We start from the raw sequence: 53,797 nt of genomic DNA, 5'->3' as shown, positions 1-53,797 counted from the left end.
GTACTTCGAAGGCCGTTCGGTCATCGAGGAAGTGAAGCGCGTTAGCCGTCCAGGCCTGCGTCAGTACAAGTCCGCTGAAGATCTGCCGAAAGTTCGTGGCGGTCTGGGCGTGTCTATCGTCTCCACCAACAAAGGTGTGATGACGGATCGTGCTGCGCGCGCTGCCGGTGTCGGCGGCGAAGTTCTTTGCACTGTGTTCTAAGGGGGGATAAGCATGTCTCGCGTCGCTAAGAACCCCGTTAAGCTGCCAGCCGGTGTCGAAGTAAAATTCGCAGGCCAACAGCTTTCGGTGAAGGGTGCCAAGGGCACTCTTGAACTGAACATCCATTCGTCCGTTGAGATCGTTGAAGAAGCTGGTGAGCTGCGTTTCGCTGCTCGCAATGGCGATCAACAAACTCGCGCAATGGCCGGTACCACGCGTGCGTTGGTAAACAACATGGTCCAAGGCGTAAGCCAAGGCTTCGAGCGTAAGCTCCAGCTGGTCGGTGTTGGTTACAAAGCGCAAGCAAAAGGCACGGTTTTGAACCTGGCCCTTGGCTTCTCGCACCCAGTGGATTACGAACTGCCGGAAGGCATCACCGCTGAGACCCCTAGCCAGACCGATATCCTGATCAAGGGTATTGATAAGCAGCTGGTAGGTCAGGTGGCCGCTGAGATCCGCGACTTCCGTCCACCAGAGCCGTACAAAGGCAAAGGTGTGCGCTACGCGGACGAAGTCGTCCGTCGTAAAGAAGCCAAGAAGAAGTAGGGCATAGCAAATGACCGACAAAAAAGTTACTCGACTGCGTCGCGCTCGCAAAGCACGCCTGAAAATGCACGAACTAGAAGTCGTGCGTCTCTGCGTGTACCGCTCGTCGCAGCACATCTACGCCCAGGTCATCTCGGCCGACGGCAACAAAGTCTTGGCAAGCGCCTCGACTTTGGATAAAGAACTGCGTGATGGTGCCACCGGCAACATCGACGCGGCCACAAAGGTTGGCCAGCTGGTCGCTACACGTGCTAAGGCCGTGGGCGTCTCGCAAGTGGCTTTCGACCGCTCTGGCTTCAAGTACCACGGTCGCGTTAAAGCGCTGGCTGATGCTGCTCGTGAAGCTGGGCTGGAGTTCTAAGTTATGTCAAATAACGACCAAAAGCGCGACGAAGGCTACATTGAGAAGCTGGTTCAAGTTAACCGCGTAGCCAAAACCGTTAAAGGCGGCCGTATCTTCACTTTCACCGCGTTGACCGTGGTGGGTGATGGTAAAGGGCGTGTTGGCTTCGGCCGTGGCAAGTCACGTGAAGTGCCTGCTGCGATCCAGAAGGCGATGGAAGCTGCTCGTCGCAACATGATCCAAGTTGATCTGAACGGCACCACGCTGCAATACGCTATGAAGTCCGCTCACGGCGCTTCGAAGGTGTACATGCAGCCTGCTTCTGAAGGTACCGGTATCATCGCTGGCGGCGCTATGCGTGCTGTCCTCGAAGTTGCTGGCGTTCAGAACGTTCTGGCCAAGTGCTACGGTTCGACTAACCCGGTAAACGTGGTTCACGCCACTTTCAAAGGTTTGAAAGCTATGCAGTCTCCTGAATCCATTGCCGCCAAGCGTGGCAAAAGTGTCAAGGAGATCTTCTGATCATGGCTACCGTTAAAGTAACGCTGATCAAAAGCATGACCGGCCGCATTCCTAACCACAAACTGTGCGTTAAGGGTTTGGGTCTGCGTCGCATCGGTCACACTGTAGAAGTCCAGGATACTCCCGAGAATCGCGGGATGATCAACAAGGCTTACTACATGCTGCGTGTAGAGGGTTAATCGATGAAACTCAATGATCTGAGTCCAGCGCCGGGTTCCCGTCGCGAAAAGCATCGTCCGGGCCGTGGTATCGGTAGCGGTTTGGGTAAGACTGGTGGCCGTGGCCACAAAGGTCAAACCTCCCGCTCCGGTGGCACCATCGCTCCAGGCTTTGAAGGCGGTCAACAGCCGCTGCATCGTCGCCTGCCTAAGTTCGGTTTCGTATCCCTGAAAGCTATGGATCGCGCAGAAGTGCGTCTGTCCGAGCTGGCTAAAGTGGAAGGCGACATCGTTACTGTGCAGACCCTGAAAGATGCCAACGTGATCAACGTCAACGTACAGCGTGTGAAAATCATGCTGTCCGGTGAAGTGACTCGCGCTGTCACTATCGGCAAGGGAATCGGCGCCACCAAAGGTGCGCGTTCGGCTATCGAAGCAGCTGGCGGCAAGTTCGAGGAATAAATGGCTAAGCAAGGTGCTCTCTCAGCGCTCGGCAAAGGCGGTATGTCTGAACTTTGGGCTCGTCTGCGTTTTCTGTTCTTGGCGATTATCGTCTACCGAATAGGCGCACACATCCCGGTTCCAGGTATCAACCCGGACCGACTCGCAGACCTGTTTCGACAGAATGAGGGGACCATTCTTAGCTTGTTCAACATGTTTTCCGGCGGTGCGCTGGAGCGGATGAGCATCTTTGCACTGGGGATCATGCCGTACATTTCGGCATCGATCATCATGCAGTTGATGACCGCCGTCAGCCCGCAGCTGGAGCAGTTGAAGAAGGAAGGTGAAGCTGGCCGTCGCAAGATTAGCCAGTACACCCGCTACGGCACTGTCGCTCTCGCCTTGGTTCAAGCTATCGGCATGTCCGTTGGTTTGGCAGGGCAGGGCGTTGCGTTCACTGGTGACTTTGGCTTCCATTTCGTTGCGGTATCCACGTTTGTGGCTGGCGCAATGTTTATGATGTGGCTGGGTGAGCAGATTACTGAGCGTGGTGTTGGTAACGGTATCTCGATGTTGATTTTCGCAGGTATCGTCGCCGGTCTTCCGAGAGCGATTGGGCAGTCTTTCGAGTCTGCACGTCAGGGTGATATCAATATTTTCGCCCTTGTCGCCATCGGTTTGCTGGCAGTAGCGATTATCGGTTTTGTGGTGTTCATTGAGCGTGGTCAGCGTCGTATTGCTGTTCACTACGCCAAGCGTCAGCAGGGCCGTAAGGTTTTTGCTGCGCAGACCAGCCACTTGCCGCTGAAAGTGAATATGGCCGGTGTTATTCCGGCAATTTTCGCGAGCAGCATTTTGCTGTTTCCGGCTTCGTTGGGTACCTGGTTTGGTCAGTCTGAAAACATGGGCTGGCTGCAGGACCTCTCTCAGTCGATCGCTCCTGGTCAGCCGTTGAATATTCTGCTGTTTAGTGCAGGGATTATTTTCTTCTGCTTCTTCTATACGGCGTTGATGTTCAATCCGAAAGACGTAGCGGAAAACCTGAAGAAGTCCGGTGCCTTTATTCCGGGTATCCGTCCAGGTGAGCAGTCTGCACGCTACATTGACGGCGTTCTGACTCGTTTGACCCTGTTCGGTGCTCTATATATGACGGCCGTGTGCTTGTTGCCCCAGTTCCTGGTGGTAGCAGCAAACGTTCCGTTCTACCTTGGCGGGACCTCGTTGCTGATCGTCGTCGTGGTTGTGATGGACTTCATGTCCCAAGTACAATCGCACCTCGTTTCGCACCAGTACGAATCCCTGATGAAGAAAGCCAACCTGAAGGGCTACGGCAGCGGCATGTTGCGCTGAGTACCCCATAAGGTTCGAGGAGTTGGTGATGAAAGTTCGTGCATCGGTGAAAAAGCTGTGCCGTAACTGCAAGATTATTCGCCGCGAAGGTGTTGTTCGAGTAATTTGCAGCGCGGAACCGCGTCACAAACAGCGCCAAGGCTGAGTGTGATCCGCTTGAAGCCCGGCAGCTAGTGCGCTGCCGGGTTGATTATTTGTTATTACAGCGATATTATCTCGCGCCCTATTTCTTGGCTTCCGGGGCGTAGGTAGCTGTCAATTGGAGTCCCACTGAATGGCCCGTATTGCAGGCGTTAACATTCCAGATAACAAGCACACTGTTATCTCGCTGACCTACATCTATGGTGTTGGTCGCACTACTGCGCAGAAAATTTGCGCAGATACTGGGGTAAACCCAGCCGCGAAGATCAAAGATCTGAGCGACGAGCAGATTGAGCTGTTGCGTGGCGAAGTGGCGAAGTTCACCACTGAAGGTGACCTGCGTCGCGAAATCAACATGAAAATCAAGCGTTTGATGGACCTCGGTTGCTACCGTGGTCTGCGTCATCGTCGTGGTCTTCCAGTACGCGGTCAGCGTACCAAGACTAACGCGCGTACCCGTAAAGGTCCGCGTAAGCCGATCCGCAAGTAATCGCCCACGCGAATCGACAGGAAAATTATCATGGCAAAACCTGCTGCTCGTCCTCGTAAAAAAGTTAAAAAGACAGTGGTTGATGGCATCGCCCACATCCATGCATCTTTTAACAACACAATCGTGACCATCACCGACCGTCAAGGTAACGCGCTTTCTTGGGCTACCTCCGGTGGTTCGGGTTTCCGCGGTTCCCGCAAGTCCACGCCGTTTGCCGCTCAAGTAGCTGCTGAACGTGCTGGTCAAGCTGCGCTGGAATATGGCCTGAAAAACCTCGACGTTAACGTCAAAGGTCCAGGTCCAGGTCGTGAGTCTGCTGTCCGTGCTTTGAACGGCTGTGGCTATAAGATCGCCAGCATCACCGACGTGACGCCAATCCCGCACAACGGGTGCCGTCCGCCGAAGAAGCGCCGCGTGTAATCCAGGAGATTGTAAAGAATGGCTCGTTACATTGGTCCAAAATGCAAACTCGCTCGTCGTGAAGGCACCGATCTCTTCTTGAAGAGCGGCGTGCGCGCGATCGAATCGAAGTGCAACATTGAAGCAGCACCTGGTATCCACGGCCAACGCCGCGGTCGCCAGTCCGACTACGGCACCCAACTGCGTGAAAAGCAGAAGGTCCGTCGTATCTACGGCGTTCTCGAGCGTCAGTTCAGCGGCTACTACAAAGAAGCTGCTGGCAAGAAAGGTGCAACCGGTGAAAACCTGCTGCAACTGCTCGAATGCCGTCTGGACAACGTTGTATACCGTATGGGCTTTGGTTCGACTCGTGCCGAATCCCGTCAGCTGGTATCGCACAAATCCGTAAGCGTAAACGGCCAAACCGTTAACGTCCCGTCCTACCAGGTTCGTGCTGGTGACGTGGTCGCGATTCGCGAGAAAGCAAAAAACCAACTTCGCATTGTCCAAGCTCTCGATCTGTGTGCCCAACGTGGCCGCGTAGAATGGGTAGAAGTAGACACTGAGAAGAAGTCGGGCGTTTTCAAGAACGTTCCTGCTCGCAGTGATCTGTCCGCCGACATCAACGAAAGCCTGATTGTCGAGCTCTACTCCAAGTAAGGGCTAGAAAATAGGTGCATCCATGCAGATTTCGGTAAATGAGTTCCTGACACCCCGCCACATTGATGTGCAGGTTGTCAGTCCAACCCGCGCCAAGATCACTCTCGAGCCTCTCGAGCGTGGTTTTGGCCACACCCTGGGCAACGCGCTGCGCCGCATCCTGTTGTCCTCAATGCCCGGCTGTGCAGTAGTCGAGGCCGAGATTGACGGTGTGCTCCACGAGTACAGCGCCATCGAAGGTGTACAGGAAGACGTAATTGAAATCCTGTTGAACCTTAAAGGTCTGGCTATCAAGCTGCACGGCCGTGACGAAGTTACGCTGACCTTGTCGAAGAAGGGTTCGGGGGTGGTTACCGCTGCCGATATTCAGCTGGATCATGATGTCGAGATCGTTAATCCCGATCACGTAATCGCTAACCTGGCGTCTAACGGCGCCCTGAACATGAAGCTCACTGTAGCTCGTGGTCGTGGTTATGAACCGGCCGACTCGCGTCAGAGCGATGAAGACGAAAGCCGCAGCATTGGTCGCTTGCAGCTCGACTCTTCGTTCAGCCCGGTTCGCCGTATCGCATACGTGGTGGAAAACGCCCGTGTCGAGCAGCGTACTAACCTGGACAAGCTGGTTATTGATCTGGAAACCAACGGTACTTTGGATCCTGAAGAGGCAATCCGCCGCGCTGCAACCATTCTGCAACAGCAGTTGGCTGCGTTCGTCGACCTCAAAGGTGACAGCGAACCAGTGGTAATCGAGCAGGAAGACGAGATCGATCCGATCCTGCTTCGCCCGGTTGACGATCTGGAACTGACTGTACGTTCGGCTAACTGCCTTAAGGCGGAAAACATTTACTACATCGGCGACCTGATTCAGCGTACCGAAGTAGAACTGTTGAAGACTCCGAACCTTGGCAAGAAATCCTTGACTGAAATCAAGGACGTTCTGGCCTCCCGCGGTCTGTCCCTCGGCATGCGCCTCGACAACTGGCCGCCTGCAAGTCTTAAGAAGGACGACAAGGCGACTGCCTGATCGTCGTAATCACCGAACGTGAGTTTGGTAAGGAATGAACCATGCGTCATCGTAAAAGTGGTCGTCACCTGAGCCGTACCAGCTCGCACCGCAAGGCCATGTTTCAAAACATGGCGGTGTCGCTGTTCGAGCACGAGCTGATCAAAACTACACTGCCGAAAGCTAAAGAACTGCGTCGCGTTGCTGAGCCGCTGATCACTTTGGCTAAGACAGACAGCCTGGCTAACCGCCGTCTGGCTTTCGACCGTACTCGCTCGAAAGCTATCGTTGGTAAGCTCTTCAACGACCTGGGCAAGCGTTACGCTACCCGTGAGGGTGGCTACCTGCGCATCCTCAAGTGCGGTTTCCGCGCTGGCGACAACGCGCCTATGGCGTACGTCGAGTTGGTTGATCGTGCTACTGCCGGCGAAGCTGTAAGCGCCGAGTAAGACGACAAGCTGTAACGGAGAACCGGGCCTAGTGCCCGGTTTTTTGTGTGTGTAAAAAACGTTGTCTATATTAATTGAGTCGCTGCCAGCATCAGAGTCCAATCCATAGCTAATTACTCTGCTGGGTTTGTTAGTTATTTTCTATCAATGACCATGATTTAATAAATTTGATGGTGTCATCTTGATCGTCAATACTCCCTCTAAGCCGATTAGCCGGCAGTTCCAAGTCTGACCTGAGGAAGATTGAGCATGAGCCAGAATAAAGTCCTTACTACCGCCAGCGGTGCCCCCGTTGCGGATAACCAGAATTCCCGTTCCGCCGGCCCGCGCGGCCCGTTGCTGCTCGACGATTTTCACCTGATCGAGAAGCTCGCTCACTTCAACCGTGAAAACATCCCGGAGCGGCGTGTACACGCTAAAGGTTCGGGTGCCTACGGTACGTTCACGGTCACCCAAGACATTACCCAGTACACCAGCGCCAAGCTGTTTGAGACCGTTGGCAAGCAAACCCCCACCTTTCTTCGGTTTTCCACTGTTGGTGGTGAACGCGGTTCGGCCGATACCGAGCGCGACCCGCGCGGCTTCGCTTTGAAGTTCTACACCGAAGAAGGTAACTGGGACATCGTGGGTAATAACACGCCAGTGTTCTTCATTCGCGACCCGCTGAAATTTCCGGACTTCATCCACACCCAAAAGCGCCTCCCACAAAGCAACCTGAAAAGCGCGCAAATGATGTGGGACTTCTGGTCGCACTCGCCTGAGGCGCTGCACCAGGTGACCATCCTATTTTCGGACCGTGGCATTCCAGACGGCTATCGCCACATGCACGGCTTCGGTAGTCACACCTACAGCCTGATCAATGCGAAGGGCGAGCGTCACTGGGTTAAATGGCATTACAAAACCAAGCAGGGCATCAAGAACCTGGCTCCGGCGGATGCCGCACGTTTGGCCGGTACTGACCCTGATTACGCCCAGCGTGATCTGTTCGGCGCGATTGAGCGCGGTGACTTTCCGAAATGGCGCGTCTGCATCCAGATCATGACTGAAGCCCAGGCTAACGCTCACTATGAGAATCCTTTCGACGTGACCAAAATCTGGTCTCAAAAGGAGTTTCCGCTGATCGAAGTGGGTGAACTGGAGCTCAACCGCAACCCTCTGAACTACTTTGCCGAAGTGGAGCAAGCCGCGTTCGGGCCAAGCAATATGGTGCCTGGTGTTGGCCTGTCGCCAGACCGTATGTTGCAAGGTCGTGTTTTTGCTTACGCCGATGCCCATCGTTATCGTGTCGGCACCAATCACCAGCAATTGCCGGTAAACGCGCCGCGCAGCCCGGTAAACAGCTACCAGCGCGACGGCTCGATGGCTTTTGGCAGCAACGGTGGTTCAGCCCCTAACTACGAGCCGAACAGCTACGCCGATGCCCCCAAGCAAGCCCCGCAGTACGCTGAGCCTGCTTTGGCGCTGAGCGGTGCCGCTGATCGTTACGATCATCGTGAAGACACTGACTACTACAGCCACGCGGGTGCGCTGTTCCGTCTGATGAATGCTGAGCAGCAGGCACTGCTGACCACCAACATCGCCGGTGCAATGGCTGGGGTTTCCAGTGATGTTGTCCAGCGTCAATTGGCGCACTTCTACAAGGCAGACGCTGCTTACGGAGAAGCAATCGCAAAGGCGCTGGGCGTATCGCTTAACTGACTCTAAACGATAAGCAGAACCGCCCTCATTTGGGCGGTTTTTGCGTTATTTCAGCTACTTTTCTCCGGAAATGTGCGTTTTTATGCCGTTGATCCCGTGACCTCCAGGTCATGATGGTTCAAACTACAGTCTTTCAAGCAGGGAGATGTAGGGCGATGCAAGGTCACCCCGACGTAATCGATTACCTCAACACGTTGCTGACGGGCGAACTGGCAGCTCGTGACCAATATTTCATCCACTCGCGGATGTACGAAGACTGGGGTTTTACCGAACTCTACGAGCGTATCAACCACGAGATGGAAGAAGAGGCACAGCACGCTGACGCACTGATGCGCCGTATCCTGATGCTCGAAGGCACGCCGCGTATGCGTCCCGACGACCTGGACGTGGGCACAACCGTACCTGACATGCTGGCAGCCGATCTGCGCCTCGAATACAAGGTACGTGCTGCGCTTTGCAAGGGCATTGAGCTCTGCGAGCAGCACAGTGACTTCGTCACACGTGAAATCCTTCGCGTGCAATTGAATGACACAGAAGAAGATCACACCTACTGGCTGGAAAAGCAGTTGGGTCTGATCAAGCTCATTGGCCTGGAAAACTACCTGCAATCGCAGTTCTGATTCCCGGCTACGAAAAAGCCCCTGTCACCGCAAGGTGACAGGGGCTTTTTCATGGGACGACAAGTCAGGCCCGGTCGCGCTCCAGCAACGGTTTCAAGTAGTAACCGGTGTGGGACTGCGGCATTTCAGAGACTTGCTCCGGCGTGCCGACCGCGATGATCTGGCCACCCTTGGAGCCGCCCTCCGGCCCAAGGTCCACCAACCAGTCAGCCGTCTTGATCACATCAAGGTTGTGCTCAATCACCACTACAGTGTTGCCGTGGTCGCGCAATCGGTGCAGCACGTCGAGCAGTTGCTGGATATCCGCGAAATGGAGCCCCGTAGTCGGTTCATCGAGGATATACAGAGTCTTGCCCGTATCACGCTTGGACAGCTCCCGGGACAGCTTCACCCGCTGTGCCTCGCCACCGGACAGCGTGGTCGCTGATTGCCCCAGCTTGATATACGACAGGCCCACATCCATCAGCGTCTGCAGCTTGCGCGCCAATGCTGGAACCGCGTCGAAGAACACGCGAGCTTCCTCGATGGTCATCTCCAGGGTTTCGTGGATGTTCTTGCCCTTGTACTTGATCTCAAGAGTTTCGCGGTTATAGCGCTTGCTCTTGCACACATCGCACGGCACATAGATATCCGGCAGGAAGTGCATCTCTACCTTGATCAAGCCATCGCCCTGACACGCTTCACAGCGTCCGCCCTTGACGTTGAACGAGAACCGCCCAGGCCCGTAGCCACGTGAGCGAGACTCCGGCACACCCGCGAACAGCTCGCGAATCGGCGTGAACAGCCCCGTGTACGTTGCCGGGTTGGACCGAGGTGTACGGCCAATCGGGCTCTGGTCGATATCGACCACTTTGTCCAGGTGCTCAAGGCCCTTGATGCTGTCATGCGCGGCCGCTTCCAGCGTGGTTGCGCCGTTCAGGGCGGTTGCACTAAGGGGGAACAGCGTGTTGTTGATCAGCGTCGACTTACCCGAACCCGATACACCGGTCACGCAGGTCAGCAAGCCCAGCGGAATCTCCAGGTCGACATTACGCAGGTTGTTCCCGCGTGCGCCCTTGAGATGCAGCGCCATCTTCTTGTTGCGCGGCGTACGTTTAGCCGGCACTGCAATCTTCACACGGCCAGACAAGTACTTGCCGGTCAGGGAGTCCGGATGTGCCATGACTTCGGCCGGTGTGCCTTCAGCAACAATATGTCCACCGTGCACGCCGGCGCCTGGGCCAATATCGACCACATAGTCCGCCAGGCGAATCGCGTCTTCATCGTGCTCGACCACAATCACCGTGTTGCCGATATCCCGTAGGTGCTTCAACGTGCCCAACAGACGATCGTTGTCCCGTTGGTGCAAGCCAATGGACGGTTCATCCAGGATGTACAACACGCCCACCAAGCCTGCACCAATCTGGCTGGCCAGGCGAATACGTTGCGCCTCACCGCCGGACAAGGTGTCGGCGCTACGGTCCAGAGAAAGATAGTCCAGGCCCACATTGACCAGGAACTGTAACCGCTCACGAATTTCCTTGAGGATCTTGTCGGCAATTTCCCCACGGCGTCCGGTCAGCTTGAGCACACCGAAGTATTCACACGCATCGCCGATCGGCAGGTTCGTCACTGCCGGCAGGGTCTTCTCACCCACCCAGACATGCCGCGCCTCACGGCGCAAGCGAGTGCCACGGCAATCTGGACAAGGTTGAGTGCTGAGGAATTTCGCCAGCTCTTCGCGCACGCTCGCCGATTCGGTCTCGCGGTAGCGCCGCTCCAGGTTCGGCACAATGCCTTCGAATGGGTGCGAACGCTTAACGATGTCGCCGCGGTCGTTCAGGTATTTAAAGTCGACGTTCTGCGAACCACTGCCATTGAGGATGACCTTCTGCTGATCTGCCGGCAGTTGGTTGAATGGCACTTCAAGGCTGAATTTGTAGTGGGACGCCAGCGACCCCAGCATCTGGAAGTAATAGACGTTACGCCTGTCCCAGCCGCGTATAGCGCCTTCCGCCAACGTCAGCTCGCCATTGACCAGGCGCTTGATATCGAAGAACTGCTTCACACCCAGGCCATCGCAGGTTGGGCAGGCGCCGGCCGGGTTGTTGAAGGAAAACAGCTTGGGTTCCAGTTCGCTGATGGCATGGCCACAGATCGGGCAGGCAAAGCGCGCAGAGAAGATGATCTCTTCGCCCGGCTCGTCATCCATCGGCGCAACCAGCGCAATACCATCCGCCAGCTTCAGCGCGGTCTCGAACGATTCCGCCAGGCGCTGCTGCAGGTCGGCGCGCACTTTGAAGCGGTCGACCACTACATCGATCGAATGCTTCTTCTGCTTGTCGAGCTTCGGTGCTTCGTCCAGTTCATACAGCTTGCCATTGATGCGCGCGCGTACAAAACCTTGCGCCCGCAGCTCTTCGAAGACGGAAAGATGTTCGCCCTTGCGCTCGCGAATCACCGGCGCCAGCAGCATCAGCTTGGCACCTTCCGGCTGGGCCAGTACCAGGTCGACCATCTGGCTGACGGTCTGGGCTTCCAGTGGAATGTCGTGATCCGGGCAGCGGGGGATACCGACCCGCGCGTAAAGCAGGCGCAGGTAGTCGTAGATTTCAGTGATGGTGCCCACGGTGGAACGTGGGTTGTGGGAGGTCGACTTCTGTTCGATGGAAATTGCCGGCGACAGGCCTTCAATGGTGTCGACGTCGGGTTTTTCCATCATCGACAGGAACTGCCGGGCATAGGCCGACAGCGATTCCACATAGCGGCGCTGACCTTCGGCATACAGCGTGTCGAACGCCAGGGACGATTTGCCCGAGCCAGACAAGCCGGTGATGACAATCAGCTTGTCCCGGGGCAGGGTCAGGTCGATGTTCTTCAGGTTGTGGGTTCTAGCCCCACGAATCAGGATCTTGTCCAAGATGGCCTCGCACGGCGGGCGTAAATAATGCCGGAGTATACGGCTAAAGACTGGATGAATATACACTGTCAAAGTGCCGGGTGCAGCCTTACATGAAAGCTGCGCGGCAAAGCGCCGCATATACCCTCTCAATCGATGGGACTGGTAGAATCGCCGCCGGTTCACACGAGGTTTTTCCATGCACGATCCCCACAGCGAACGCATGAGTAGCGGCGAGACCCGAGCGGCAAGCGGTCTGGCCCTTGTGTTCGCCTTCCGTATGCTGGGCATGTTTATGGTGTTGCCAGTGCTGGCGACCTATGGCATGGACCTCGCCGGCGCAACCCCGGCGCTGATCGGCCTGGCGATTGGCGCCTATGGCCTGACACAGGCGATTTTTCAGATTCCGTTCGGGATCATTTCCGACCGCATTGGCCGTCGTCCGGTGATTTACCTGGGGCTGATCGTGTTCGCCCTCGGCAGTGTGCTTGCGGCCCAGTCCGATTCGATCTGGGGCGTGATCGCCGGACGTATTCTGCAAGGTGCCGGGGCGATTTCCGCTGCGGTGATGGCGCTCCTCTCTGACCTGACCCGCGAGCAGCATCGCACCAAGGCCATGGCGATGATCGGTATGACCATCGGCCTGTCGTTTGCCGTGGCTATGGTGGTCGGACCCTTGCTCACACGTGCGTTCGGCCTGCACGGTTTGTTTCTGGCCACAGGCGGCATGGCGTTGTTCGGCATCGTGATCGTGGCCTTCATGGTGCCGCGCTCCACCGGCACATTGCAGCACCGTGAATCCGGCGTTGCGCGCAACGCGTTGTTGCCGACGCTCAAGCACCCGGACCTGCTGCGCCTGGATTTAGGTATCTTCGTATTACACGCAATGCTGATGTGCAGCTTCGTCGCCTTGCCCCTGGCCCTGGTACAAAAAGCCGGGCTGCCCAAGGAGCAGCACTGGTGGGTCTACCTCACCGCTCTGTTGATTTCGTTTTTCGCCATGATCCCGTTCATCATCTACGGCGAGAAAAAACGCAAAATGAAACGAGTTTTGCTGGGCGCCGTCGCGACATTGATGCTCACTGAACTATTCTTCTGGCAGTTCGGCGACAGCCTACGGGCGCTGGTAATCGGCACGGTGGTGTTCTTCACCGCGTTCAACCTGCTGGAGGCTTCATTGCCTTCGCTGATCAGCAAAGTTTCACCGGCGGGTGGCAAGGGCACGGCGATGGGGGTGTATTCCACCAGCCAGTTTCTCGGCTCGGCGTTAGGCGGCATCATGGGCGGCTGGATGTTTCAGCATGGCGGTTTGTCGGTTGTCTTCCTCGGATGCGCCGGGCTGGCTGCACTTTGGCTGGTCTTTGCTGTTACCATGCGCGAACCTCCCTACGTCACAAGTCTGCGTTTGCCGCTATCGCCCGAGGCGATCCGCGAAGCCGGTCTGGCAGAGCGCCTGAAGGCCGTCGTAGGGGTAACGGATGCAGTCGTGGTCGCTGAAGAGGCGGCCATTTACATCAAATTGGACACCGAATTATTGGATCGCGCGACGCTTGAGCAACTGGTCAACCCAGTGCCGACAGCGCGCCCAGCCTAGGAGAACGTTATGGCCCGTGGGGTTAACAAAGTCATATTGGTCGGTACTTGCGGCCAGGATCCCGAAGTTCGCTACTTGCCTAACGGTAACGCCGTGACCAACCTGAGTCTGGCGACCAGCGAACAGTGGACCGACAAGCAAACCGGTCAGAAAGTCGAAAAAACCGAATGGCACCGTGTGTCGATGTTCGGCAAGGTCGCAGAGATCGCCGGTGAATACCTGCGCAAGGGTTCGCAGGTCTACATCGAAGGCAAACTGCAGACCCGCGAGTGGGAAAAAGACGGCATCAAGCGTTACACCACTGAAATCGTGGTCGACATGCAAGGCACCATGCAACTGCTGGGCGGCCGTCCACAGGGCGACCAACAGGGCCAGGGCGGCATGTCCAACTCGGCACCGCGTCCACAGCAGTCGCGTCCGCAGCCAAGCCAGCAGCCACAGCGTGAGTCGCGTCCAGCGCCACAGCAGGCCGCTCCTCAGCCGGCTCCGGATTTCGACAGCTTTGATGACGATATTCCGTTCTAGGATATCGCTCGGAGCAATCCGTAAAGTTTTCCCGGAAAGCCCCGTGAGCACTGCTCTCGGGGCTTTTTTATTTGCCAACGTTACCCATGGCTCCAGGCCGAACGGTGTTCTGAAACGGATCAACTGACGGGACCAGTGATCAGTTGTCCCGGCATTTGTGCTCATGGGCTACAGGACTTAGGCTGGAGCCAAACCCTAGAGACGAAGGAAAGCCGCGATGACCTGGTCTGCCAAGCAGTACACGATGTTTGAACAACAGCGCACTCGTCCCGTGCGTGACCTGGTGGCAGCCATTCCCAATCTGGATGTGCACACCGCCGTCGACCTCGGCTGCGGCCCTGGCAACTCCACCCAAGTGTTGGCCGAGCGTTTTCCTCAAGCGGATGTCACCGGCATGGACAGCTCTGAAGACATGCTCGTCGACGCCTGCAACCGCCTGCCGAGACTGAGCTTTGAACTGGCGGACATCGGCGCCTGGAACCCTGGAAAAACATTCGATGTGATCCTCGCCAACGCCTCGCTGCAATGGCTGCCAGACCACGCCACGCTTTACCCCCATCTGGTCAACAGGTTGAACCCCGGCGGTACGCTGGCGGTGCAAACCCCGGATAACCTGGACGAGCCTGCGCACCGCCTGGCTCGGGAGGTTGCGGCGGATGGCCCGTGGGCTGCCAGGATTGGTACGGTCAAACACAATGAACGGCACGTGGCGAGTTACTACTACGAGTTGCTGAGCAAGCACTGCGCCACTGTTGATGTATGGCGCACGACCTACCTGCACCCGTTGGCGGGTCATGGGGCTGTGGTGGAGTGGTTCAAGGGCTCTGCATTGCGTCCATTCCTCGCGCCTTTGACCGATGATGAAAAAGTCGCCTTCCTACAGGAATATCAGGCGCGGATTACCCAGGCCTATCCAGCCCTGGCCGATGGCACCGTACTACTGCCATTCCCGCGCCTGTTTATCATCGCGACCCGCTAAAAACCCAGGCAAGCAGTGGTCACGCTGCTGCTGCTTGCGCCTTCAAATACTCATCCGCCGACACCACGCCCGCATACCCAAACGCCAGTGACGCCATATACGCGCCATGCACCTGCGCGGCCGGGATCACTTGCCCGTTGAATTCCTGATCGCGGGTGGCACAAGCGTCATGAATCACCGTGACCTTGTAGCCCAGGTCCGCTGCGGCGCGCACCACGGCATCGACGCACATATGGCTCATGCTGCCGACCACCACCAGTTCGGTGATGCTGCGTTGTTCCAGCAGGGCGCGCAGATTGGTTTCACGAAACGCGTTCACAAAGTGTTTAAGCACCACGGGCTCATCGCGTTGGTTCAGTACCTTCGGATGCAGGTGTGCGCCTTCGGACCCAGGCGTGAAGAACGGTGCCTCTTCGGACGTGAATTCATGGCGCACATGAATCACTGCATCCCCCGCCTGGCGAAACGCCTTGAGTACTTGCGCAGCCTTGTCCGCTGCAGCTTCTACGCCATCCAGCGGCCACTTGCCCTGAGGGAAGTAGTCGTTCTGGATATCGATTAGGATGAGCGCTTGCTTGGCCATGGGTATTGCCTCGTGATGGGTTGATGGGCCCAGTATCTTAGCTGGCGCCGACGCCGGGGATTGGCTGCACCGACAATAACAGGGGGAAAACTGACAATGGCGGTTGTTGAGCTGGGTGTGTTGATCTACCAAGGGGCGCAATTGGCCGCCGTGCATGGCCTGACCGACCTGTTCGGCGTGGCCAACCGGATCGCCGCCGAGCATCAGTCGGCACAACTGCCGCTGCTGCGGATCAGCCATTGGCACGTGGATGCCGATGGTCACCCGACACGGGTATTCGACAGCCACCCAGGCCCCGAGCAACCGATGATGGCCGTGCTGGTGCCACCGTCGATTGGTGTGTTCACCGATGAACAGTCGCCGCCTGCGCTGTTGGCGTGGCTTCGTCAGCAGCACGCGACGGGCACAGTGCTGGGCGGCGTGTGCATCGGCTCGATCATGCTGGCGCGCAGTGGCTTGCTGGATGGGCGCAGCGCGACCACCCATTGGTCTTCCGCCAAGTCTTTTGCCGCGCAGTACCCGGCCGTGCGCCTGGAAGCGGACAAACCCATCGTCGATGACGGCGACCTGATCACCACCGCCGGGCTGATGGCCTGGTCAGAGCTGGGCCTGCGTCTGGTTGACCGCCTGATGGGGCCGAGTATCGCTGCCGACACCGCGCGGTTTTTGGTCATTGAACACAGCGACAGCGCGAGCCAGTGCGGCAGCAACTTTGCGCCGATCCTCGGCCATGGCGACGTGGCGATTCTCAAAGTCCAGCATTGGTTGCAAGCCAGCGGCGCGGTGGAGGTGTCCGTGGCGGCCATGGCGCAAGAGGCGGGGCTGGAGGCGCGCACTTTCCTGCGGCGCTTTCGCGGCGCCACCGGCTTGAAACCCACCGAATACTGCCAGCACCTGCGGGTGGGCAAGGCGCGGCAGATGTTGGAATTCACCAACGGCACCATTGACCATATCGCCTGGACCGTGGGCTATCAGGACCCCAGCGCCTTTCGCGCCACCTTCAAGAAAATCACCGGCCTGGCGCCCAGCGATTACCGCAGCCGTTTTGGCGTGTGAATCGTGCAGAACGCCGCGCATTTGAGGCGTCGTCGTGCAGAATAAAACAGGCCAACTGCCATCGGTTTTTCAGTAACTGCTTGATTTCAAATCGCTTGCGCTCACAGCTGTTTTGGCCTGATCCCTGCAGCCTTCCTGATACACACATGGCGGGAAGGCCAAGGGGGATGCATGACCCCAACACAACGCAGGAAATGGGTGGTCGCTCACTCCACACGAGCGGGCGCACCCCAGCATGAGGTCGACACCAATCACAGCCTGGCCCGCTGGCTGGCGCAGATCCTGGGGCTTAAATTCGACGGCAGCTACGACCCGCGAAAACATGCTGGCCGGGAGCTTTATCTGCTACCCACTCAAACCCTGGTGGGCCCGGCGCAAGCTCTCGCGCTCAACATCAAAGGCCCCGAAGACCTGTGGGGCGGCTATGTCGATCACGACTTCATCTGCACCAAAGCCATCAGCCATGGTTTGCTGAGCCCTGAAGCCATCGCGCCCGAAGGATGGTCGCCGTTGTTCTGTGAGCGGGTAAGAACAGTCGTGTTGGATGGCCTCAGTGTGTTTTCGCTCGAAGACGCTTTACCCGCCGCCGCCCATTTGCTCGACGACGGGCCCATCCGCCTGAAACCGGTGCACGCCTGCGCCGGACGCGGCCAGGAAGTTATCCACAGCCTCGATGCCTTCAAGGCCGTACTCGCCCGACCCGACGCCGCGCAGTTGTTCAACGACGGCGTGGTGCTGGAGCAAGATCTGCGCGACGTGGTCACCCATAGCGTGGGCCAGAGTTTTATCGGCGATCACGTATTCAGCTACTGCGGGCAGCAATACCTGACCGAGGACGGGCAGGGCGAAAGCGTCTATGGCGGCTCCGACTTGCTGGTCGTTCCGGGTTATTACGAAGATTTGCTTGAACTCGATCTGCCCGACGACGTACGACTGGCCATCGAGCAAGCGCAAATCTTCGACACGGCGGCAGATGAAGCCTACCCCGGCTTCTACGCGTCCCGGCGCAACTACGACATCGCTCAAGGCCTGGATAGCCACGGCCAGCGCCGCAGTGGCGTGCTCGAACAATCCTGGCGCATGGGCGGCGCCAGCAGCGCGGAGGTCGCGGCGCTGCAAAGCTTCATCAATCACCCGGGTCTTAACGCCATTCATGTGTCCTCGGTAGAAACCTATGTGGACCAGGCGCTGCCAGCGGATGCCATTGAGGTGTATCGCGGCCCCGCAGAAAACAGTGACTTTCTTCTCAAGTACGTGACGGTCAAATCTTATGACGGCTAGAAGTGAAACCATTTCCATCGACATCGACGACGAACAAATGAGCGGCACCTTCCTGAGCCCCAAATCCAAAGTACCAGGCGTGTTGTTTGTGCACGGTTGGGGCGGTAGCCAGGAGCGGGATCTGGAACGGGCCAAAGGCATCGCCGGCCTTGGCTGTGTGTGCCTCACTTTCGACCTGCGCGGCCACGCCGGTACCGGCATTCCATTGAACCGCGTCACCCGCGAAGACAACCTGCGCGACCTGCTGGCGGCCTACGACCGGCTGCTCGCCCACCCGGCCATCGACACCTCGGCGGTGGCGGTCGTGGGCACCAGTTATGGCGGTTACCTCGCCGCCATCCTCACCTCGTTGCGCCCGGTACGCTGGCTGGCGCTGCGTGTGCCGGCGCTGTACCGCGATCAGGAATGGCTCAAGCCCAAGCGCGACCTGGATAAGGTCGATTTGATGGATTACCGCAGCACCCTGGTGCACGCCGAGACCAATCGCGCATTACACGCCTGCGCGGCGTTTACCGGTGATGTGCTGATCGTCGAATCGGAAACCGACGACCATGTGCCCCATGCCACCATCATGAGCTACCGCGCGGCGTGCCAGCAGACGCACTCCCTGACGCACCGCATCATTGATGGCGCTGACCATTCCCTCAGCGATCCGGTGTCCCAGCAGGCCTACACCTCAATCCTGGTCGACTGGATTACCGAGATGGTGGTCGGCGAGCGGTTGAGCATCATCCAGTCCCAGTAGCCCGTTCAGGCGGGTGTTTTCTTTACCCGCAACGCCTTGGCCTTGGCTTCTACACCCACGTACATCACCAAGGCGATCAGCAGCGGGCAGATAAAGTAGATCGCCCGGTACGCAATCAACCCCGCCAGCAAACTGCCCCGCGACGCCTCATGTTGCAGCAGCCCGATAAACACCGCTTCCAGTACCCCAAGCCCCGCCGGAATATGGGTGAGCACACCGGCAATCGCGCTGATCAGCAACACCCCAAGTACCAGCGGATAGTCCAACTTGGCGGGCAGCAGGGTAAAAATTACCGCCGCCATCAGCGACCAGTTCAACGCGCCCAACGCCAGTTGCAAACAGGCCATGCGCAGCGACGGCAGGTTGATCTCAATGCCGCGGATCGACCACGCGCGTTTTTTCGAAAACTGGCAGGCGGCCAGGTAGCCGAGGCTGGCCAACACCAGCAACACGCCCACCCCTTGCAACGCGCCGCTGCTCAGTTTCCAGCCCGGCGGCATGGTCACCAGCCCGCTGCTGAAAACCGCGCCGGCCAACGCCATGTAGCCAAACCAATTGGTGGCCAGGCTCAGGCCGAGAATCTTGGCGATATTGCTGCTGCTCACCCCCAGCCGCGAATACAGCCGATAGCGCATGGCGATGCCGCCAACCCACGCGCTGAGGTTGAGGTTGAACGCATAACTGATAATCCCTACCGGCAAGATCTGCTTCCAGCGCAACGGCTGGCGGATGTAGGTGCGGCCGATCAGGTCGAAGCAGGCGTAGACGATAAAGCTGCACAGGGTCAACGCGCCCGCGATCAGCAAGGTGCGCAGTTTGAACTCACCGAGTGTCTGGACCACCTCGCTCCAGTCGATCCGGCGGGCGAGCAGGGTGAATAGCACGATCAGCAGCAGGAAGAAGACGATGGTCAGTGGCTTCTTCCAACGCTTGAAACGATCAGCTGTCATGGCGCTGGCCCTCATGCACGAAGGGTTTCAAACGTGGCTTGTGTGCCGGCAACCAGCCGGTCAGCGCGGGGAAGTGGCGCATTACATGGAACACCAGAAAGCCGACGGTCAATCGCCACAACCACAGGCGTGGCTTGCGGTTTTCCGGGATGGTCTGGCAGTGATTCTGACTGAGTGCTTGCAGGCGCTCGTACAGTTGCTGATTAAACGCGCGGTCGCGAATCAACACATTGGCTTCCAGGTTCAGCGCCAGGCTCAGCGGGTCGAGGTTGCTCGAACCCACCGTGCTCCACTCGTCATCCACCAGCGCGACCTTGCCGTGCAGCGGGCGCTGGCAGTATTCGTGAATCACCACGCCGTCCTTGAGCAGATAGTCGTAGAGCATGCGCGCCGCCAGCTTGGCCAGCAGTACGTCGGGTTGGCCCTGCATGATCAATTGCACCTGCACACCACGGCGCGCCGCGTTGCGGATTTCCCGCAGCAGGCGGTAGCCGGGGAAGAAATACGCGTTGGCGATCACGGCTCGGTGTCGGGCCTTGCTCAAGGCGTGGATATACGCTTCTTCGATGTCGTCACGATGTTGCAGGTTGTCGCGGTAGATCAGGCGCACCAGGCCGTCGCCGTGCTCGTTCGACCACGCTGAAGGCCGTTGCTGGCGCCGCCGCCAACCGCGCCGCGTGCGCACCTGACGGCCACTTTGCGCCAGGGCAAAGTGGTGCAGATCGGCCACCGCCGGGCCAGTGATTTGCACCGCGTAATCCTGTTTGGCCTCGGGGCCGAAATCCCCCAAGTGATCGGCAGAGAAGTTGATCCCGCCGATAAACCCCACCGTGGCGTCCACCACCACAATCTTGCGGTGCAGGCGGCGGAACCAGTTGGTGCGAATGCCCAGGGTCTTGGACGCCGGATCGAACATCTGCACCGTCACCCCAGCCTCGGCCAGTTCACCGAGAAACGCCGGGCTCAGCTCGCCGCAGCCAAAACCATCCAGGCTGACCACCACCTTGACCCCACGCTGCGCGGCCTCGATCAGGATGCCTTGCAGCTCATGGCCGACCTTGTCTTCGAAGAGGATGAAGGTCTCCAGCAGGATCTCGCGCCGGGCCTGGCGCATCGCTTCGAAGACCTTGGGAAAATACGCTTCGCCGTTTTCCAGCAACTCGACCTGATTGCCGCTTTGCCAGCCGTAATCCAGGTCGCGGGCCTTGGTTTCATCCGGCGGTTGGTCGGTGGAAATGTGCTCGACGGCAATGTTCATAGCTCAATCTCCACCGACAGCGGTACGTGGTCTGACAGATGCGACCACGGCCGGGTGGTCAGCACCTTGGGGTTGTGCACCTTTACGTTACGCACGTAAATGCGATCCAGCGCCAGCAACGGCAGGCGAGCTGGAAAGGTGCGCGCCGGTTTGCCAAGGGCGTGCACAAACACCTCGGTGAGGCCGCTTTGGCTCAGGTCGGCACGCTGGCGCCAGTCGTTGAAATCGCCGGCGACCACCAGTGGTGCATCGGCGGGAATCTCGCGGATGCGCTGCTCCAGCAAACGCAATTGCTGCTGGCGATGCACCTCGCGCAAGCCCAGGTGAATACAGATCGCATGCACTTCCTGCCCGTTGCCCGGCAGGCGCAACACGCAATGCAGCAAACCACGGTTTTCATGGCCGCTTTGGGAGATGTCGAGGTTGTCGTAGCTCACGATCTGGAATTTCGACAGCAACGCATTGCCGTGATCGCCATGGGGATACACCGCGTTGCGCCCGTAAGCAAACTGCGGCCAGATGCTGTCGGCCAGAAACTCGTATTGCGGCATGTTCGGCCAGTCGCTGTAGCGCTGCGGATGGCGCTCGTGGGTGCCGTGGATTTCCTGCAGGAACACCATGTCCGCGCCCACACTGCGCACCGCTTCGCGCAGCTCGGGCAGGATGAAGCGTCGGTTCAGGGCCGTGAAGCCCTTGTGGATATTGACCGTCAGCACCGTAAAGCGCGTGATGGCGACGCTGGGGGTTACGGGCACCCAGTCTGGGATCGCAGTCATGTGTATTCCTGTGAAGAGTGGCGCAATGCTTCATGTAAGGGCTGACTGCCGGTGGCTGGAGAAAGTTTCGAGCGTCCTACGGACGGTTCTGGAGGACGCATAGAGTTACAAATGCTGTTGAATTGCCATCAGTGACGTGATCCAATCCCGCGCTATCTACCCCATTCAACGATTGTGCAGGGCCTGTTCATGGATGATGCAGTTGGCGCTTTTCTGGCGCTGGCAGTGGGTCGGCGGCTCTTTTCATGAAGGCCGGAACCCATCAAGTGAATACCTCCTTTACCCGAAAAATCAGCCTGCTTGCCGGCGCCGTGGCGCTCAGCGGCTGCGCGACGCTTAACGATGCGGGCAAAAACTACGGCACGGCCATTGGTTGCGCCGGGGGTGCATTGCTCGGCGCCGGCTTGACGTACGCGATCACCGGCGACGCCAAAAAGGCCATCGTCGGCGGCGGCGTGGGCGCGGCGGCCGGTTGTGTGGCGGGCAACTTGTGGCAGAACCGCTTGCAGGAACTGGAGCGGATTGCCAAAGAAGAGAACCTGAACATTCAGGTGCAAACCCTGCAAAGCCAGGACGTGGCTACCGGCACCACCCGAGCCCCTGCGCCGACCGAGGCGGGCATCGTCGCCCAGGTGCAGGATGAAGGCATGTTCGCCACCGGCAGCGCGCAGTTGAGCACCAACGGTCAGCGCCAGGTGCGCAAGCTGGCCGCCGCGTTTGCGCCCAAGCAGGGCCAGAACAGCCAAGCGGCGATTCTGGTCGTCGGCCACACCGACGCCACCGGCAGCGCCGCCACCAACCAGCGATTGTCCGAGCAGCGCGCCCGCGCTGTGGCGTCGATCCTGGCCGAGCAAGGCATCGCGCCGCAGCGCATGTTCTTCCAGGGCGCGGGGGCTTCGCGGCCGATCGCCGACAACAGCGACGTGCAGCAACGCGGCAAGAACCGTCGGGTTGAGATCGTTGAAGTGACCGACCGCAACATGCTGGTCAAGCGCGTCAACGCCGAACAGAACAACTCCAAATACCTCACGCACGGCACCTCGACCGAGCCCGTGCGTACCGTCGCCAGCGCGCCGAAAAACAAGCCTGCCGTCACAACCAAACCGGCTGCCCAGAGCCAACCCGCTGACGCCGGCACCGCGCTGGTCGACTTCGGTGGCACGCCTGCCAGCGACACGCGCTGGACCCTGGCCCAAGGCATCGCGCCGAAAAAGGCCGGCTTCGCCCTAGTCAGCAGTGCCCACGCCAGCGACCTGCCCAACAGCAGTTGCGAGGCCGACCGCCCGCGTGAAACCGGCAAAGTGTTCAACCTCGCCAGCGGCAAGGCGCTCGACACCCAAGTCACCACCGAATACCTGCCGGGCTACAACAACCGCGTGTGGGCCAACGTAGTCAATGGCCACCTGGTGACGCTGTCGCCGGTTTCGATCCTGCGCGATGGCGCCAGCGTCGACCGCCAGCCCTTCATCGAAGTGGTCAAGGATTACAAAGAGGGCAACCGCAAATCGATCAAGAGCAAAGCCGTGGCCAACACCTACGAAGGTGAAGAACTGGTGCTCTATCGCGTATTCATCCAAGACCCCAAGGCACCGGTGTCGTGTATCGACGTGGTGTTCAGCAAGAAAAACTCCGAAGCCACGGACGGTGCGTTGTTCTACCCGCGCAGCCGTGAAGCTTTCACTACCCGTTTCGTGCCGATTCGCGCGTAAGACTCAAGGACATACACCATGGAAGACTTCAGCTTCAATGCGCTGACGGCCCTGCTCTGGGCAAACAAACTAATCACCGGCTTGGTGATCTCCACATTGCTGGCGGCCATCCTGATTCAAGCGTATTGGGACAAGGTGGGTTATTTCGTCATGCGTGTGTGGCACGGCGTGCCTGTGATCGGCAAGGTGGCGCGCTTGTCCAAGCAGAGCCTGATGCTTGACGCCCACGGCTGGCCGAAATCCGAAAGCGAGCTGTGCGACGCGTACTACTCGCGCTATGAAAAAATCGGCGCGGAAGATGTCGATTTCTTCAACAAGAGCGAATCCTACCTGCGCACCATCGGTGAGCGCGGGCGCCGCGAGCGGCCGTTCTGGGTGTTTGCCCTGATCTTTATGCTGATCATGTTCGAGGCCGTGGGTTTCGCCTACGTGCTGGTGCCCTTTATCAACCAGAACCTGTCGGCCAACGATCAAAGCTGGATGGGCTGGTTGTTCGCCTTCTTGCTGGCGGTCGCCTCGGCGATCCTGGCCGAAGTCACTGGCCGCGCCGCGCACAAGAACGCGCTGATCAGCAAGGCACGCCACTGGTGGGAAAACGACAGCGACAGCGACCGCCCGAACCAGCTCAAGGAGTTGCCGGGCATCGGCATCAAACACACCGACAGCGATAAAGACGGCAAGGACTACAACCGCATCCTGGCGCGCATCAACACCAACCACACCGTGACGCCGAGCCGTGGCTGGATGATCACCACCGGTATCTGGATCGCGATTATCGCGATCGCCGCGTTCGGTATCCGCACCATGCAGCTCAAAAGCATCGAGACCGAAATGGTCGGCAGCCCCCATGCCTTTGCCCAGCAAAATTACGACTCGGCCAGCCCGTTCGAACTGCCGGCCGATTCGGCGGCGATCAACGATCAGGCCGACAAGCAAACCCTGACCGACAAGATGGACGCGATCCGCAAAGCCTCGCTGATCACCTTCATTGTGCTATCGGTGATCTACATCGCGATCCAGATCACCAGCATCTGGCTGGCGTCGATCTTCGGGTTTGCCGGGGTCGAATCCAAGACCGCCTGGGAACACACCCACAAATTTTCCAGCGGCGAAGCCCTGGAAAACTGGATGCAGAGCCAGCGCGTGGAAATTGCCTCCCATGCCGATCACAAACTGAGCAAGTTGCAGCTCAAGCTCGCCGGGCGCACCACCACCAACGCCCAGCAGCAGGCGGCGTTGACCACGGCGCACAATCGCAGCTTCGAGACCTTCGTAGCGCGCAAACAGGCGTTGCCGGGCAATCCGCAACCGGTGGCCAAACCCGTCAGTGTTCCGGTTGCACCTGCTGCACCGGTGGTAGCGGAAGTCGCGGCTCCAGTTCCAACTCCTGTAGCAGCCCCCGTGCAGACGCCGGTTGCTGCCTCGGAGGGTCTCGATGCCCTGCGCGGCAAGGACCTGACGGCCTACAGCGAAGAACAATTGGCAACGATCAGCCGTGTCAAAGGCCACGCACTGGAAGATGTGCTGGCGCTGCGTGCCGAACAGCAATTGCTTAAAGACTTTGACGCCACAGGTGCCTGAATGATGATCCCGCGCTTTTTCTGTGCCCTGTTGCTGGCGCCCTTGATGGCGATGGCAGGCGAGCGCAATGACATTCCGGATTGCTACCCCTACGCCAAGGTCGCCGAGTTTCGGCCCGTGGCCGCGGGGCGCGAGTTGACAGTGATCATCGATCAAACGATCCCGATGCCCGAGGTCATTCAGAAGTCCACCTGGGCCCAGATTCAGCGCTTTGTACAACCGGGCGACAAGGTCCGGCTGTACAGCTTCTCGGCGTTTCTGCCGGGGCAGTTCATGCAGTTGCGCTTTGCCGGTGAACTCAACCAGGGCATCGACGAGAAGGTCCGCGAGCGGGTCGGTATGCAATCGCTGCGCACCTTCGACACCTGCCTTGCCGAGCAGCGCAGCTTTTTCAACAAGACCTTTGGCAAGGTGTTTGTGACCACGCTGCGTGAAGCGTCCGAAGACATTGCACGCAGTGAAATCTTCCAGTCGTTGCGTGATATCGGCAACGACCTGGGCCAGCAACCGGCCCAGGAACGTGTGGTGTTGTTGATTTCCGACATGCTGGAAAACAGCGATTTCGGCAGCTTCTACGCCAACAACCGGATTCGTGACCTGCAACCCGACGCCGAGCTCAAGCGTGTGGCCGACAAGGGTCTGTTCGCCGACCTGCAGGGCGCGCGCGTCTATGTGGCCGGAGCGGCGCTGGTGACCAAGGATGTCAAGCAGGCGTATCGTTCCGGCAAGACTATCCAAGCGTTGGAAGGCTTCTGGAAAGGCTATTTCGCTGGTTCCAACGCGCAGTTGGTAGCGTTTGGCGCGCCGAGCCTGAATGTCGACCTGAAGTGAACCATCCTCGCTGAAACCCGTCAGTTCCTTACAGACCCTTCTGTAAGGAGCCCGGTGTTTTGCTCAATCTCAAGACTGCTTTACTGCTGGGTGCGCTGCTATGTTGCGGCAGTGGCGCACTGCACGCCGCGGCGGCGGCGCCTGAACCCGAGGCGCCGGCCAAGCCGGAGTTGCTGGTAGAAGGCGGTCTGCTGGGTGCGATCAGCTCCAGCATCGACGACGTGCAGGACAAGCTCGACCTCAACCAGAACCTGATCGACGCCTGGCGCCTGCGTGCGGACAGGGCGGCGGATGAAGTAGGGCGGTTGGTTAACCAAACGTCAGAACGTTCGCCGTGGACCGTGGCCGGAAATTTCCTGCTGCTGTCCGGGGTGTGGGTCGGCGCGTTTACCGTACTGACGCTGTTGGGGCGGTTTATCGTGCAGCGCCTGGGGCGACGGTCATTTGTTGCACAGCGCAAGCGCTTGCACGCGGTGCTCGGGTATGTGGTGCCCTACACGATCCCGGCGCTGATCTGCTTGCCGCTGACCCTTTATGTCAGTCACTTTCTGCCCACTTCAGTGGGGCGTGCGCTGGCGCTGTGTTTTGCCTATGCCACCAGCAGCGGCATTTTTTCCACGTCGATGCTGTTGTGCGTCATTGTCATGTTCAACGTCGGTCACAAGCGCCCGGCAGTGCAGATTATTCGCGATTATTGCCCCAAGCCGCTGTTCTTGATCGGCTTCCTCGCCGCCCTCAGCGATGCCCTGACCAGCCCACAAATCGCCCGTCAACTGGGCGGTAATATCACCAGTAGCATCGCGGTGTTTACCGGGCTGTTCGCGGCAGTGATCTTCGGCGTGCTGGTGGTGCGCCTGCGTCGGCCGGTCGCCCACCTGATCCGCAATCGACCTCTGGCTCAGCGCCTTAAACACCCGGCGTTGCAGCAATCGTTGCGGGTGTTTTCCGGCTTGTGGTACTGGCCGATTCTGTTGATGGTGCTGGTCTCGGCCATCAACTTGATCGGTGCCGGTGACGATAACCAGAAAGCCCTGCGTTGCGCGCTGTTCACCACGATTCTGCTGATTGGCACCGTGTTCCTGAGTACCGTGCTGCAGCACCTGTTCAAGTCTCGCAGCCAGGTGGCGATCCAGCGCAGCAGCGCCTACAAGGAACGTTTCCTCAGTCTGTTGCACGCGATCCTGCGCATCGTCATGGCCATCGCCTTTATCGAAATCCTCGGGCGGATCTGGGGTGTGTCGTTGTTCGAGTTTGCCCAGCGCAACTCGATAGGACGGGCGATCAGCGACTCTTTGAGCAGCATCGGCCTGATCCTGCTGATGACGTGGCTGTTCTGGGTGGTGCTCGACACGGCGATCCAGGAAGCGCTGAAACCGCCAGTGAACAAACGCTCCAACCGCCAGCCGAGCACGCGGGTGAAAACCATCCTGCCGCTGGTGCGTAATGCGGTGAAGATCATTCTGGTGGTCATCTGCGCGATCACCACCATGGCCAACCTGGGCATCAATGTCGCACCGCTGCTGGCGGGTGCCGGTGTGGTCGGCCTGGCCATTGGTTTCGGCTCACAGCAACTGGTGCAGGATGTGATCACCGGGTTGTTCATCATCATTGAGGACACGCTGTCCATCGGCGACTGGGTGGTGCTTGACTCCGGCCACGCCGGCACCGTTGAGGGCCTGACCATCCGCACCCTGCGCCTGCGCGACGGCAAGGGTTTTGTGCATTCGGTGCCGTTCGGACAGATCAAGGCTGTCACCAATCAGTCGCGGCAATTTGCCTATGCGTTCTTCTCGGTGCAGTTCACCTACGACACCGATGTGGACAAGGCCGTGGAGTTGATTCGTGAAGCTGGTCAGGCGATCCGCGACGATGTGTTCCTCAAGTACAACCTGCAAGGGCCGCTGGAGGTGTTTGGTGTCGACAGGATGGACCTCAATGGTGTGGTGCTCACGGCGCAGTTCCGCACAGTGTCGGGTGGGCAATATGCTGTCAGTCGTGCCTTTAATCAGCGTCTGAAAAAGCTTGTGGATAACTGCCCCGAGGTGCACTTCGCGCAGACTTATCCACAGCAGGTCATGATGCCTCAGCGTACGGCGCTGGAGCACGCGCCGGCAGAGCCCGATGTCAAGACACTTAATCCGTGACGGTTGCGCTACAAACCCGCAAAATGCAACGATTCTGGCAACTGCCAGCGGCAAGGCCCATGGGCCTGCCGACCATAGCCAACGTTCCAAACAGACCGGGCCTGCTCAATCTATGCGAATGCGCCTTATGTTACTGGGCGGCGGGAATGCCCTCGGGCAGGCGCTGATTCGCCTCGGTGCAGAGGAAGACATCGGTTTCCTCGCACCCAAACCGCCCCAAGACGGCTGGGATGCCGCGAGCCTCACCCAATTGCTCGACGACACCCGTCCCGATGCCTTGATCAATCTCGCCTACTACTTCGACTGGTTCCAGGCCGAAGCCGTCAGCGAAACCCGTTTGGCTTCCCAGGAGTTCGCCATCGAACGCCTGGCCGAACTGTGCCAACACCACAACATCACCTTGCTCCAACCGTCCAGCTACCGCGTATTCGATGGCTCCCGTGCCACCGCCTACAGCGAAAAGGACGAGCCGGTGCCCCTGGGCCTGCGCGGCCAGGCGTTGTGGCGTATCGAACAGAGTGTGCGCGCCACGTGCCCGCAGCATGTGTTGCTGCGCTTTGGCTGGCTGCTGGATGACAGCGTTGATGGCACTCTCGGGCGCTTCCTGGCCCGGGCCGAGAACACCGACGAGTTGCTGATGGCGGATGACCGACGCGGTAACCCGACGCCGGTGGATGATGCGGCGCGGGTGATCATTTCAGTGCTCAAGCAACTCGATTGCGCGGCGCCGCTGTGGGGCACTTACCACTACGCCGGCCAGGAGGCCACCACGCCGCTGGCGCTGGGCCAGGCGATTCTGACCGAAGCACGCAATTTCCACCCGTTGGCGATTGAATCACCCACCGCCCAGGCCCACGCGGCCCGGCCGGACGCGGCGGATGAGCCGCAACACGCGGTGCTGGCCTGCAAGAAAATCCTGCATACCTTTGGCATCAAGCCACGGGCGTGGCGAGCGGGGTTGCCGGCGTTGCTAGACCGGTTCTACCGCCACAGCTGAATCCAACACAAAACCCAAATGTGGGAGGGGGCTTGCCCCCGATAGCAGAGTGCCAGTCAACAGATTCGTTGGCTGATCCACCGCTATCGGGGGCCAGCCCCCTCCCACATGTGTTATGTGATGTTGCTTAGAACTTGTAACCGATACCCACCATGTAAACCATCGGGTCGACGTCCACATTGACCTTGGCACGTGTGCCCGGCGCCACGGCGTTGTTTTCCACGGTCGCCTTGGTGCTGATGTCGATGTAGCGCGCCTGGGCGTTGATCATCCACTTGTCGTTGATCATGTAGTCCGCGCCGATCTGCGCAGCCCACCCCCACGAGTTCTCAGCCTTGAAGTTGCTGAAGCCAGCCCCTTGGGCACGGCTGCCTACGTGTTCATCGTAGATCCAGGTGTAGTTGATACCGGCGCCGACGTACGGCTGGAAGGCGGACTTGTTGTCCAGCGGGTAGTACACGACGCTCAGGGTCGGCGGCAGGTGTTTCAGGGTGCCGAGCTTGCCATTGGCGGCGCCGAGGGCGGTGCCCTTGATCTTCACGTCGTGCTCGAACGGCGTGGCGGCCAGCAGTTCGATACCCACGTGATTGGTCAGCATGTAGGCGAAGTTGAGGCCCAGCTGGGTGTCGCTGCTCATGGTCGCCTTGCCGCCCAGATTGGCGCCGGCCAGCGGGCCCTGGTCAACCTTGACGGTGCTGCTGTCGGCCTTCGGGTTCACGGTGATAGCACCGGCGCGAACCAGAATGTCGCCCGCTTCGTGAGCGTGGGCAAGGGGGGCGACGAGGGCGAGCGCGAAGAGGGACGCGCCGAGCAGAGACTTGTTCATGGGAGCTCCAAAGGACGTTTAAAAGTTGTACGTCCAATGGTAAAGATCGTTCCGTCTGGTCTTTTGACTCAGCTCAATGAAAGGGCGATCAGGGTTATTCCTGCAGCTCGTACATGTAAATCTTCTCGGCCTCCATCTGGTAACCGGCGTCGGCCAGTTCGCTGGTAGACGGCTTGACCTGCATCGCGCCTTCAATCCAGTACGGCTGGTACAACTCATCGAGTTTTACCCCGACTTCGCTTTTCACATGCACGATCTGGTTCGACGGCGGCGGCGGTACGTGGATGCACGCGCCGAAATACGGCACCAGCAAAAACTCGGTGGTGCGGCCTTCCTCACTGACTTCCAACGGCACGATATAGCCCGGCAGGCGGATGTGCTGGCCATTGAGGCTCTGCACCACCGGCGCATTGGGCAAGTCCTGCTTGGCCGCGGGCGCGGCTTCGACGGCCAGGGCGTCGGCCATGTTCGACAGGTCATGCAGCGGTTTCATATTGGGGACTTCCGGCGGCGCGTCCGGCGGAATCATCTCTTGCCAGGACAAATCCTTGGGCTGCTCATCCGCCCAGGCCGGAACGACCACCAGCAACAACAGTGCGAACAGGGCACGACGCATCGAAGCCTTCCTCATAAACGTATGGACAGGCCATCGGCCAAGGATTGTCGGTAGGCGCGCCAGGCCGGCACGCTACCCATCAACAGCGCAGCAGCCAGGATACCGGCGAGCAGGGTCCATTCATATTCGCTTGGCCATGACATCGGCAGGTCCAGCCCGTAATTGGCCTGCAAATACCCGCGCGACGCGGCGATGCACACATACAGCAGGCCCACGCCTGCGATCACGCCGGATAGGGCCAGGGCGAAGGCTTCGAAGATCAGCAACGTCGCGATATGCCACGGCCGTGCACCCACCGAGCGCAGGATCGCCATTTCGCGGCGGCGTTCGTTAAGGCTGGTGAGGATCGCCGTGAGCATGCCGATCAAGCCGGTCAGCACCACGAACAGCGAGATCACGAACAGCGCTTTTTCGGCGGTGCCCATCATGCTCCACAGCTCTTGCAACGCCACGCCCGGCAAGATCGCGAGCATCGGCTCGCCACGGAATTCATTGATCTCCCGTTGCAGGGCGAAAGTGGAAATCTTGTTGTTCAGGCCAAGCATAAAGGCGGTGATGGCCTGCGGAGTCAGGTCCATGTTGCGCGCCTGGTCGGCGCTGATACGGCCTTTACCCTGGGCCGGCACGCCGTTGTGCCAGTCGATATGGATCGCTTCCATGCCGCCCAGGCTGATGTGCAACGTGCGGTCCACCGGCGTGCCGGTACGTTTGAGAATACCGACCACGGTGAACGGTTTGTCATCATGTTTCACCAGGCTGACCACCGCCACACCATGGGCCAGTACCAGCTTGTCGCCGAGCTTGTAATGCAGGGCATCGGCCACCTCGGCGCCGAGCACCACTTCGAACGGGTCGGTGGCAAAGGCACGGCCACTGGCGAGTTCGAGGTTTTGCTTGCGGCCGTACTGATAGTGCTCGAAGTAGGATTCGTTGGTGCCCATCACCCGGTAGCCGCGATGGGAGTCGCCGAGGGAAATCGGGATCGCCCATTTGACCTGGGGGTTGGCGGCGAAGTGCTCGTAGCTGTCCCAGCGGATATTGTTGGTCGCGTTGCCGATGCGAAACACCGAATACAGCAGCAGGTTGACCGAGCCGGAACGCGCGCCGACGATCAGGTCGGTGCCGCTGATGGTGCTGGCGAAACTGTTGCGTGCCTCAACGCGCACCCGTTCCACCGCGAGCAACAAGCAGACTGAAAGCGCGATGGCGAACGCGGTGAGGATCGCGGTAAAGCGGCGGTTAGCCAGGCTGGCCATGGCCAGACGAAACAAATACATCTCAAACCTCTGCGGGCGTGGCGGCACGATTGAGTTCGGCCAGCGACAGGTTGCGGTCGAACAACGGCGCCAGGCTCTGGTCGTGGCTGACAAACAACAGGCTGGCGCCAGCGTCGCGGCATTCAGCGAACAGCAGCTGAAGGAAAGCTTCGCGGGCGTCGTAGTCCAGGGCCGAGGTGGGTTCGTCGGCGATCACCAGCTCCGGTTGGCCGATCAGCGCACGGGCGGCGGCCACTCGTTGCTGCTGGCCGATGGACAGCGAGTCGGCACGGCGCTCCAGCAGGTCTTTATCCTTCAAGCCCAAATGTGCGAGCAACGTGGCGGCGGCCTGGTCGACACTGCCGTGGCGCTGCTTTGCACGCTGCGCACGCAGTTTGGAAAAGTGGCAAGGCAACTCGACGTTTTCGCGCACCGACAGGAACGGCAGCAGGTTGAATTGCTGGAAGACGTAGCCGGTATGGTCGACGCGGAAACGATCACGGGCGCCGGCCGAGAGTTCGGTCAGCTCCTGGCCCAGCAGGCGAATGCTGCCTCGGCTGGGCGTCTGCACGCCGCCCAACAGGCCCAGCAGCGTAGTCTTGCCACTGCCGCTCGGGCCCTTGAGAAACAGGGTTTCCCCCGCGTCCAGGCGGAACGCGGGAATATCCAGCAACTGTGGGTGACCGGGCCAGTTGAAGCCCAGGTCAGACAGTTCGATCAGTGCTTGGGTCATGTGAACTCAGAACTTCAGGGTGGCTGCTGTGGCCGTGGCGTCAACACCTTGCTGGCCGCTCGGGCCGATCAGTTGTACCTGAATTTTCTGGGTGGCGGGGAAGGTCTTGAAGACCTGCGTCAGGTCCAGATTGCTCAAGGCAGTCGGCGTGGCGCAGGTGAATTGGTAATGGGCGTGGATTTCGCTGTGGTCGTGATGATGCTCGTGGGCGCCGTCCTTGGCGTCGTGATCGTGGTCATCATCGTCGTCGTGGTCGGCTTCCGGCTTGTCGCCGAACAACGGGCTGTTGAGTTCCTGGCTGCTGACCACGCAACCGGCGGCCTTGGGCAGGTTGAACAGGGCCGCTGGGTTTTCCAGCTGTTTGCGCGCGGCGGCGACCTTGGCCTTGTCGGCCGCAGTAGTGGCGACGTGCTCGAAACCGACCAGGTTCATGGCCGGGCTGTCCAGCTCAAGCTCCAGGGCCTGGCCGTCGAGTACGGCATTGAGGCGGCCGACGCCGTGCTCGTGGGCGCCAAGGCTGCCGTGTTCGTGGTCGTGATCATGCTCGTCGGCTGCGTGAGCAATGGCGAGTGGCAGCAGGGCGAACGGCAAAGCGAGCAGCAGGCGGCGCATGAGAAGGCTCCAGAACATGAAAGTTATGTTATGTGATCTTATAACAATAGAGCCGAGAGTTTGACCGTCTGCTTGGCGTTGCGCAAGCCGCATGGGAGCATGCCCGTCAGAAAAACTGCAGGAGTAAGGACGATGTTGCGAATTCGTGGAACCGTCGGCGACCTGCCGGTGGACTTGACCCTGGAACTGGACGACGGCGACTGGGCACGGCTGGGCGCGCAGTTGCAGGCCGCACCCACCCCGACTGCGCCGACAGCGGCGCCGGTTAAACAAAATGAGGATCTGTGGCAGAACGCCCTGGACCTGTTGCGCAGCGCCGGGCAACTCACTGGCCTGGAACTGCTCGACCAACTGGAAGCCCTGGCTGGCGATGCCTCGGCGGGCAAGCGCCTGTTGGTGCGCCTGCGCCACAGCGCCAAGGTCAAGGTGAGCAGCGGCGGGGATACGCCGCTGTACAGTTGGATCGGCGATTAGTACAGCGCGGCAAACAACTTGCGGCGGTACGCGGTGACCAGTGGATGGTCATTGCCCAGCAGTTCGAACACTTGCAGCAAGGTCTTGTGCGGCAGGCCTTCGCTGTAGCTGCGGTTGCGGATAAACAATTTGAGCAGGCCTTCCAGCGCGGCGTCGTACTGCTGGCGCGCCAGTTGTTGGATGCTCAACTGATAGGCGGCTTCATCGTCCTGCGGGTTTTGCGCCAGACGGCTTTTCAAGTCGGCGGCGTCCGGCAGGTCGGCGGCCTGGCGCAGAAAGGTGATTTGCGCCTTGGCCCCGGCGAGCGCGGCTTTGTGGTCGTCGCTTTTAACGGCGTCGAGCACGGTTTGCGCTTCACCCAGCTCACCACGTTCGGCCAGGCAGCGCGCGTACAGGATCAATGCGGCAGCGTTGGTGTTGTCCTCGCCCAGCAGTGCGACGAGTACGGCTTCGGCTTCGCTGATGCGACCTTCGGCAAACAACGTTTGGGCCTGCACCAACGGATCAGCCGCTTTTGGCGCAGGCATCTGCACATGGGGCTCCAACAGTGCACGCACCGCCGACTCCGGCTGCGCGCCAGCAAAACCATCCACCGGCTGGCCATCCTTGAACAGCACCACCGTCGGCAGGCTTTGAATGCCAAAGCGCGCAACAATTTCCTGCTCGGCTTCGCAATCGACCTTGGCCAACAGCAACTCGCCCTGATAACTCTCGGCAATCTGCGCCAGCATCGGCATCAACGCCTTGCACGGCGCGCACCACTCGGCCCAGAAATCCACCAGGACGGGTTTTTCGAAGGAGTTCTGGATCACGGCCTGGTCGAAGTTGGCGGTGGTGACGTCGAAGATGTACGGCGTGGGCTCACTCATGGGGCGTCTCGAATAAAGCGGGAATGGGGCAACTATAAGGGCTGGCGCAGGCTACCGGAAGCTGCATGGCTCTCAGCCGGGAGAGGCGTGCCAAAAAGGGTCTTGATACCAGTCCTGAGGAAAGCCCATGGCTTTCAAGCTGACATCAGGAAACTCGTCGATAAGTTGGTACAGGCGCTGATCCCAATGGGTGTGTGGGCTTACTTGATGCATCAGGTGGTTAAGAATACAAAGTACGGCGAAAATTCGGCTATGAGGCCCTTGTTGGAGAAGATGTTCCGGCCACAAGAAATTAGCTTTCTTCGGGAGCTCGGGACGAATACCCAATTCTCGGTTCCACATCCGTGAATGATGGGCGCATACATTTCGAATGGTGGTCAACGTGTGCAGCCAGGATTGCATCAGGGGGGATGGGAGTTGCAGGCGCCTGGCAATGGCTTTTTTGTCCACGTCCTTTGCCAAACCTTTGTACAGGTGGGACAAATCACCCAGCGTCAGTTCCTCAAGCATGGCCCAGCCGGGCATCAATGAAGGCTGGTCATAGGTCAACGGGTAGTGACGGCTGTAGCTTTCTCTTGCCCTTTGGTGTTTGAGCAGGTCTTTTCTCGCACTGTCTGCCTGGGATCTATCGATGCGCTCGCATTCTCGCTGGTAATCGCGTGTCGCGGTCGACTGCTTCAGGGACAACGTCGTGAGCAGGCGTTGATGATCGTATGCGTGATGAAAGATCTGCGGGTTGATGTACCAGTGGCTGCCATAAACGGGGCCCATGTGGTTACTGATGACTGCACGCGATGCCACCTCGACTCTTTCTATGGCGTCCATAGTTAATAAACGAAGTCGTTGATCGAAGTTGTAAAGGCGAGTTAATTGGCTGAATTGGCTGCCGTCACGGAATCTGTGCTCGACATCTTCCGGCTTTTGGAAGGGCCGCATGTAAGGGCTTAGTCGGAAAAAACTGACAAACCGCAGGAAAGCCTCGGCGCGAGCCCCATTATGAATATTCAATCCGCGAAGCTTGAGGAGCTCCAATTGCGCAGGCACGTCGATGGCAGGCTTGCTGAACGTCCTCATGCCAAAAAAGTACCGGGCATAAAAAACCCGCACAATTTGTGCTTGGCTACTGACGCAACCAGAGGCATGGCGGGTGTATTGCCGCAAAGGTTAGGTAGCTGCCTGACTTTATGCAAGACCTTTGTGTTGCCGTAGATAAGCGAGGTTTTCTGAAAAAACATGCAGGTCGATTGTCCGGGCCGCGTGCGAAAGGAAGGCATTTTCCATGCCCTGTCGCTCACTGTCTCAGCCAACCTGTTGCCGAAAATTTGTAACGCGCAACCTTAGCGCCGCGAATGGTACAGGCTCACCTTGCGAAACTCCCAAGGCTCGGCCAGGTCGGGCAGGGTCAGCGCGTCGAGGATTTCCAGGCGCTGGTAAGCCGGGTGCTGGAAGTCGCGCACCCGTGAATCCGCGACCAGTGCTTCGCGGCCACGGCTGAGGAAGTGATCCAGCAGCGGCAGGTTGGCGCGGTCGTAGAGCACGTCGGCTACCAGGATCAGGTCGAAGCGGTCGGCTTCGGTGAAGAAGTCGGCCGAGTAGGTCAGTTCCACGTGATTGAGCTCGGCATTGGCGCGGCAAGCCGCCAAGGCCAGCGGGTCCAGATCGCAGGCCACCACTTCCAACGCGCCGGCTTTGACCGCTGCAATCGCGGCCACGCCGGAACCGGCACCGAAGTCCAGCACGCGCTTGCCGGCGACCCACTCGGGGTTCGCCGCCAAATACCGCGCCAATGCCAGGCCGCTGGCCCAGCAAAAACTCCAGTAGGGCGGCTCATGCAGGATGCGCCGGGTTTCTTCGGGGCTGAAGGCGCGGTCCATGTTGTCCGCATCCAGCAACCACAACGACAGCTCGGTACCCGGCAGTGGGCAGGGCACCAGTTGCGCGTCGCCGATCAGTTCGCTCAGGGCGCGCTGCAAGTCCAACGGCGGCGTCATGGTGCCTTGACGAGTTCCAGGGGGCCGGTGGTCTGGGTGATTGCCTGGGTGATGCGCACGGCGGGCAGGTGCAGGATCAACTGGCCGGATTGGCTGGCGCGGCCGCGCAGTTCAACCCGCGCCCCGGCCGGGAAGGCCTCGGGGTTGAAGCGCAGGCGGAAGGCCAATGGCTTGCCATTGCCGGTCAGCACGCTGCTGGCGAGCAGTTGTTGCGGGCGCGAGCGGTCGTCGATCACCAGCAGGGCCATCTCGACTTCGGCCCCGGCGGGCACGTTGGTCAGGCTGCCGTTGATTTCACGCTGGTAGGCGGGCAGTGGGCCTAGGTCTTCAATGCCCGGGACTTTTTTCTCTTGCGCAGGCACCGGTTGAGGCGTGGAAGGTTTGGGGGCTTCGCTGCTGCAGGCGACCAGGACACTGAACAGGGTGAGCAAAACAAGTGGTCGTAACTGCATGTACGGCTCCAGAAAGGACAAAATCCGTGACTTGAAATGTAAGAAACATAATAGCCCGCCTATATACCGTAAAGGCTATGGCTTGTCTTGCCACAGGGATGCGCTACCATGGCCCTCCCTTTTTTTGTTGCCTGCCACCATGCACTGTCCCTTCTGCGGTGCCAACGACACCAAGGTCATTGACTCGCGTCTGGTCGCCGAGGGCGATCAAGTACGTCGCCGGCGCGAATGCCTGGCCTCTGGCTGCGGTGAACGTTTCACCACCTTCGAAACCGCCGAACTGGTATTGCCACGTCTGATCAAATCCGACGGCAGCCGCCAGCCCTTCGACGAAGAAAAACTGCGCGCCGGTATGCAGCGCGCCCTGGAAAAACGCCCGGTGAGTGTCGAGCGGCTGGAAGCGGCGCTGGTGCACATCAAGCACAAGCTGCGGGCGACCGGCGAGCGCGAGGTCAAGAGCCTGGTGGTGGGCGAGTTGGTGATGGGCGAGCTGCAAAAGCTCGACGAAGTCGCCTATATCCGTTTCGCTTCGGTGTATCGACGCTTCCAGGACCTCAATGAGTTCCGCGAAGAGATCGACCGCCTGGCCCGTGAGCCGGTCAAACCATGATCCCACCTATCGCTGAACAAGCTGTCCTCGACGCCCATTACATGGCCCGCGCCCTAGAACTGGCGCGCAAGGGCCGCTACACCACTCACCCCAACCCTCGGGTGGGCTGCGTGATCGTGCGAGATGGCCAGATTGTCGGCGAAGGCTGGCATGAGCGCACCGGCGAACCCCATGCCGAACCCAATGCCCTGCGCGCCGCCGGGGACAAGGCCCGTGGCGCCACCGTGTACGTGACCCTCGAACCGTGCAGTCATCACGGTCGTACACCGCCGTGCGCCGATGCGCTGGTGAGTGCTGGCGTTGCGCGGGTCGTGGCCGGCATGCAGGACCCCAACCCGGAAGTGGCAGGGCGCGGTATGCAGCGCCTGGCCCAGGCCGGGATCGAGATTCGCAGCGGCGTATTGGAAAGTGAGGCGCGGGCGCTGAACCCGGGTTTTCTCAAGCGTATGGAACACGGCCTGCCGTTTGTGCGGGTCAAGCTGGCGATGAGCCTGGACGGCCGCACGGCGATGGCCAGCGGCGAAAGCCAATGGATCACCGGCCCTGCCGCCCGCGCCGCCGTGCAGCGCCTGCGCGCCGAGGCCAGCGTGGTGCTGACCGGCGCCGACACGGTGTTGGCCGACGGCGCGCGGCTGACCGTGCGCGCCGCCGAGCTGGGCCTGGATGAAGCAACCACCGCCCTGGCCATGTCGCGCCCGCCGCTGCGTGTGTTGATCGACGGTCGCCTGCGGGTGCCGCTCAACGCGCCGTTCTTCAAGGCGGGTCCGGCATTGGTCATCACCTGTGTCACCCCGGAGAACCAGTTCCCCCGTGGCCCTGAGTGCCTGGTGGTGCCGGGTGTGGAAGGCCAGGTCGACCTGCGTTCGGCGCTGGTGGCCCTGGCGGCGCGTGGCGTCAACGAGGTGCTGGTGGAAGCCGGCCCAAGCCTGGCAGGGGCGTTTGCCCAGCAGGGGCTGGTGGACGAATACGTGATTTTCGTCGCCGGCAAGTTCCTCGGCTCTGCCGCTCGGCCGTTGCTGGACTGGCCGCTTGAGAAGCTGGCCGACGCCCCCCAACTCAAGATCACTGAAATGCGCGCTGTAGGCGACGACTGGCGGGTCACTGCCATCCCTGTGCCAGCAGCGAGCGTATAATTCCCGGCCTGCGCTTGCGCGTCAGCCCCTCGTTTTCAGGAGAACGAAATGTTCACCGGCATTATCGAATCCATCGGCAGCATCCGTGCAATGACCCCCAAAGGCGGCGACGTACGCCTGCTGGTTGAAACCGGCAAGCTCGACCTCGGCGACGTCAAGCTGGGCGACAGCATTGCCGTCAGCGGCGTGTGCCTGACCGTCATCGAGCTGCCTGGCAATGGCTTTGCCGCCGACGTCAGCCGGGAGACCCTGGACTGCACCGCGATGAATGACCTCAAGGCCGGCAGCCCGGTCAACCTGGAAAAAGCCCTGACGCCCACCACCCGCCTCGGTGGTCATCTGGTCAGCGGCCACGTCGACGGTGTCGGCGAAGTGGTTGCCCGCAGCGAAAACGCCCGCGCCGTGGAATTCCGCATTCGCGCGCCGAAAGAGCTGGCCAAGTACATTGCCCACAAAGGCTCGATCACCGTCGACGGCACCAGCCTGACCGTGAACGCCGTGAATGGCGCCGAATTCGAGCTGACCATCATTCCCCACACCCTGAGCGAAACCATCATGGCGTCGTACCAGCCTGGTCGCCGGGTGAATCTGGAAGTCGACTTGCTTGCCCGTTACCTGGAGCGCCTGTTGTTGGGCGACAAGGCCGCAGAGCCTGCTGCAGGTAACATCACTGAAAGTTTTTTGGCCGCTAACGGCTACCTGAAATCCTGACCAAGGGGGTGCCGCGTGGCGCTCAATAACATCGAAGAACTGGTTGAAGACATCCGCCAAGGCAAGATGGTCATCCTGATGGACGACGAAGACCGCGAGAACGAAGGCGACATCATCATGGCCGCCGAGGCCTGCAAGCCCGAGCACATCAACTTCATGGCCAAGCACGCCCGTGGGCTGATCTGCATGCCCATGAGCCGCGAGCGCTGCGAGCTGCTCAAGCTGCCGTTGATGGCGCCGCGCAATGGCTCGGGGTTTGGTACAAAGTTCACGGTGTCGATTGAAGCGACCACCGGCGTCACCACCGGCATCTCCGCCGCTGACCGCGCCCGCACCGTGCAAGCGGCTGCCGCGAAAGACGCCAAGGCCGAAGACATTGTCAGCCCTGGCCATATCTTCCCGCTGATGGCCCAACCGGGCGGCACCCTGGCCCGTGCCGGCCATACCGAAGCGGCCTGCGACCTGGCGCGCATGGCCGGTTTCGAGCCCAGCGGCGTGATCTGCGAAGTGATGAACGACGACGGCACCATGGCCCGTCGCGCCGAACTCGAAGCCTTTGCCGCCGAGCACAACATCAAGATCGGCACCATTGCCGACCTGATCCACTACCGGATGATCCACGAACGTACCGTTCAGCGGATTGCCGAGCAGCCGCTGGACAGCGAACTGGGCCAATTCAACCTGGTGACCTACCGTGATTCGGTGGAAGGCGACGTGCACATGGCCCTGACCCTGGGCGCCATCAGCGGTGACGAACCGACCCTGGTGCGCGTGCACAACATGGACCCACTGCGCGACCTGTTGATGGTCAAGCAGCCGGGCCGTTGGAGCCTGCGCGCCGCCATGGCTGCGGTGTCCGAGGCGGGCAGCGGTGTGGTGTTGCTGCTGGGTAACCCGGTGGACGGCGACGTATTGCTCGCCCATATCCGCGAAACCGCCGAGCAGACCCAGGCCAAAACACCGACCACCTACAGCATCGTCGGGGCCGGTTCGCAGATTCTGCGGGACCTCGGTGTGCGCAAAATGCGCCTGATGAGTGCACCGATGAAATTTAATGCGATATCCGGATTCGATCTGGAAGTTGTAGAATACGTGCCCTCCGAATAAAGGCTGGCGTTTGTTGCCCCTTGTTCGCGGTTAAATCATCACTGAGGGACGCACTTTTCGCGTCCCGGCTCTTTAAGAGATTTGTCGAATGACCCTGAAGACCATCGAAGGTACCTTCATCGCCCCCAAAGGCCGCTATGCCCTGGTGGTTGGCCGCTTCAACAGCTTTGTGGTTGAAAGCCTGGTAAGCGGTGCCGTGGATGCCCTGGTTCGCCACGGTGTGAGCGAAAGCGACATCACGATTATCCGTGCCCCTGGCGCCTTCGAAATTCCACTGGTTGCGCAAAAAGTTGCTCAACAGGGTGAATACGCAGCCATCATCGCCCTGGGCGCTGTGATTCGTGGCGGTACTCCGCACTTCGAATACGTGGCCGGCGAATGCACCAAGGGCCTGGCCCAGGTGTCCATGGAGTTCGGCGTGCCAGTCGCTTTCGGCGTACTGACCGTTGATTCCATCGAGCAAGCCATCGAGCGTTCCGGCACCAAGGCCGGTAACAAAGGCGCTGAAGCTGCCTTGTCCGCCCTGGAAATGGTTAGCCTGCTGTCGCAGTTGGAGGCCAAGTGATTTCTGACGAGAGCGATCAGTTCAACCCTCAGGACCCGCGTCCTGCCGATGCCGGCAAGCCGTCCAAGAGCGAGAAGCGTCGCAAGGCGCGTCAACTTGCGACCCAGGCGCTGTACCAGCGTCACCTGGCAGGCGCTTCGCTGAACGAAATCGAGGCACAGTTTCGCGTCGATAACGACTTCACCTTCGCCGACCAGAGCTACTTCCACGACATCCTGCACGGCGTGCATGCCAACCTGACCGAGATCGACACAGCCCTGGCGCCTTGCCTGGACCTGACCATCGAAGAACTCGACCCGGTTGAGCTGTGCGTATTGCGCCTGTCCACCTGGGAACTGCTCAAGCGTGTCGACGTGCCGTACCGCGTGGTGATCAACGAAGGTATCGAGCTGGCGAAAGTCTACGGTTCGACCGACGGCCACAAGTTCGTCAACGGCGTGCTCGACAAGCTGGCCCCGCGCCTGCGTGAAGCCGAAGTGAAGGAACACAAGCGCTAACCTGCGCTTGAGTCCTGAATGGGTGAGTTTGAGCTGATCCGCAAGTACTTCGCCGCCGCGCCCTGTGCGCAGGGCGGCGACGGCATTGCCTTGGGGATTGGCGACGACTGCGCCCTGCTGGCGCTCCCTGCCGGGGAGCAACTGGCAATCTCCACCGATACCTTGGTGGCCGGCGTGCACTTTGCCGACCCCTGCGATCCGTTTCTGCTCGGCCAGCGCTCGTTGGCGGTAGCGGTGAGCGATCTGGCCGCCATGGGCGCCAACCCCCTCGCATTTACCCTTGCACTCACGACACCCACCGTCGATGCCGACTGGTTGCAACGCTATGCCCAGGGCTTGAACGCCATGGCGCTGAGCTGCGGCGTGGGTCTGGTGGGTGGCGACACCACGCGCGGCCCGCTCAGCCTGACCCTGACCGTGTTCGGGCGTGTACCGGCGGGCCAGGCGTTGACGCGCAGCGGTGCGCAACCGGGCGACCTGCTGTGCGTCGGCGGCGAGTTGGGCAATGCCGCTGGCGCCTTGCCGCTGGTACTGGGTCTGCGCAACGCCGATGAGGCCGTTGCGCAGCCACTGCTGGCCCATTACTGGTCACCGCAACCGCAGTTGGCCTTGGGGCTGGCGCTGCGCGGCAAAGCGACGGCTGCGATGGACATCTCCGACGGGCTGTTGGCCGATTGCGGGCATATCGCCAAGGCATCGGCTGTCAGCCTGTTGATCGAGCGTCAGCAGTTGCCGCTGTCCAGCGCCTTGCTGGCATTTGTTGGTGATGATGAGGCGCGGGTGGCTGCCTTGAGCGGTGGCGACGATTACGTGCTGGCGTTTACCTTGCCGCCCGTCGAGCTGGCGCCGTTGCTGGCCGACGGTTGGCCGGTGCACGTCATCGGCCGTGTCCAGGCGGGGCAGGGTGTGACGCTGCTTGACGCAAAGGGACAGGACATCACACCGGCCATCCGGGGTTATCAACACTTTCGCGACACGCCCTGAATCGGCGCACTGCGCTACCCTCTATAACGTCATTACTCAAGCAAGGTTTTGCAGGAGGTCGTACCCATGGTTGTACGCCGCTGGCTGCTGATACTGCTGTGTGTGATTCCAGCCTGGGCGCAGGCGCAGGATGTGCCCGTGATACCAGGCAAGGTCGTGCTCGCCAGTGAGGCCTGGGATGACTACACCAACGCGGACGGCAGCGGCCTGGCCTGGGATGTGATGCGTCAGGTGTTTGAGTCGAGTGGGATCACGCTGCAAACCCGTATCGAGCCGTACACCCGGTCGGTGGGCCTGGCCCAGCGCGGTGAGGTGGATGGTTGGGTGGGTTCCTACCGCGATGAGGTCAAGGGCGTGCTGTACCCGCACTGGAACTTTGACTCCGACCCTATCTACGCCCTTGGGCTGACAACCTCGCCGATTCCGAGCGTGGCGACGCTGGGCGAATACCGCCTGGCCTGGGTTCGCGGCTACCGGTACGAGGCGTACTTGCCCAATGTGCGCCGTTTCAACCAGATCCAGCGCCGTGACGGGATTCTGCCGATGCTCCAGCACGGTCGGGTCGATTTCTACATCGACGCCCTCACCGAGGCGCAATATGTCCTCAACCAGGCGCCCGATCGTGCCCGGTTCCGGCTCACCCACCTTATTGACCTCCCGCTCTACATAGGCTTTGCCGACACCGAGCGTGGCCGGGCATTACGTACCGTGTTCGACCAGCGCATGGCCGTCCTTGTCAAAAGCGGCGAGCTGAAGCCGATCTTCCAGCGCTGGAAACTGCCGTATCCGTTCTGACTGCATAGAACCGCGAGGAAGACCAATCAAACCGATTGATCTTTATCAGCGATCATTCAGCTTAAGCGTCTGTAGGAACCTGCTGTTACAATGCCGCCTCTGTGAAATCTGAAATCAGGAGCACACGGTGCCCGTCGTTTTCGTCGCCGCTTCCAAGCTGCCTACCCCTTTTGCCACGTTCACCATGAACGGCTTCCTCGAAGAAGCCACCGGGCGCGAACACGTTGTGCTCAGCCTCGGCGATATCGCGGATGGCGCGCCGGTGCTGGGTCGTGTGCATTCCGAATGCCTGACCGGCGATGCGCTGTTCAGCCAGCGCTGCGACTGCGGCTCGCAATTGGAAGCTGCCATGCGCGCCATCGCCCGTGAAGGGCGTGGCGTGCTGCTGTATCTGCGCCAGGAAGGCCGTGGCATTGGCCTGATGAACAAGATCCGCGCCTACGAGCTGCAAGACGGTGGCGCCGATACCGTTGAGGCCAATGAGCGCCTGGGCTTTGCTGCCGATCAGCGTGACTACGCGATCTGTCTGCCGATGCTGGAGCACCTGGGCGTGAAATCCCTGCGCTTGATGACCAACAACCCGCGCAAGGTCAAAGCCTTGACCGAGATGGGCATCACCGTCGCCGAGCGCGTGCCGCTGCACACCGGGCACAACCCCCATAACAAGCTCTACCTGGCGACCAAAGCCAGCAAGCTCGACCATATGATGGGCAACGAGCACCAGGGCGAGGTCGACCGCGCGTGACCCGTGGCCAGGTAAAACGGCGACTGTCCTTCAACTGGTGGCAGTACCTGGCCCTGGCGCTGCTTCCGCTGTTCGTACTCAACCTGGTGTTTGGTCAGGTAGCCTTGCTGCCGGTGCTGGCGATGCCGTTGTTCATCGCTGGCGTGGCCTCGATGTTCCTCAGCCTGCGCTACTTCCACGGCTATAAACACGCGCTGATCGCCACTTCAAAAGCCCTCGATACTCCCGAAGAACCGGCTGCCTGGATCACCCTCGCGGCCCGTCGGCGCACGGCGTTGCTGGTGGCCGCGATCCCGTCGTGGGTGGGCGCGCTGGCGGTGTTTGTCGGGCTGGAAGCAGTGCCGCTGTTCCTGTTAGCGCTGTCGACGATGGTGCTGTTTTACCTCTATCGCATTCCCCGTCAACTCGGATGATGCGCCGCTGGCTGGCGCTTGCGCTGCTGGTGTTGAGCGCCCAGGCCCTGGCCGTCGAGCGCGTGGTGAGCCTGGCGCCATCCCTGACTGAAATCGTGGTTGAACTGGGTGCTGCCGATCTGCTGGCTGGCGTGCTCGATGGCGGCGAACGGCCGGCCGACTTGGCGAAGGTGCCGTCGGTGGGGCATTACGGCCAGTTGGACATGGAGCGCCTGCTCAGCCTCAATCCCGACCTGATCCTGTTGTGGCCCGGCAGTGTCGGCCCAGCCCAGCGCGAACAGTTGCAACGCCTGAATATCCCGGTGTATGTCGCCGAACCCCATAGCCTTGAACAGCTCACCACCCAGGTCCAGGCCATCGCCGAGCAAGTGGGCCGCGCCGAGGCCGGTCGGCAGTTGGCTGCACAACTGCGCCAGCGCCTGGCCGGGCTGCGCCAGCGCTATCAGCAGGCCGAGCCAGTGCGGGTGTTTTATCAGGTGTGGGACCAGCCGCTGTATACCGTGGGTGGCGGGCAGATCATCAGCGACGCGTTGAGCGTCTGCGGAGCGCGCAATGTATTCGATGACCTGAAACTGCCTGCGCCGCAGGTCAGTATTGAGTCGGTGTTGCAGCGTGACCCTGAGCTGATCCTGGTGGGGGATCAGTCTCAACTGAAGGCCTGGAAAGTCTGGCCATTGATGGCTGCGCGGGTGCGCGTGGTGCCGGACAAAGGCCTGGAGCGGCCTAGCGGGCAAATGCTGGAAGCGGTGGCGCGGTTATGTCAGGTGATTGCTCCGAGCCGCTGAGACCGCTGTCTGTGAATGCAGTCAAAATGTGGGAGGGGCTTGCCCCGATGAGGCCAATCCAGGCGCCAATTAGATTTCAGGCGTCCAGGTCACATCAACCCTCCACACCCGACCCTCTTCACGGTAATCCTGATTGTTCAGAAACGCCGGATCGTTGTAGCTGTAACGTGCCCGCGCATAGGATTTATCCAGCACGTTATCGACCTTCAGTGACAGCGCCACTTCCCGGTTCAGCGCCCAACTGCTGCGCAAGCCGAGCAATCCATAGCCGCCCAGGCGCTGCGCATTGTCTTCATCGTCATAGCTGCTGCTGATCGCCTGCCAACTCGCACCCAGGCCGAGTGTGTCGAATTGCCGATCCAGATCCAAATTCAACGTGCGCCGTGCACGGCGGGCCAGGGTGTGGCCGGTATCACGGTCGCGCGGGTCGATGATGGACACGCCCAGGTTGCCTTGCCAGCCAAACAGTTCCTGTTTGAGGGCGGCTTCAAACCCGTCAATACGCGCCGACGCCACGTTTTGCGGCTTGCTGGTGCTGTCCAGGATAATCGCATCGCTCAAGTCGGTGCGGTACAGCGAAGCCTCCAGGCGCGTGCTGTCGGTCAGTTGGCTGCGCCATTGCAGTTCGTAGCTCTTTGAGGTCTCGGGCTGCAGGTTCGGGTTGCTGTATTTCGTGTCGGGGTAATACAGATCGTTGAAGGTAGGCGCGCGAAAGCCTTCGCTGTAGCTCAGCAATAAGTCATTGTCGGGGTTGATCGGCAGCGTCAGGGTGCCGCTCCAACTGTTCTGCCCACCGAACTGCTGGTTCTGGTCGCGGCGCAGGCCCAGCTCTGTGGAAAACCATTCGCTGTGGAAACGGTGCTGCACAAAGGCTGCGCGGTTCCAGCGGCTGTCTTCGCTAAACGTGGTGGAACCGTGGAAGCGGTCTTCGTACCAGTCGCCGCCCAGGATCAGGCTGTTGCTGTCGTTGAGCGTCAGGTCGTTCTGCCAGTTCAGCGAGTCGCGGTAGGTGTTGAACACGCTGAAATCGTCACTGAGGGTATCGCGCTTGGTGTCGCGGTTCTCGCTGTGGCCCAGCTCCAGGCGCGATTGCCAGTGCTCATTGAGCGCTGCGTCGACATACCCGCTGGCGCTGCTGACGGCGTAATCGGTGTAGGGTTTTTGCCCAAAGGTCTGCCCACTGGCAACGTCGTAGCGGCCGAAGCTGTTGTCGTACTCCGACTTGCCCCAGTTATCCAGCAGATTGAAACCCACCTCCAGTTCATCGCTGAACGAATGGCTGAGGTTCAGGCTGAGCGACTGATTGCGATAGGCATCATGGTCGCCGTCGCTGGGGAAGGATTGGTGGGTCGAATTGATGCCAGCGGTCTCATCCAGGCTCGCCCCCAGGTTGAAGCGCGTGTGTTCATCACCGCCCGACAGACCGAGGCTGCGCTCCCAGGTCTGGTTGCTGCCAATGCCCAGCTTCAGGCGCGGTTGCAGACCTTGCTCGGCATTGCGCCGGGTAAACACCTGGATCACCCCGCCGATGGCATCGCTGCCGTAGATCACCGAGCGCGAGCCGCGCAGCACCTCCACACGCTCGATCTGGTCGACGTTCAGGTATTGCAGGCCGCTGTCGCCGGAGGTGGTATTGGCAATGCGCTGGCCGTCCACCAGCACCAGGCTCTGGGCGGACTTGGTGCCGCGCAGGTAGATCCCCGGCAAACTGCCGCGCCCACCGGTTCGCGCCACTTGTACGCCGGGCACGCGGCTGAGCAGGTCGGTGAGGCTGGTGGGTTGCAGGCGGTCGATGTCGTCGCGGGTGAATACGGTATTGGCGGCACTGCTGTCGTTGCGTGCCTGGACCTGGCGGTTGGTGCTGATGACCACATCGGGGAGTTTGAGGGCCTGGTCGCGGGTCTCGGCGAACAACTCAGGTGCGGGCAGGAGCAGCAGGACAAGGTGCAGACGTTTCATGGGCTGTCCGTAGCGTTTGAAGATGGCAAAAATCAAATGTGGGAGGGGCAAGCCACCTCCCACATGTTGATGCGATTTCTACCGGGAGAGCAGCGCCAAGCGCACGCGCACCGCCGCCTCGATGCCTGCCTCGTCCAAACCACACTCCGCCAGCATCTGCGCCGGCTTGGCGTGTTCGACGTACACATCCGGCAAGCCCAGGTGCAGCACCGACTTGAGGATGTTCTCCCGCGCCAGGAATTCACTGACCGCCGCACCGGCGCCGCCCATGATGGCGTTCTCCTCAACGGTCACCAGCAACTCATGGCTACCGGCGATCTCGCGCACCAGGGCTTCATCCAGCGGTTTGACGAAACGCATGTCGATCACGGTCGCGTCGATCTTTTCGGCGACTTTCAGCGCTTCGGCCAATTGCACGCCAAACACGAGGAACGCGACCTTGTTGCCCTGGCGCCGCACGATGCCTTTACCGATTTCGATCGGCTCAAGATCTTTTTCAATCACCGCATTCGGACCATTCCCACGCGGGTAACGCACGGCGGCCGGGCCGTTGTACAGGTGGCCGGTGCTGAGCATCTTGCGCAGTTCGTTTTCGTCGCTCGGCGTCATCACCAGCATGCCGGGAATGCAGCGCAGGTACGACAGGTCAAAGCTGCCGGCGTGGGTCGGACCGTCTTCGCCCACCAGGCCTGCGCGGTCGATGGCGAACAGCACGTCGAGGTTTTGTACCGCCACATCGTGAATAAGCTGGTCATAACCACGTTGCAGAAAGGTGGAATAGATCGCCACCACCGGCTTGGCGCCTTCGCAGGCCATGCCGGCCGCGAACGTCACCGCATGTTGCTCGGCAATCGCCACGTCGAAGTAGCGCAGCGGGAAACGCTCGCTGAATGCCACCAGGTCGGAGCCTTCCTTCATCGCCGGGGTAATGCCCACCAGACGCGAGTCGGCGGCGGCCATGTCGCACAGCCATTCGCCGAACACACCGGAATACTTCGGCCCGCTGGCCTTTTTCGGCGCGGCGGCGGGGGCGTCCACCGGTTCCAGCTTGGTGATCGCGTGGTAGCCAATCGGATCGACTTCCGCCGGGGCGAAGCCTTTGCCTTTCTTGGTGACGATATGCAGGAACTGCGGGCCCTTGAGGTCACGCATGTTACGCAGTGTGGCGATCAAGGTCGGCAGGTCATGGCCGTCGATGGGGCCGATGTAGTTCCAGCCCAACTCTTCGAACAGGGTGCCGGGAACCAGCATGCCCTTGGCATATTCTTCGGTACGTCGGGCAATTTCCCACGCGCCGGGCAGACGCGAGAGCACCTTCTTGCTGCCTTCGCGCATGCTGGCGTAGGTACGACTGGAAAGAATCTTTGCCAAATAATTCGACAGGCCACCGACGTTGCGCGAGATCGACATGTCGTTGTCGTTGAGGATCACCAACATGTTGGCGTCCACTTCCGGCGCATGGTTCAGCGCTTCGAAGGCCATGCCAGCTGTCAATGCGCCATCACCGATCACCGCAATCGCCTTGCGATCGCTGTTTTGCAGACGGGCGGCAATCGCCATGCCCAGCGCTGCACTGATCGAGGTGCTGGAGTGGCCGACGCCAAAGGTGTCGTACTCGCTCTCTGACCGGCGTGGGAAGGCGGCAACGCCGTCCTTCTGGCGCAGGGTGGCCATGCGCTCGCGGCGGCCCGTGAGGATCTTGTGCGGATACGCCTGATGGCCCACGTCCCACACCAGCCGGTCGTCGGGGGTGTCGAACACGTAATGCAAGGCGATGGTCAGCTCGATGACGCCCAGGCCAGCACCGAAATGCCCACCGGTCTGGCCGACCGTGTAGAGCAATTCCAGGCGCAGTTCATCGGCCAGGGTTTCCAGCTCGGCTTCACCCAGACGACGCAGGCCGTCCGGCGTGGCAGCACGGTCGAGCAGGGGCGTGGACGGGCGCTTGCGGGGAATCTCTTGAAACGTCGTGGGCATCAGGCGAATCGTTATAGGTATAAGAAGAGGCGGCAGTTTACCTCAAGCATCGCAAACTGCCCACGCAGAGCGCCGAACTTGGCCGATATGCGGCGGCAATGGCCGCCGTTTTCAGTGCCGGCGTTCGACGATATACCGAGCCAGGTCACGCAGCGGCTCGGCTGCCGCGTCGAAAGGTCGCAGGGCGTCCAGGGCCTGGTCGCGCAGTTCCAGGGCGTATGCCTTGGCAGCATCGAGCCCAAGAAGCGCAGGATAAGTCGGTTTGTCCCGTGCGATATCAGCACCTTGGCGCTTGCCCAGGGTGGCGGTGTCACTTTCCACGTCGAGTATGTCGTCCTGCACCTGGAACGCCAGGCCGATGGCTCGGGAATAGACCTGCAATGCCGCCAATTGGGCCGCGTCGGCACGGCCGCTGGCCAGGGCGCCGAGGTGCACGGCGGCTTCGATCAGCGCGCCGGTCTTGTGGCGATGCATATGTTCAAGGGCTTGCTGATCCAGCTTGAGACTGACCGAACCCATGTCGATTGCCTGCCCGCCGACCATGCCGGCCGGTCCTGCCGCGTGGGCCAGGGCGGTGACCATGCGCAGGCGGATCTCGGCGTTGACGCTGCTCAAGCGCGGGTCCAGCAGTGCGCTGAACGCCAGGCTCTGCAGGCCATCACCGGCCAGGATCGCATAGGCTTCATCAAAGGCTTTATGAGTGGTGGGCTGGCCGCGACGCAGATCGTCGTCGTCCATCGCCGGCAAATCGTCGTGTACCAGGGAATAAGCGTGGATCAATTCCACTGCACACGCCGCGCCGTTGGCCTGCTCGGCAGGGGTGCCGAGGGCTTCACAGGCCGCGTACGCCAGCAACGGGCGCACACGTTTGCCGCCGTTCATCACGCTGTAGCGCATGGCGGCATAAAGGCGGTTCATTTCCGGGCTGGGCGCAACAAACAAGGGCTCCAGCGCCGCATTCACCCGGGCTTGGCTACTGGCCTGATACGCGTCGATCATTCGGGCTGTTCCGCATCGAAAGGTTCTTCGGCCAACTCCCCATCACGCTCCAGCAACACCTGCACCTTCTGCTCTGCCTGCGCCAGCGCGCTCTGGCAGTCGCGAGTCAGGCCGATGCCTTGCTCAAACGCTGTCAGTGAGTCCTCCAGCGACAACTCGCCGTTCTCCAGACGCTCGACCAAGGTTTGCAGGTCGGCGAGGGATTGTTCGAAATCGAGTGCAACTTTTTTGCGGGCCATGGCGGCTATTCCGGTAGACGGTAAACCGGCGGGACACTAGCAGACATGGGGATGGTGGGCAAATGAGTGGGGCATCAGTCGCCTGCTGTATTGACTTGATAGCGCGTGCTGCGGCCGCCTGCGGGGAGACGGATCAGGCAGTTTTTTTCCAGCAGGTCAGCCAGGTGTCGCGTCGCCGTCGCCTTGGATACCTTTGCCACCGCTTGGTACTGCGCAGCGCTGATGCCGTGTTCGAAGCCCTTTTCACCACCGTCGAGCAGGCGATTGAGGACCTTGATCTGTTCAGCAGACAAAGGAAGGTCGCGGTGTCGCTGCCAGAACCGGCTCCTGCCCAGCACTCGGTCAATCCTCGCCATGGCTTGCTGCACACTGCGCAACAGGGTTTTAAGGAACCACTCCAGCCACTCAGTGATATCCAGCGTGGCCCTCTGGCTGGACTCAAGCGCGTTGTAATAACCGATGCGGTCTTCAAGAATGCTGGCTGACATGGCGTAAAAACGAATGGCCTGATGCTCGCCTTGGGCTAATGCCAAATCGGTGATAGCGCGTGTCAGGCGACCATTGCCGTCATCGAAGGGGTGCAGCGTGACAAACCAGAAGTGCGCAACGCCGGCGCGTACCAGCGGATCCAGTTCCGGCTGATCGCGGCTGGTTTCGAACCACTCCAGGAAATCATCCAACGACTGTTCCAGCCCTGGACGCGGCGGGGCCTCGAAATGCACGGTTGGCCGATCAAGTCGGCCCGACACCACTTGCATTGGCTCACCGCCCCTTAATGACCCGATATTGAGTGGTCGGGAGGCATAGTTTGCTTGCGGGACCGGGAACAATAGCTGGTGCCAGTTCAATAAGCGGGCGAGGGTAAAGGGCTGGTTGAATTGTTGGGTGGCATCCATCATCAGCTCGGCGAGACCTTCGCTGCGGCGGCTTACCTGACCGTCTTTCAGCGCCTCCAGGCCCATCCGTCGGGCCAGGGAGGAGCGAACAGAGCCAACGTTCAGTTGCTCACCTTCGATGGCCGAAGAGGTCAGAATGTTTTGCAGCAGCGCATCCAATTCATTCTCTGCACTGATGGCCTGGCTGACAGAGCCGAGCATGCCCAACAACCTGCCTTGGGTATGCCCGCACTCACGCAGCAAAGCCGCCAAGCGCCCAGGTTGCCAGTGGAAGTGGGGCCAGTCGGTGTGTTGCCAGATCCAGTGTGGTTGGTCCATGGAGGAATACCTGGTGCGTGAGCCGAATAAAAAATTATTCGGCTCATTTTGTGAGCCGATTGTGCATTCTAATCGGCTCATCGTCCATTGAGATAAAGTTGTTGGTCACCCCTCGCCTCTAAACCCGTTTGCTGAAGCGCACTGGTAAAGCGCTCAGCAACAACGAAAGCCTGCTTTTAAGGGCAGGCTTATCGCGAATCTCGGCTGACTTATTTCTGATGAGCCGTCAGCGCCGCATATCCATTCATCAGGTTGCGATAGTTGGGAATGCGCTGGGACAACAAATTCCCCAGGCCTTCGATATCGTTGCGCCAGTCGCGGTGCAGCTCACACGCCACCGAGAACCAGTTCATCAACTGCGCACCGGCTTGCGTCATCCGGCTCCACGCTGCTTGCTGCACCGTGGTGTTGAACGTGCCGGAGGCATCGGTCACTACAAACACCTCAAACCCTTCCGCCAGCGCCGACAAGGTCGGGAACGCTACGCACACATCCGTGACCACACCGGCAATGATGATCTGCTTACGGCCAGTGGCCTTGATCGCCTTGACGAAGTCTTCGTTGTCCCACGCATTGATCTGGCCAGGGCGTGCGATGTACGGCGCGTCCGGGAACATCTCTTTCAACTCTGGCACCAGCGGGCCGTTGGGGCCTTGCTCGAAGCTGGTGGTGAGGATGGTCGGGAGGTTGAAGAACTTGGCCAGGTCGGCCAGGGCCAACACGTTGTTCTTGAACTCGTTGGGCGAGAAGTCCTGCACCAGGGAGATCAGGCCGGTCTGGTGGTCGACCAGCAGAACGATGGCGTCGTCTTTGTTCAAGCGGCTGTAGGTTGGAGTGCTCATGGTTGAATCCTTTTTTGTTTAGGTTGGTTGGGCGTTGCGTTCAACATGGGCACAGATTAATGGGTGGGTGTTGGCGGATAAATCGGCTGAATTGGGTAATACCGTCAACTCAGATGAGACAATTGAGGGTTTGTCAGTAGGACCGATCCTTTTCGTGGGCGGCAAAGTAAGTCAAAAAATCTCACGCGTGAGCTATTGAGTGTGGCAAAAAATGCCTGTAGATTTTCTCACGCGTGAGTTTTTCACAGCGAGGTCAGTACCATGGAAAGCAGCTCTCCATCGAGTCCGCCTAAAGGGCCCGATACCGATTCAGCAAGCCTTCAGGGAGAGCGCTTGAAGCCGTCCGCCAAAAAGCCATCGAGCTTTTACATGAAGCAGATGCGTGCAGGCCTGGCGGCCGCCGGCTATGTGAAACACGAGACTTGGGTGCTTCCCGAAAACCGAAGCCTGCTCAAGCAGATGGAGAAACAGCTTCGCCAGCCGATTCTGGCTGGCTCATTCATGTCGGAGAATTTCATGAGCGCAGGTACCAACTGGAATATCGATCGCCTCTTCACCGCTCTTCAGGCCCTGGACGACGTGGTGTCCAAGGACATTACGCTTTCTCTCGTTCAAGGCTCCGAGTCCAGCATCAAGCTGGAAATGAACGACTTCGGTGGCTTGCCGATTTACATCGCGGTGGTTGGCGAGCAGATCATCGTGGACACGGTCCTGGTTGATGTCGAGTCCATCAACGATGTCGCGAAATTCAATGACGCAGTGTTGCGCAGCCGGGAAATGTTCCCGCTGTCCTCCATCGGTATCGAGTCCATGCCTAACGGGCAAGTGGTCTACAACATGTTCGGCGCTCTGAGCTCCGACTCCAGCCTGACCAATATCGTGACCGAGGTGAAAACCCTGGTCGACAACGTGCAGCGCGCCAGCGAAGCCTTCGAACGTTTCTTCAATCAAGTATTCGGGAGTATCCAATGACTCAGTCCATCTGGAGCAAATTGTTCACCGCGCTGCGTGGCGGTGCCAACGAAGTCGGCGAATCGATCGTCGACCAACAAGCCCTGCGCATCCTCGATCAGGAAATCCGCGATGCCGACACCGCGCTGGCCAATGCCAAGCGTGAGCTGGTCAGCATCATGGCCAAGCACAAATTGGCGACTGATCGCGTCAGCGAGTACGACGCCAAGATCAAGGACCTGGAGTCCAAGGCAGTGGCTGCCCTGCAGGCCAATCGTGAAGACCTCGCCCTGGAAGTGGCCGAAGCCATTTCGAGCCTGACCAACGAGCGGGATGTCGAGCATAAGCAAGCTGCGGAGTTCGGTGGGTATGCAGAAAGCATGCGCAAGGACATCACCAAGGCCGAAAGCCGGATCAAAAGCCTGCGTCAGCAAGTGGATATGGCCAAGGCTCGCGACAGCGTACAGAAGGCGCAGGTCAGCGCCTCCATCGCCAGCGGCGGCGCCAACGGCAAGCTGGAAACCGCCGTCGGT

General features: G+C 60.0%; 60 protein-coding genes (2 of these 60 running past the window's edge). 40 read left to right on the top strand and 20 right to left on the bottom strand.

Features of this window, described 5'->3' with window-relative positions; translation table 11 throughout:
* The 15 genes from rpsH to bfr all read left to right on the top strand — a co-directional run.
* On the top strand, window positions 1-202 hold the 3' portion of the coding sequence (rpsH, locus tag NDJ82_RS09185) for a 30S ribosomal protein S8 (RefSeq protein WP_003176413.1). 191 nt of this gene lie to the left of the window's left edge; 202 of the gene's 393 nt are visible here — the last part of the coding sequence; its start codon lies off the left edge, out of view; its stop codon occupies window positions 200-202.
* A 12-nt stretch (window positions 203-214) separates the two neighbouring features.
* Window positions 215-748 carry a 50S ribosomal protein L6 gene (gene rplF, locus NDJ82_RS09180; protein WP_003176412.1) on the top strand — a complete coding sequence of 178 codons (534 nt, stop codon included), beginning with the start codon at window positions 215-217 and terminating at the stop codon, window positions 746-748.
* 10 nt (window positions 749-758) lie between these two features.
* Window positions 759-1,109 carry a 50S ribosomal protein L18 gene (gene rplR, locus NDJ82_RS09175; protein ID WP_017135964.1) on the top strand — a complete coding sequence of 117 codons (351 nt, stop codon included), beginning with the start codon at window positions 759-761 and terminating at the stop codon, window positions 1,107-1,109.
* A gap of 3 nt (window positions 1,110-1,112) precedes the next feature.
* Window positions 1,113-1,613 (top strand): 30S ribosomal protein S5, encoded by a 501-nt coding sequence (gene rpsE / locus NDJ82_RS09170; protein WP_003186035.1) that lies wholly within the window; start codon window positions 1,113-1,115, stop codon window positions 1,611-1,613.
* A 2-nt stretch (window positions 1,614-1,615) separates the two neighbouring features.
* Window positions 1,616-1,792 (top strand): 50S ribosomal protein L30, encoded by a 177-nt coding sequence (gene rpmD, locus NDJ82_RS09165; RefSeq protein ID WP_003176408.1) that lies wholly within the window; start codon window positions 1,616-1,618, stop codon window positions 1,790-1,792.
* A gap of 3 nt (window positions 1,793-1,795) precedes the next feature.
* Complete coding sequence (rplO, locus tag NDJ82_RS09160; protein WP_003176407.1) at window positions 1,796-2,233, top strand: 50S ribosomal protein L15; 438 nt, start codon at window positions 1,796-1,798, stop codon at window positions 2,231-2,233.
* A complete protein-coding gene (gene secY / locus NDJ82_RS09155) occupies window positions 2,234-3,562 on the top strand; it encodes a preprotein translocase subunit SecY (protein ID WP_017736663.1) in 1,329 nt (442 codons plus the stop codon).
* Window positions 3,563-3,590: 28 nt separating this feature from the next.
* Window positions 3,591-3,707, top strand: a complete 117-nt coding sequence (gene rpmJ / locus NDJ82_RS09150; RefSeq protein WP_002555468.1) for a 50S ribosomal protein L36 — start codon at window positions 3,591-3,593, stop codon at window positions 3,705-3,707.
* Between the two features lie 129 nt (window positions 3,708-3,836).
* Entirely contained in the window at window positions 3,837-4,193 is a 357-nt protein-coding gene (rpsM, locus tag NDJ82_RS09145; RefSeq protein WP_003210063.1) for a 30S ribosomal protein S13, read from the top strand.
* A gap of 30 nt (window positions 4,194-4,223) precedes the next feature.
* A complete protein-coding gene (gene rpsK, locus NDJ82_RS09140; RefSeq protein WP_002555466.1) occupies window positions 4,224-4,613 on the top strand; it encodes a 30S ribosomal protein S11 in 390 nt (129 codons plus the stop codon).
* An 18-nt stretch (window positions 4,614-4,631) separates the two neighbouring features.
* Window positions 4,632-5,252 carry a 30S ribosomal protein S4 gene (gene rpsD / locus NDJ82_RS09135; RefSeq protein ID WP_003210056.1) on the top strand — a complete coding sequence of 207 codons (621 nt, stop codon included), beginning with the start codon at window positions 4,632-4,634 and terminating at the stop codon, window positions 5,250-5,252.
* A 22-nt stretch (window positions 5,253-5,274) separates the two neighbouring features.
* Window positions 5,275-6,276 carry a DNA-directed RNA polymerase subunit alpha gene (locus NDJ82_RS09130; protein ID WP_003176403.1) on the top strand — a complete coding sequence of 334 codons (1,002 nt, stop codon included), beginning with the start codon at window positions 5,275-5,277 and terminating at the stop codon, window positions 6,274-6,276.
* Between the two features lie 41 nt (window positions 6,277-6,317).
* Entirely contained in the window at window positions 6,318-6,704 is a 387-nt protein-coding gene (gene rplQ / locus NDJ82_RS09125; RefSeq protein WP_003176402.1) for a 50S ribosomal protein L17, read from the top strand.
* Window positions 6,705-6,953: 249 nt separating this feature from the next.
* Complete coding sequence (locus NDJ82_RS09120) at window positions 6,954-8,402, top strand: catalase (protein ID WP_250925336.1); 1,449 nt, start codon at window positions 6,954-6,956, stop codon at window positions 8,400-8,402.
* Window positions 8,403-8,557: 155 nt separating this feature from the next.
* Complete coding sequence (bfr, locus tag NDJ82_RS09115; protein WP_033900044.1) at window positions 8,558-9,022, top strand: bacterioferritin; 465 nt, start codon at window positions 8,558-8,560, stop codon at window positions 9,020-9,022.
* A 64-nt stretch (window positions 9,023-9,086) separates the two neighbouring features.
* Here the strand turns inward: bfr and uvrA are convergent, their stop codons facing one another.
* Entirely contained in the window at window positions 9,087-11,921 is a 2,835-nt protein-coding gene (gene uvrA, locus NDJ82_RS09110) for an excinuclease ABC subunit UvrA (protein ID WP_099584608.1), read from the bottom strand.
* Window positions 11,922-12,099: 178 nt separating this feature from the next.
* Here uvrA and NDJ82_RS09105 point away from each other — a divergent pair, with 178 nt between their 5' ends.
* The 3 genes from NDJ82_RS09105 (at window position 12,100) to tam (ending at window position 14,998) form a co-directional block, all read left to right on the top strand.
* On the top strand, window positions 12,100-13,494 hold the full coding sequence (locus NDJ82_RS09105; RefSeq protein ID WP_099584609.1) for an MFS transporter: 1,395 nt from the start codon (window positions 12,100-12,102) through the stop codon (window positions 13,492-13,494).
* A 9-nt stretch (window positions 13,495-13,503) separates the two neighbouring features.
* The gene (locus tag NDJ82_RS09100) at window positions 13,504-14,019 is read left to right on the top strand and encodes a single-stranded DNA-binding protein (RefSeq protein ID WP_003232445.1); all 516 of its coding nucleotides are present in this window, start codon (window positions 13,504-13,506) and stop codon (window positions 14,017-14,019) included.
* Window positions 14,020-14,236: 217 nt separating this feature from the next.
* A complete protein-coding gene (gene tam, locus NDJ82_RS09095; protein ID WP_250925335.1) occupies window positions 14,237-14,998 on the top strand; it encodes a trans-aconitate 2-methyltransferase in 762 nt (253 codons plus the stop codon).
* 19 nt (window positions 14,999-15,017) lie between these two features.
* On the opposite strand, the gene NDJ82_RS09090 is transcribed toward tam, so the two are convergent.
* On the bottom strand, window positions 15,018-15,581 hold the full coding sequence (locus NDJ82_RS09090) for a cysteine hydrolase family protein (protein ID WP_112196879.1): 564 nt from the start codon (window positions 15,579-15,581) through the stop codon (window positions 15,018-15,020).
* 96 nt (window positions 15,582-15,677) lie between these two features.
* Between NDJ82_RS09090 and NDJ82_RS09085 the strand changes: the two genes are divergently transcribed.
* The 3 genes from NDJ82_RS09085 to NDJ82_RS09075 all read left to right on the top strand — a co-directional run bounded on the left by NDJ82_RS09085 (window position 15,678) and on the right by NDJ82_RS09075 (window position 18,663).
* Window positions 15,678-16,637, top strand: coding sequence for a GlxA family transcriptional regulator (locus tag NDJ82_RS09085; RefSeq protein ID WP_099584612.1), 960 nt, complete (start codon window positions 15,678-15,680; stop codon window positions 16,635-16,637).
* Window positions 16,638-16,808: 171 nt separating this feature from the next.
* Window positions 16,809-17,918, top strand: a complete 1,110-nt coding sequence (locus NDJ82_RS09080; protein WP_112196878.1) for a DUF3182 family protein — start codon at window positions 16,809-16,811, stop codon at window positions 17,916-17,918.
* Window positions 17,908-18,663, top strand: a complete 756-nt coding sequence (locus NDJ82_RS09075; RefSeq protein WP_099584614.1) for an alpha/beta hydrolase family protein — start codon at window positions 17,908-17,910, stop codon at window positions 18,661-18,663. The genes NDJ82_RS09080 and NDJ82_RS09075 overlap by 11 nt, the downstream gene beginning before the upstream one ends.
* Window positions 18,664-18,668: 5 nt before the next feature.
* Here NDJ82_RS09075 and NDJ82_RS09070 read toward each other — a convergent pair whose 3' ends face one another.
* Genes NDJ82_RS09070 through NDJ82_RS09060 form a run of 3 tightly spaced genes read right to left on the bottom strand, consistent with a single transcriptional unit; the run spans window position 18,669 to window position 21,647 of the window.
* On the bottom strand, window positions 18,669-19,613 hold the full coding sequence (locus NDJ82_RS09070; RefSeq protein WP_112196876.1) for a lysylphosphatidylglycerol synthase domain-containing protein: 945 nt from the start codon (window positions 19,611-19,613) through the stop codon (window positions 18,669-18,671).
* Window positions 19,603-20,871, bottom strand: a complete 1,269-nt coding sequence (gene clsB, locus NDJ82_RS09065) for a cardiolipin synthase ClsB (protein WP_191947536.1) — start codon at window positions 20,869-20,871, stop codon at window positions 19,603-19,605. The genes NDJ82_RS09070 and clsB overlap by 11 nt, the downstream gene beginning before the upstream one ends.
* Entirely contained in the window at window positions 20,868-21,647 is a 780-nt protein-coding gene (locus NDJ82_RS09060) for an endonuclease/exonuclease/phosphatase family protein (protein WP_099584617.1), read from the bottom strand. The genes clsB and NDJ82_RS09060 overlap by 4 nt, the downstream gene beginning before the upstream one ends.
* A gap of 266 nt (window positions 21,648-21,913) precedes the next feature.
* Here NDJ82_RS09060 and NDJ82_RS09055 point away from each other — a divergent pair, with 266 nt between their 5' ends.
* From NDJ82_RS09055 to NDJ82_RS09035, 5 genes are all read left to right on the top strand, one after another.
* On the top strand, window positions 21,914-23,356 hold the full coding sequence (locus tag NDJ82_RS09055) for an OmpA family protein (protein ID WP_198426410.1): 1,443 nt from the start codon (window positions 21,914-21,916) through the stop codon (window positions 23,354-23,356).
* A gap of 18 nt (window positions 23,357-23,374) precedes the next feature.
* Window positions 23,375-24,937: a hypothetical protein gene (locus NDJ82_RS09050; RefSeq protein WP_250925334.1), complete on the top strand. Its 1,563-nt coding sequence runs from the start codon at window positions 23,375-23,377 to the stop codon at window positions 24,935-24,937.
* Window positions 24,938-25,768 (top strand): hypothetical protein, encoded by an 831-nt coding sequence (locus NDJ82_RS09045; protein WP_099584619.1) that lies wholly within the window; start codon window positions 24,938-24,940, stop codon window positions 25,766-25,768. It abuts the gene before it with no gap.
* Window positions 25,769-25,827: 59 nt separating this feature from the next.
* On the top strand, window positions 25,828-27,912 hold the full coding sequence (locus tag NDJ82_RS09040) for a mechanosensitive ion channel family protein (protein ID WP_250925333.1): 2,085 nt from the start codon (window positions 25,828-25,830) through the stop codon (window positions 27,910-27,912).
* A gap of 112 nt (window positions 27,913-28,024) precedes the next feature.
* Window positions 28,025-28,909, top strand: coding sequence for a sugar nucleotide-binding protein (locus tag NDJ82_RS09035; RefSeq protein ID WP_099584621.1), 885 nt, complete (start codon window positions 28,025-28,027; stop codon window positions 28,907-28,909).
* 127 nt (window positions 28,910-29,036) lie between these two features.
* Here NDJ82_RS09035 and NDJ82_RS09030 read toward each other — a convergent pair whose 3' ends face one another.
* The 5 genes from NDJ82_RS09030 to NDJ82_RS09010 all read right to left on the bottom strand — a co-directional run bounded on the left by NDJ82_RS09030 (window position 29,037) and on the right by NDJ82_RS09010 (window position 32,952).
* Window positions 29,037-29,735, bottom strand: a complete 699-nt coding sequence (locus NDJ82_RS09030) for an OmpW/AlkL family protein (protein ID WP_099584622.1) — start codon at window positions 29,733-29,735, stop codon at window positions 29,037-29,039.
* A gap of 94 nt (window positions 29,736-29,829) precedes the next feature.
* Window positions 29,830-30,351, bottom strand: coding sequence for a DUF3299 domain-containing protein (locus NDJ82_RS09025; RefSeq protein WP_099584623.1), 522 nt, complete (start codon window positions 30,349-30,351; stop codon window positions 29,830-29,832).
* A gap of 11 nt (window positions 30,352-30,362) precedes the next feature.
* The gene (locus NDJ82_RS09020) at window positions 30,363-31,628 is read right to left on the bottom strand and encodes an ABC transporter permease (RefSeq protein WP_092358194.1); all 1,266 of its coding nucleotides are present in this window, start codon (window positions 31,626-31,628) and stop codon (window positions 30,363-30,365) included.
* 1 nt (window position 31,629) lies between these two features.
* On the bottom strand, window positions 31,630-32,340 hold the full coding sequence (locus NDJ82_RS09015; RefSeq protein WP_099584624.1) for an ABC transporter ATP-binding protein: 711 nt from the start codon (window positions 32,338-32,340) through the stop codon (window positions 31,630-31,632).
* Window positions 32,341-32,346: 6 nt separating this feature from the next.
* Entirely contained in the window at window positions 32,347-32,952 is a 606-nt protein-coding gene (locus tag NDJ82_RS09010; RefSeq protein WP_112196870.1) for a DUF2796 domain-containing protein, read from the bottom strand.
* A gap of 132 nt (window positions 32,953-33,084) precedes the next feature.
* Here NDJ82_RS09010 and NDJ82_RS09005 point away from each other — a divergent pair, with 132 nt between their 5' ends.
* Window positions 33,085-33,426, top strand: coding sequence for a hypothetical protein (locus tag NDJ82_RS09005; RefSeq protein ID WP_122307043.1), 342 nt, complete (start codon window positions 33,085-33,087; stop codon window positions 33,424-33,426).
* Here NDJ82_RS09005 and trxA read toward each other — a convergent pair.
* From trxA to NDJ82_RS08985, 4 genes are all read right to left on the bottom strand, one after another.
* Window positions 33,423-34,295, bottom strand: coding sequence for a thioredoxin (gene trxA, locus NDJ82_RS09000; RefSeq protein WP_191947543.1), 873 nt, complete (start codon window positions 34,293-34,295; stop codon window positions 33,423-33,425). The two genes, NDJ82_RS09005 and trxA, sit on opposite strands and share 4 nt — an antisense overlap.
* Before the next feature lie 72 nt (window positions 34,296-34,367).
* On the bottom strand, window positions 34,368-35,369 hold the full coding sequence (locus NDJ82_RS08995) for an Abi family protein (RefSeq protein ID WP_099584826.1): 1,002 nt from the start codon (window positions 35,367-35,369) through the stop codon (window positions 34,368-34,370).
* A gap of 263 nt (window positions 35,370-35,632) precedes the next feature.
* Window positions 35,633-36,286 carry a class I SAM-dependent methyltransferase gene (locus NDJ82_RS08990; RefSeq protein WP_099584628.1) on the bottom strand — a complete coding sequence of 218 codons (654 nt, stop codon included), beginning with the start codon at window positions 36,284-36,286 and terminating at the stop codon, window positions 35,633-35,635.
* Window positions 36,283-36,738 (bottom strand): YbaY family lipoprotein, encoded by a 456-nt coding sequence (locus tag NDJ82_RS08985; protein ID WP_122307046.1) that lies wholly within the window; start codon window positions 36,736-36,738, stop codon window positions 36,283-36,285. Before NDJ82_RS08985 ends, NDJ82_RS08990 begins: the two co-directional genes overlap by 4 nt.
* A gap of 139 nt (window positions 36,739-36,877) precedes the next feature.
* Between NDJ82_RS08985 and nrdR the strand changes: the two genes are divergently transcribed.
* The 11 genes from nrdR to NDJ82_RS08930 all read left to right on the top strand — a co-directional run bounded on the left by nrdR (window position 36,878) and on the right by NDJ82_RS08930 (window position 45,083).
* Window positions 36,878-37,348, top strand: coding sequence for a transcriptional regulator NrdR (gene nrdR, locus NDJ82_RS08980; protein ID WP_160385008.1), 471 nt, complete (start codon window positions 36,878-36,880; stop codon window positions 37,346-37,348).
* Window positions 37,345-38,481 (top strand): bifunctional diaminohydroxyphosphoribosylaminopyrimidine deaminase/5-amino-6-(5-phosphoribosylamino)uracil reductase RibD, encoded by a 1,137-nt coding sequence (ribD, locus tag NDJ82_RS08975; RefSeq protein WP_099584630.1) that lies wholly within the window; start codon window positions 37,345-37,347, stop codon window positions 38,479-38,481. The genes nrdR and ribD overlap by 4 nt, the downstream gene beginning before the upstream one ends.
* 48 nt (window positions 38,482-38,529) lie before the next feature.
* Window positions 38,530-39,192 (top strand): riboflavin synthase, encoded by a 663-nt coding sequence (locus NDJ82_RS08970; RefSeq protein WP_029299435.1) that lies wholly within the window; start codon window positions 38,530-38,532, stop codon window positions 39,190-39,192.
* A gap of 15 nt (window positions 39,193-39,207) precedes the next feature.
* On the top strand, window positions 39,208-40,299 hold the full coding sequence (ribBA, locus tag NDJ82_RS08965; protein ID WP_099584631.1) for a bifunctional 3,4-dihydroxy-2-butanone-4-phosphate synthase/GTP cyclohydrolase II: 1,092 nt from the start codon (window positions 39,208-39,210) through the stop codon (window positions 40,297-40,299).
* 88 nt (window positions 40,300-40,387) lie between these two features.
* The gene (ribH, locus tag NDJ82_RS08960) at window positions 40,388-40,864 is read left to right on the top strand and encodes a 6,7-dimethyl-8-ribityllumazine synthase (protein WP_003176356.1); all 477 of its coding nucleotides are present in this window, start codon (window positions 40,388-40,390) and stop codon (window positions 40,862-40,864) included.
* Window positions 40,861-41,361 (top strand): transcription antitermination factor NusB, encoded by a 501-nt coding sequence (nusB, locus tag NDJ82_RS08955; RefSeq protein WP_250925332.1) that lies wholly within the window; start codon window positions 40,861-40,863, stop codon window positions 41,359-41,361. Before ribH ends, nusB begins: the two co-directional genes overlap by 4 nt.
* A gap of 18 nt (window positions 41,362-41,379) precedes the next feature.
* Window positions 41,380-42,345, top strand: a complete 966-nt coding sequence (gene thiL, locus NDJ82_RS08950; protein ID WP_158879359.1) for a thiamine-phosphate kinase — start codon at window positions 41,380-41,382, stop codon at window positions 42,343-42,345.
* Window positions 42,346-42,411: 66 nt separating this feature from the next.
* The gene (locus NDJ82_RS08945; RefSeq protein ID WP_191959218.1) at window positions 42,412-43,140 is read left to right on the top strand and encodes a substrate-binding periplasmic protein; all 729 of its coding nucleotides are present in this window, start codon (window positions 42,412-42,414) and stop codon (window positions 43,138-43,140) included.
* Window positions 43,141-43,267: 127 nt separating this feature from the next.
* Complete coding sequence (gene ribA, locus NDJ82_RS08940) at window positions 43,268-43,885, top strand: GTP cyclohydrolase II (protein ID WP_016978544.1); 618 nt, start codon at window positions 43,268-43,270, stop codon at window positions 43,883-43,885.
* On the top strand, window positions 43,882-44,298 hold the full coding sequence (locus NDJ82_RS08935) for a nuclear FMR1 interacting 1 family protein (RefSeq protein WP_099584636.1): 417 nt from the start codon (window positions 43,882-43,884) through the stop codon (window positions 44,296-44,298). The genes ribA and NDJ82_RS08935 overlap by 4 nt, the downstream gene beginning before the upstream one ends.
* Entirely contained in the window at window positions 44,295-45,083 is a 789-nt protein-coding gene (locus NDJ82_RS08930) for a cobalamin-binding protein (protein ID WP_250925331.1), read from the top strand. Before NDJ82_RS08935 ends, NDJ82_RS08930 begins: the two co-directional genes overlap by 4 nt.
* A 69-nt stretch (window positions 45,084-45,152) precedes the next feature.
* Here the strand turns inward: NDJ82_RS08930 and NDJ82_RS08925 are convergent, their stop codons facing one another.
* From NDJ82_RS08925 to ycaC, 6 genes are all read right to left on the bottom strand, one after another.
* Window positions 45,153-47,042 carry a TonB-dependent receptor domain-containing protein gene (locus NDJ82_RS08925; RefSeq protein ID WP_250925330.1) on the bottom strand — a complete coding sequence of 630 codons (1,890 nt, stop codon included), beginning with the start codon at window positions 47,040-47,042 and terminating at the stop codon, window positions 45,153-45,155.
* A gap of 78 nt (window positions 47,043-47,120) precedes the next feature.
* Window positions 47,121-49,019, bottom strand: a complete 1,899-nt coding sequence (gene dxs, locus NDJ82_RS08920) for a 1-deoxy-D-xylulose-5-phosphate synthase (RefSeq protein WP_112196861.1) — start codon at window positions 49,017-49,019, stop codon at window positions 47,121-47,123.
* 111 nt (window positions 49,020-49,130) lie between these two features.
* Window positions 49,131-50,018: a (2E,6E)-farnesyl diphosphate synthase gene (gene ispA, locus NDJ82_RS08915; protein WP_191959222.1), complete on the bottom strand. Its 888-nt coding sequence runs from the start codon at window positions 50,016-50,018 to the stop codon at window positions 49,131-49,133.
* Window positions 50,015-50,257 carry an exodeoxyribonuclease VII small subunit gene (locus NDJ82_RS08910; protein WP_003176346.1) on the bottom strand — a complete coding sequence of 81 codons (243 nt, stop codon included), beginning with the start codon at window positions 50,255-50,257 and terminating at the stop codon, window positions 50,015-50,017. The genes ispA and NDJ82_RS08910 overlap by 4 nt, the downstream gene beginning before the upstream one ends.
* Window positions 50,258-50,331: 74 nt before the next feature.
* Window positions 50,332-51,471 (bottom strand): Fic family protein, encoded by a 1,140-nt coding sequence (locus tag NDJ82_RS08905; RefSeq protein ID WP_250925329.1) that lies wholly within the window; start codon window positions 51,469-51,471, stop codon window positions 50,332-50,334.
* Between the two features lie 209 nt (window positions 51,472-51,680).
* Window positions 51,681-52,313 carry an isochorismate family cysteine hydrolase YcaC gene (gene ycaC / locus NDJ82_RS08900; protein WP_099584642.1) on the bottom strand — a complete coding sequence of 211 codons (633 nt, stop codon included), beginning with the start codon at window positions 52,311-52,313 and terminating at the stop codon, window positions 51,681-51,683.
* A 369-nt stretch (window positions 52,314-52,682) separates the two neighbouring features.
* Between ycaC and NDJ82_RS08895 the strand changes: the two genes are divergently transcribed.
* Both NDJ82_RS08895 and NDJ82_RS08890 read left to right on the top strand, forming a co-directional pair.
* Window positions 52,683-53,285 carry a YjfI family protein gene (locus NDJ82_RS08895; protein WP_191959224.1) on the top strand — a complete coding sequence of 201 codons (603 nt, stop codon included), beginning with the start codon at window positions 52,683-52,685 and terminating at the stop codon, window positions 53,283-53,285.
* On the top strand, window positions 53,282-53,797 hold the 5' portion of the coding sequence (locus NDJ82_RS08890) for a PspA/IM30 family protein (RefSeq protein ID WP_099584643.1). Its footprint extends 183 nt past the window's final position; 516 of the gene's 699 nt are visible here — the first part of the coding sequence; it begins with the start codon at window positions 53,282-53,284; its stop codon lies beyond the right edge, outside the window. Before NDJ82_RS08895 ends, NDJ82_RS08890 begins: the two co-directional genes overlap by 4 nt.

Source organism: Pseudomonas sp. SR18, from assembly GCF_023701505.1.
GTDB lineage: Bacteria > Pseudomonadota > Gammaproteobacteria > Pseudomonadales > Pseudomonadaceae > Aquipseudomonas > Aquipseudomonas cyclaminis.
Note: the sequence above shows the minus strand (reverse complement) of the source record. Positions and strands in the feature narration are given on the sequence as shown.

Excerpts from the sequence above, each read along its gene's own strand:
- rplF (WP_003176412.1), top strand. The coding sequence starts at position 215 with ATGTCTCGCGTCGCTAAGAACCCCGTTAAGCTGCCAGCCGGTGTCGAA.
- rplR (WP_017135964.1), top strand. The coding sequence starts at position 759 with ATGACCGACAAAAAAGTTACTCGACTGCGTCGCGCTCGCAAAGCACGC.
- rpsE (WP_003186035.1), top strand. The coding sequence starts at position 1,113 with ATGTCAAATAACGACCAAAAGCGCGACGAAGGCTACATTGAGAAGCTG.
- rpmD (WP_003176408.1), top strand. The coding sequence starts at position 1,616 with ATGGCTACCGTTAAAGTAACGCTGATCAAAAGCATGACCGGCCGCATT.
- rplO (WP_003176407.1), top strand. The coding sequence starts at position 1,796 with ATGAAACTCAATGATCTGAGTCCAGCGCCGGGTTCCCGTCGCGAAAAG.
- secY (WP_017736663.1), top strand. The coding sequence starts at position 2,234 with ATGGCTAAGCAAGGTGCTCTCTCAGCGCTCGGCAAAGGCGGTATGTCT.
- rpmJ (WP_002555468.1), top strand. The coding sequence starts at position 3,591 with ATGAAAGTTCGTGCATCGGTGAAAAAGCTGTGCCGTAACTGCAAGATT.
- rpsM (WP_003210063.1), top strand. The coding sequence starts at position 3,837 with ATGGCCCGTATTGCAGGCGTTAACATTCCAGATAACAAGCACACTGTT.
- rpsK (WP_002555466.1), top strand. The coding sequence starts at position 4,224 with ATGGCAAAACCTGCTGCTCGTCCTCGTAAAAAAGTTAAAAAGACAGTG.
- rpsD (WP_003210056.1), top strand. The coding sequence starts at position 4,632 with ATGGCTCGTTACATTGGTCCAAAATGCAAACTCGCTCGTCGTGAAGGC.
- NDJ82_RS09130 (WP_003176403.1), top strand. The coding sequence starts at position 5,275 with ATGCAGATTTCGGTAAATGAGTTCCTGACACCCCGCCACATTGATGTG.
- rplQ (WP_003176402.1), top strand. The coding sequence starts at position 6,318 with ATGCGTCATCGTAAAAGTGGTCGTCACCTGAGCCGTACCAGCTCGCAC.
- NDJ82_RS09120 (WP_250925336.1), top strand. The coding sequence starts at position 6,954 with ATGAGCCAGAATAAAGTCCTTACTACCGCCAGCGGTGCCCCCGTTGCG.
- bfr (WP_033900044.1), top strand. The coding sequence starts at position 8,558 with ATGCAAGGTCACCCCGACGTAATCGATTACCTCAACACGTTGCTGACG.
- NDJ82_RS09105 (WP_099584609.1), top strand. The coding sequence starts at position 12,100 with ATGCACGATCCCCACAGCGAACGCATGAGTAGCGGCGAGACCCGAGCG.
- NDJ82_RS09100 (WP_003232445.1), top strand. The coding sequence starts at position 13,504 with ATGGCCCGTGGGGTTAACAAAGTCATATTGGTCGGTACTTGCGGCCAG.
- tam (WP_250925335.1), top strand. The coding sequence starts at position 14,237 with ATGACCTGGTCTGCCAAGCAGTACACGATGTTTGAACAACAGCGCACT.
- NDJ82_RS09090 (WP_112196879.1), bottom strand. The coding sequence starts at position 15,581 with ATGGCCAAGCAAGCGCTCATCCTAATCGATATCCAGAACGACTACTTC.
- NDJ82_RS09085 (WP_099584612.1), top strand. The coding sequence starts at position 15,678 with ATGGCGGTTGTTGAGCTGGGTGTGTTGATCTACCAAGGGGCGCAATTG.
- NDJ82_RS09080 (WP_112196878.1), top strand. The coding sequence starts at position 16,809 with ATGACCCCAACACAACGCAGGAAATGGGTGGTCGCTCACTCCACACGA.
- NDJ82_RS09075 (WP_099584614.1), top strand. The coding sequence starts at position 17,908 with ATGACGGCTAGAAGTGAAACCATTTCCATCGACATCGACGACGAACAA.
- NDJ82_RS09070 (WP_112196876.1), bottom strand. The coding sequence starts at position 19,613 with ATGACAGCTGATCGTTTCAAGCGTTGGAAGAAGCCACTGACCATCGTC.
- clsB (WP_191947536.1), bottom strand. The coding sequence starts at position 20,871 with ATGAACATTGCCGTCGAGCACATTTCCACCGACCAACCGCCGGATGAA.
- NDJ82_RS09060 (WP_099584617.1), bottom strand. The coding sequence starts at position 21,647 with ATGACTGCGATCCCAGACTGGGTGCCCGTAACCCCCAGCGTCGCCATC.
- NDJ82_RS09050 (WP_250925334.1), top strand. The coding sequence starts at position 23,375 with ATGGAAGACTTCAGCTTCAATGCGCTGACGGCCCTGCTCTGGGCAAAC.
- NDJ82_RS09045 (WP_099584619.1), top strand. The coding sequence starts at position 24,938 with ATGATGATCCCGCGCTTTTTCTGTGCCCTGTTGCTGGCGCCCTTGATG.
- NDJ82_RS09035 (WP_099584621.1), top strand. The coding sequence starts at position 28,025 with ATGCGAATGCGCCTTATGTTACTGGGCGGCGGGAATGCCCTCGGGCAG.
- NDJ82_RS09030 (WP_099584622.1), bottom strand. The coding sequence starts at position 29,735 with ATGAACAAGTCTCTGCTCGGCGCGTCCCTCTTCGCGCTCGCCCTCGTC.
- NDJ82_RS09025 (WP_099584623.1), bottom strand. The coding sequence starts at position 30,351 with ATGCGTCGTGCCCTGTTCGCACTGTTGTTGCTGGTGGTCGTTCCGGCC.
- NDJ82_RS09020 (WP_092358194.1), bottom strand. The coding sequence starts at position 31,628 with ATGTATTTGTTTCGTCTGGCCATGGCCAGCCTGGCTAACCGCCGCTTT.
- NDJ82_RS09015 (WP_099584624.1), bottom strand. The coding sequence starts at position 32,340 with ATGACCCAAGCACTGATCGAACTGTCTGACCTGGGCTTCAACTGGCCC.
- NDJ82_RS09010 (WP_112196870.1), bottom strand. The coding sequence starts at position 32,952 with ATGCGCCGCCTGCTGCTCGCTTTGCCGTTCGCCCTGCTGCCACTCGCC.
- NDJ82_RS09005 (WP_122307043.1), top strand. The coding sequence starts at position 33,085 with ATGTTGCGAATTCGTGGAACCGTCGGCGACCTGCCGGTGGACTTGACC.
- trxA (WP_191947543.1), bottom strand. The coding sequence starts at position 34,295 with ATGAGTGAGCCCACGCCGTACATCTTCGACGTCACCACCGCCAACTTC.
- NDJ82_RS08995 (WP_099584826.1), bottom strand. The coding sequence starts at position 35,369 with ATGAGGACGTTCAGCAAGCCTGCCATCGACGTGCCTGCGCAATTGGAG.
- NDJ82_RS08990 (WP_099584628.1), bottom strand. The coding sequence starts at position 36,286 with ATGACGCCGCCGTTGGACTTGCAGCGCGCCCTGAGCGAACTGATCGGC.
- NDJ82_RS08985 (WP_122307046.1), bottom strand. The coding sequence starts at position 36,738 with ATGCAGTTACGACCACTTGTTTTGCTCACCCTGTTCAGTGTCCTGGTC.
- nrdR (WP_160385008.1), top strand. The coding sequence starts at position 36,878 with ATGCACTGTCCCTTCTGCGGTGCCAACGACACCAAGGTCATTGACTCG.
- ribD (WP_099584630.1), top strand. The coding sequence starts at position 37,345 with ATGATCCCACCTATCGCTGAACAAGCTGTCCTCGACGCCCATTACATG.
- NDJ82_RS08970 (WP_029299435.1), top strand. The coding sequence starts at position 38,530 with ATGTTCACCGGCATTATCGAATCCATCGGCAGCATCCGTGCAATGACC.
- ribH (WP_003176356.1), top strand. The coding sequence starts at position 40,388 with ATGACCCTGAAGACCATCGAAGGTACCTTCATCGCCCCCAAAGGCCGC.
- thiL (WP_158879359.1), top strand. The coding sequence starts at position 41,380 with ATGGGTGAGTTTGAGCTGATCCGCAAGTACTTCGCCGCCGCGCCCTGT.
- NDJ82_RS08945 (WP_191959218.1), top strand. The coding sequence starts at position 42,412 with ATGGTTGTACGCCGCTGGCTGCTGATACTGCTGTGTGTGATTCCAGCC.
- NDJ82_RS08930 (WP_250925331.1), top strand. The coding sequence starts at position 44,295 with ATGATGCGCCGCTGGCTGGCGCTTGCGCTGCTGGTGTTGAGCGCCCAG.
- NDJ82_RS08925 (WP_250925330.1), bottom strand. The coding sequence starts at position 47,042 with ATGAAACGTCTGCACCTTGTCCTGCTGCTCCTGCCCGCACCTGAGTTG.
- dxs (WP_112196861.1), bottom strand. The coding sequence starts at position 49,019 with ATGCCCACGACGTTTCAAGAGATTCCCCGCAAGCGCCCGTCCACGCCC.
- ispA (WP_191959222.1), bottom strand. The coding sequence starts at position 50,018 with ATGATCGACGCGTATCAGGCCAGTAGCCAAGCCCGGGTGAATGCGGCG.
- NDJ82_RS08910 (WP_003176346.1), bottom strand. The coding sequence starts at position 50,257 with ATGGCCCGCAAAAAAGTTGCACTCGATTTCGAACAATCCCTCGCCGAC.
- NDJ82_RS08905 (WP_250925329.1), bottom strand. The coding sequence starts at position 51,471 with ATGGACCAACCACACTGGATCTGGCAACACACCGACTGGCCCCACTTC.
- ycaC (WP_099584642.1), bottom strand. The coding sequence starts at position 52,313 with ATGAGCACTCCAACCTACAGCCGCTTGAACAAAGACGACGCCATCGTT.
- NDJ82_RS08895 (WP_191959224.1), top strand. The coding sequence starts at position 52,683 with ATGAAGCAGATGCGTGCAGGCCTGGCGGCCGCCGGCTATGTGAAACAC.